55 protein-coding genes, 2 tRNA genes and 1 pseudogene (2 of these 58 cut by a window edge) are annotated in these 57671 nt (G+C 48.1%); 55 read left to right on the top strand and 3 right to left on the bottom strand.

Annotated features, from left to right (window positions below):
- The 24 genes from QM657_RS00850 to QM657_RS00735 all read left to right on the top strand — a co-directional run.
- Window positions 1–687, top strand: partial view of a diacylglycerol/lipid kinase family protein gene (locus tag QM657_RS00850; protein WP_415064628.1) — the 3' portion only. Its footprint begins 240 nt before the window's first position; 687 of the gene's 927 nt are visible here — the last part of the coding sequence; its start codon lies off the left edge, out of view; it ends in the stop codon at window positions 685–687.
- 74 nt (window positions 688–761) lie between these two features.
- Complete coding sequence (gene ispF, locus QM657_RS00845; RefSeq protein ID WP_415064627.1) at window positions 762–1304, top strand: 2-C-methyl-D-erythritol 2,4-cyclodiphosphate synthase; 543 nt, start codon at window positions 762–764, stop codon at window positions 1302–1304.
- A 14-nt stretch (window positions 1305–1318) separates the two neighbouring features.
- The gene (cysS, locus tag QM657_RS00840; RefSeq protein WP_415064626.1) at window positions 1319–2722 is read left to right on the top strand and encodes a cysteine--tRNA ligase; all 1404 of its coding nucleotides are present in this window, start codon (window positions 1319–1321) and stop codon (window positions 2720–2722) included.
- Complete coding sequence (locus tag QM657_RS00835; protein WP_415064625.1) at window positions 2707–3165, top strand: Mini-ribonuclease 3; 459 nt, start codon at window positions 2707–2709, stop codon at window positions 3163–3165. Before cysS ends, QM657_RS00835 begins: the two co-directional genes overlap by 16 nt.
- On the top strand, window positions 3162–3899 hold the full coding sequence (rlmB, locus tag QM657_RS00830) for a 23S rRNA (guanosine(2251)-2'-O)-methyltransferase RlmB (RefSeq protein ID WP_415064624.1): 738 nt from the start codon (window positions 3162–3164) through the stop codon (window positions 3897–3899). The genes QM657_RS00835 and rlmB overlap by 4 nt, the downstream gene beginning before the upstream one ends.
- Window positions 3900–3921: 22 nt before the next feature.
- The gene (locus QM657_RS00825; protein WP_415064623.1) at window positions 3922–4905 is read left to right on the top strand and encodes a transglutaminase-like domain-containing protein; all 984 of its coding nucleotides are present in this window, start codon (window positions 3922–3924) and stop codon (window positions 4903–4905) included.
- Window positions 4906–4939: 34 nt separating this feature from the next.
- Entirely contained in the window at window positions 4940–5992 is a 1053-nt protein-coding gene (locus QM657_RS00820) for a type II secretion system F family protein (protein WP_415064622.1), read from the top strand.
- A gap of 11 nt (window positions 5993–6003) precedes the next feature.
- The gene (locus QM657_RS00815) at window positions 6004–6324 is read left to right on the top strand and encodes a hypothetical protein (RefSeq protein ID WP_415064621.1); all 321 of its coding nucleotides are present in this window, start codon (window positions 6004–6006) and stop codon (window positions 6322–6324) included.
- 18 nt (window positions 6325–6342) lie between these two features.
- Window positions 6343–6834, top strand: a complete 492-nt coding sequence (locus QM657_RS00810; RefSeq protein ID WP_415064620.1) for a DUF4860 domain-containing protein — start codon at window positions 6343–6345, stop codon at window positions 6832–6834.
- On the top strand, window positions 6827–7237 hold the full coding sequence (locus QM657_RS00805) for a hypothetical protein (protein WP_415064619.1): 411 nt from the start codon (window positions 6827–6829) through the stop codon (window positions 7235–7237). Before QM657_RS00810 ends, QM657_RS00805 begins: the two co-directional genes overlap by 8 nt.
- A 13-nt stretch (window positions 7238–7250) precedes the next feature.
- The gene (locus QM657_RS00800; RefSeq protein WP_415064618.1) at window positions 7251–7739 is read left to right on the top strand and encodes a short-chain dehydrogenase; all 489 of its coding nucleotides are present in this window, start codon (window positions 7251–7253) and stop codon (window positions 7737–7739) included.
- A gap of 10 nt (window positions 7740–7749) precedes the next feature.
- Window positions 7750–8817, top strand: coding sequence for a type IV pilus twitching motility protein PilT (locus tag QM657_RS00795; RefSeq protein WP_415064734.1), 1068 nt, complete (start codon window positions 7750–7752; stop codon window positions 8815–8817).
- A 262-nt stretch (window positions 8818–9079) separates the two neighbouring features.
- Window positions 9080–9152, top strand: a tRNA-Thr gene (locus QM657_RS00790).
- A gap of 134 nt (window positions 9153–9286) precedes the next feature.
- On the top strand, window positions 9287–11863 hold the full coding sequence (locus QM657_RS00785) for a transglycosylase domain-containing protein (RefSeq protein WP_415064617.1): 2577 nt from the start codon (window positions 9287–9289) through the stop codon (window positions 11861–11863).
- Between the two features lie 114 nt (window positions 11864–11977).
- Entirely contained in the window at window positions 11978–13432 is a 1455-nt protein-coding gene (gene gltX, locus QM657_RS00780) for a glutamate--tRNA ligase (RefSeq protein ID WP_415064616.1), read from the top strand.
- Between the two features lie 99 nt (window positions 13433–13531).
- A complete protein-coding gene (locus QM657_RS00775; protein ID WP_415064615.1) occupies window positions 13532–15376 on the top strand; it encodes an ATP-dependent helicase in 1845 nt (614 codons plus the stop codon).
- Window positions 15377–15406: 30 nt separating this feature from the next.
- Entirely contained in the window at window positions 15407–15931 is a 525-nt protein-coding gene (locus QM657_RS00770) for a cob(I)yrinic acid a,c-diamide adenosyltransferase (protein ID WP_415064614.1), read from the top strand.
- Window positions 15932–16034: 103 nt separating this feature from the next.
- Window positions 16035–16370 carry a DUF1292 domain-containing protein gene (locus tag QM657_RS00765; protein ID WP_415064613.1) on the top strand — a complete coding sequence of 112 codons (336 nt, stop codon included), beginning with the start codon at window positions 16035–16037 and terminating at the stop codon, window positions 16368–16370.
- A 207-nt stretch (window positions 16371–16577) separates the two neighbouring features.
- Window positions 16578–16943 (top strand): helix-turn-helix domain-containing protein, encoded by a 366-nt coding sequence (locus QM657_RS00760; protein ID WP_415064612.1) that lies wholly within the window; start codon window positions 16578–16580, stop codon window positions 16941–16943.
- An 18-nt stretch (window positions 16944–16961) separates the two neighbouring features.
- Complete coding sequence (gene yedF, locus QM657_RS00755; protein WP_415064611.1) at window positions 16962–17576, top strand: sulfurtransferase-like selenium metabolism protein YedF; 615 nt, start codon at window positions 16962–16964, stop codon at window positions 17574–17576.
- A 148-nt stretch (window positions 17577–17724) separates the two neighbouring features.
- Window positions 17725–18132 carry a DUF6465 family protein gene (locus QM657_RS00750; RefSeq protein ID WP_415064610.1) on the top strand — a complete coding sequence of 136 codons (408 nt, stop codon included), beginning with the start codon at window positions 17725–17727 and terminating at the stop codon, window positions 18130–18132.
- A gap of 92 nt (window positions 18133–18224) precedes the next feature.
- On the top strand, window positions 18225–19673 hold the full coding sequence (locus QM657_RS00745) for an RsmF rRNA methyltransferase first C-terminal domain-containing protein (RefSeq protein ID WP_415064609.1): 1449 nt from the start codon (window positions 18225–18227) through the stop codon (window positions 19671–19673).
- Window positions 19674–19714: 41 nt separating this feature from the next.
- Window positions 19715–19984: a U-box domain-containing protein 56 gene (locus QM657_RS00740; RefSeq protein WP_415064608.1), complete on the top strand. Its 270-nt coding sequence runs from the start codon at window positions 19715–19717 to the stop codon at window positions 19982–19984.
- A complete protein-coding gene (locus QM657_RS00735; protein ID WP_415064607.1) occupies window positions 19920–20852 on the top strand; it encodes a YitT family protein in 933 nt (310 codons plus the stop codon). Before QM657_RS00740 ends, QM657_RS00735 begins: the two co-directional genes overlap by 65 nt.
- Here QM657_RS00735 and QM657_RS00730 read toward each other — a convergent pair whose 3' ends face one another.
- On the bottom strand, window positions 20853–22097 hold the full coding sequence (locus QM657_RS00730; RefSeq protein WP_415064606.1) for a DNA polymerase Y family protein: 1245 nt from the start codon (window positions 22095–22097) through the stop codon (window positions 20853–20855).
- A gap of 193 nt (window positions 22098–22290) precedes the next feature.
- Here QM657_RS00730 and QM657_RS00725 point away from each other — a divergent pair, with 193 nt between their 5' ends.
- The 12 genes from QM657_RS00725 (at window position 22291) to citG (ending at window position 33610) form a co-directional block, all read left to right on the top strand.
- Entirely contained in the window at window positions 22291–23562 is a 1272-nt protein-coding gene (locus QM657_RS00725; protein ID WP_415064605.1) for a serine hydrolase, read from the top strand.
- 94 nt (window positions 23563–23656) lie between these two features.
- Window positions 23657–24592 (top strand): YitT family protein, encoded by a 936-nt coding sequence (locus tag QM657_RS00720; protein WP_415064604.1) that lies wholly within the window; start codon window positions 23657–23659, stop codon window positions 24590–24592.
- A gap of 130 nt (window positions 24593–24722) precedes the next feature.
- Window positions 24723–25289, top strand: a complete 567-nt coding sequence (locus QM657_RS00715; protein ID WP_415064603.1) for a hypothetical protein — start codon at window positions 24723–24725, stop codon at window positions 25287–25289.
- Window positions 25290–25537: 248 nt separating this feature from the next.
- The gene (locus QM657_RS00710; RefSeq protein WP_415064602.1) at window positions 25538–26992 is read left to right on the top strand and encodes an acyl-CoA carboxylase subunit beta; all 1455 of its coding nucleotides are present in this window, start codon (window positions 25538–25540) and stop codon (window positions 26990–26992) included.
- An 18-nt stretch (window positions 26993–27010) separates the two neighbouring features.
- Entirely contained in the window at window positions 27011–27388 is a 378-nt protein-coding gene (locus tag QM657_RS00705) for a hypothetical protein (protein ID WP_415064601.1), read from the top strand.
- Between the two features lie 21 nt (window positions 27389–27409).
- Window positions 27410–27814, top strand: a complete 405-nt coding sequence (locus tag QM657_RS00700) for a biotin/lipoyl-containing protein (protein ID WP_415064600.1) — start codon at window positions 27410–27412, stop codon at window positions 27812–27814.
- Window positions 27815–27879: 65 nt separating this feature from the next.
- Entirely contained in the window at window positions 27880–29292 is a 1413-nt protein-coding gene (locus tag QM657_RS00695; RefSeq protein ID WP_415064599.1) for an oxaloacetate decarboxylase subunit alpha, read from the top strand.
- 33 nt (window positions 29293–29325) lie between these two features.
- Window positions 29326–29859 (top strand): citrate lyase holo-[acyl-carrier protein] synthase, encoded by a 534-nt coding sequence (gene citX / locus QM657_RS00690; RefSeq protein WP_415064598.1) that lies wholly within the window; start codon window positions 29326–29328, stop codon window positions 29857–29859.
- A gap of 100 nt (window positions 29860–29959) precedes the next feature.
- Window positions 29960–30259 (top strand): citrate lyase acyl carrier protein, encoded by a 300-nt coding sequence (citD, locus tag QM657_RS00685; RefSeq protein WP_415064597.1) that lies wholly within the window; start codon window positions 29960–29962, stop codon window positions 30257–30259.
- On the top strand, window positions 30256–31155 hold the full coding sequence (locus QM657_RS00680) for an aldolase/citrate lyase family protein (RefSeq protein WP_415064596.1): 900 nt from the start codon (window positions 30256–30258) through the stop codon (window positions 31153–31155). Before citD (QM657_RS00685) ends, QM657_RS00680 begins: the two co-directional genes overlap by 4 nt.
- A gap of 1 nt (window position 31156) precedes the next feature.
- Window positions 31157–32719 carry a citrate lyase subunit alpha gene (gene citF / locus QM657_RS00675; RefSeq protein WP_415064595.1) on the top strand — a complete coding sequence of 521 codons (1563 nt, stop codon included), beginning with the start codon at window positions 31157–31159 and terminating at the stop codon, window positions 32717–32719.
- 3 nt (window positions 32720–32722) lie between these two features.
- Window positions 32723–33610, top strand: coding sequence for a triphosphoribosyl-dephospho-CoA synthase CitG (citG, locus tag QM657_RS00670; protein WP_415064594.1), 888 nt, complete (start codon window positions 32723–32725; stop codon window positions 33608–33610).
- A 15-nt stretch (window positions 33611–33625) separates the two neighbouring features.
- Here citG and QM657_RS00665 read toward each other — a convergent pair whose 3' ends face one another.
- Window positions 33626–34312, bottom strand: a complete 687-nt coding sequence (locus QM657_RS00665; RefSeq protein ID WP_415064593.1) for a response regulator transcription factor — start codon at window positions 34310–34312, stop codon at window positions 33626–33628.
- A gap of 111 nt (window positions 34313–34423) precedes the next feature.
- Here QM657_RS00665 and QM657_RS00660 point away from each other — a divergent pair, with 111 nt between their 5' ends.
- From QM657_RS00660 to QM657_RS00580, 17 genes and pseudogenes are all read left to right on the top strand, one after another.
- On the top strand, window positions 34424–36601 hold the full coding sequence (locus QM657_RS00660; protein WP_415064592.1) for an ATP-binding protein: 2178 nt from the start codon (window positions 34424–34426) through the stop codon (window positions 36599–36601).
- Window positions 36602–36752: 151 nt separating this feature from the next.
- On the top strand, window positions 36753–38147 hold the full coding sequence (locus tag QM657_RS00655; protein ID WP_415064591.1) for a CitMHS family transporter: 1395 nt from the start codon (window positions 36753–36755) through the stop codon (window positions 38145–38147).
- A 209-nt stretch (window positions 38148–38356) separates the two neighbouring features.
- Complete coding sequence (locus tag QM657_RS00650) at window positions 38357–39475, top strand: sodium ion-translocating decarboxylase subunit beta (RefSeq protein WP_415064590.1); 1119 nt, start codon at window positions 38357–38359, stop codon at window positions 39473–39475.
- A 66-nt stretch (window positions 39476–39541) separates the two neighbouring features.
- Entirely contained in the window at window positions 39542–39673 is a 132-nt protein-coding gene (locus QM657_RS00645; RefSeq protein ID WP_333650958.1) for an OadG-related small transporter subunit, read from the top strand.
- A 280-nt stretch (window positions 39674–39953) separates the two neighbouring features.
- Window positions 39954–42068 (top strand): annotated as a pseudogene (locus QM657_RS00640) (SH3 domain-containing protein); the annotation flags it as partial.
- 6 nt (window positions 42069–42074) lie between these two features.
- Window positions 42075–42407, top strand: coding sequence for a dockerin type I domain-containing protein (locus QM657_RS00635; RefSeq protein ID WP_415064733.1), 333 nt, complete (start codon window positions 42075–42077; stop codon window positions 42405–42407).
- A gap of 92 nt (window positions 42408–42499) precedes the next feature.
- Complete coding sequence (locus tag QM657_RS00630) at window positions 42500–44416, top strand: cadherin-like beta sandwich domain-containing protein (RefSeq protein WP_415064589.1); 1917 nt, start codon at window positions 42500–42502, stop codon at window positions 44414–44416.
- A gap of 275 nt (window positions 44417–44691) precedes the next feature.
- Window positions 44692–45078, top strand: coding sequence for a GntR family transcriptional regulator (locus QM657_RS00625; RefSeq protein ID WP_415064732.1), 387 nt, complete (start codon window positions 44692–44694; stop codon window positions 45076–45078).
- 21 nt (window positions 45079–45099) lie between these two features.
- Window positions 45100–45651 carry a UvrB/UvrC motif-containing protein gene (locus QM657_RS00620; protein ID WP_415064588.1) on the top strand — a complete coding sequence of 184 codons (552 nt, stop codon included), beginning with the start codon at window positions 45100–45102 and terminating at the stop codon, window positions 45649–45651.
- Entirely contained in the window at window positions 45644–46678 is a 1035-nt protein-coding gene (locus QM657_RS00615) for an ATP--guanido phosphotransferase (protein ID WP_415064587.1), read from the top strand. The genes QM657_RS00620 and QM657_RS00615 overlap by 8 nt, the downstream gene beginning before the upstream one ends.
- Window positions 46679–46694: 16 nt before the next feature.
- The gene (locus QM657_RS00610; RefSeq protein ID WP_415064586.1) at window positions 46695–49145 is read left to right on the top strand and encodes an ATP-dependent Clp protease ATP-binding subunit; all 2451 of its coding nucleotides are present in this window, start codon (window positions 46695–46697) and stop codon (window positions 49143–49145) included.
- 119 nt (window positions 49146–49264) lie between these two features.
- Complete coding sequence (locus tag QM657_RS00605) at window positions 49265–49678, top strand: endosialidase (RefSeq protein WP_415064585.1); 414 nt, start codon at window positions 49265–49267, stop codon at window positions 49676–49678.
- 94 nt (window positions 49679–49772) lie between these two features.
- Entirely contained in the window at window positions 49773–51164 is a 1392-nt protein-coding gene (gene radA / locus QM657_RS00600; RefSeq protein ID WP_415064584.1) for a DNA repair protein RadA, read from the top strand.
- Between the two features lie 103 nt (window positions 51165–51267).
- Window positions 51268–51564, top strand: a complete 297-nt coding sequence (gene citD / locus QM657_RS00595) for a citrate lyase acyl carrier protein (RefSeq protein ID WP_415064583.1) — start codon at window positions 51268–51270, stop codon at window positions 51562–51564.
- Entirely contained in the window at window positions 51561–52454 is an 894-nt protein-coding gene (locus QM657_RS00590) for an aldolase/citrate lyase family protein (RefSeq protein ID WP_415064582.1), read from the top strand. The genes citD (QM657_RS00595) and QM657_RS00590 overlap by 4 nt, the downstream gene beginning before the upstream one ends.
- Entirely contained in the window at window positions 52451–53998 is a 1548-nt protein-coding gene (gene citF, locus QM657_RS00585; RefSeq protein WP_415064581.1) for a citrate lyase subunit alpha, read from the top strand. Before QM657_RS00590 ends, citF (QM657_RS00585) begins: the two co-directional genes overlap by 4 nt.
- Window positions 53999–54117: 119 nt before the next feature.
- On the top strand, window positions 54118–55074 hold the full coding sequence (locus QM657_RS00580; protein ID WP_415064580.1) for a hypothetical protein: 957 nt from the start codon (window positions 54118–54120) through the stop codon (window positions 55072–55074).
- Window positions 55075–55189: 115 nt separating this feature from the next.
- Here the strand turns inward: QM657_RS00580 and QM657_RS00575 are convergent.
- Window positions 55190–55260, bottom strand: a tRNA-Trp gene (locus tag QM657_RS00575).
- A gap of 430 nt (window positions 55261–55690) precedes the next feature.
- On the opposite strand from QM657_RS00575, the gene QM657_RS00570 reads away from it, so the two are divergent.
- Together QM657_RS00570 and QM657_RS00565 are read left to right on the top strand one after the other, a co-directional pair.
- A complete protein-coding gene (locus QM657_RS00570; protein ID WP_415064579.1) occupies window positions 55691–55933 on the top strand; it encodes an HPr family phosphocarrier protein in 243 nt (80 codons plus the stop codon).
- Window positions 55934–56038: 105 nt separating this feature from the next.
- A protein-coding gene (locus QM657_RS00565) for an ATP-dependent DNA helicase (RefSeq protein ID WP_415064578.1) crosses the window boundary here: on the top strand, window positions 56039–57671 show its 5' portion. 785 nt of this gene lie beyond the right edge of the window; only the first 1633 of its 2418 coding nucleotides appear in the window; its start codon is at window positions 56039–56041; the stop codon falls past the right edge of the window.

Genomic DNA, 57671 nt, shown 5'->3' with positions numbered 1-57671 from the left:
GGCTCTGTCACACTGGGATACGTTCCGGCAGGGTCAGGCAATGATCTGGCAAGAAGCTTGAAGCTTCCTAAGAATCCGGTCAAGTGTTTAAAGAAAATTTTGCACCCGGAACATTATAAAATTTTGGATTACGGAGTTCTCACCTACGGGGAAGACGAGGTGTTCCACCGCCGTTTTGCAGTCAGTGCAGGAATCGGAATGGATGGGGCTGTCTGTCACAGCCTTCTTAATTTTAAGGCCAAAAGCCGGTTTTTAAAGCTTTCTGCAGGAAAGTTCACCTATCTTTTTGCGGGAGTGATACAGCTCATTAAGGCGAAGCCGTCCAAAGGCTATATTCTTTTAAACGGCGTCCGTAAGGTGGAGTTTAACCATGCTTATTTTATATCCGCCCATATTCATCCTTATGAGGGCGGAGGTTTTAAATTTGCCCCTGATGCAGACAGCGAGGATGGACAGCTGTCTATCTGTATTATGAATACAAGAAAAAAGGGGAATCTGATCCAGGTGCTGTTAAGCGCCCTTTTCGGGAGGAAATCTCTGAATAAAGGAGCCAGGTTTTACACCTGCCGGGAAGCGCTGATCCATGTGGAACAGCCTATGGCAGTGCATGTGGATGGAGAAAGCTGTTTTTGTCAAACTGATGTGCAGCTTCGGTGTATTGGGAAAAGGCTGCATATGATTGTATAAAGATATAAAGAAACACCCTGCGGGTATACCATTATGCCCAGAAAGCATGGGCGGCAACAAAGAAAGGAAAGATCATGAGAATCGGACAGGGATACGATGTGCATAAATTGGTGGAAGGAAGGGATTTGATTCTGGGAGGCGTAACGATTCCCTATGAAAAGGGACTTTTAGGCCACTCCGATGCCGATGTGCTGGTTCATGCAGTTATGGACGCTCTTTTGGGAGCTGCGGCATTAGGCGATATTGGAACCCATTTTCCTGACACAGACCCTCAGTATAAAGGAGTATCCAGCATTGAGCTTTTAAAGCAGGTAGGCGTGCTTTTAGAGGACAGCGGCTATGTGATCGAGAATATCGATGCAACGGTCATAGCCCAGAAGCCCAAGCTTTTGCCCTACCGCCCTGATATGGTGAAGAATATCGCGGATGCCTTGAATCTGCCGGAGGATAAGGTCAATGTAAAGGCCACCACAGAAGAGGGGCTGGGCTTTACAGGAAAGGGAGAAGGGATTTCATCCCAGGCGATCACCCTGCTCACCGCTGTAAAGGATTACTGCTTTGATGATAAAATCATGTCGTCCGGCTGCGAAGGCTGCGGCGGATGCAGTAAAAGATAAAGAAAGGAGATATCATGAAACTTTTTAATACATTGTCCAGACAAAAGGAGGAGTTCATCCCCCTGGAACCTGGGAAGGTGAAGATGTATGTCTGCGGACCGACTGTGTACAATTTTATCCATATCGGAAACGCCAGACCTATTATTGTGTTTGATACGGTAAGAAGGTATTTCGAATATAAGGGCTTTGAGGTTAATTTTGTGTCGAATTTTACCGATATAGATGATAAGATCATTAAAAAAGCCATGGAAGAAGGCGTAGGGGCTGAAATTATTTCCAGACGCTATATTGAAGAGTGCAAAAAAGACATGGAAGGCTTAAATGTAAAGCCGGCTACCAGCAACCCTCTGGCTACAGAGGAGATAGACGGGATGCTGATCATGATTCAGGAACTGATCAGAGCCGGTCATGCCTATGCTGCCAAGGATGGAACTGTATACTTCCGCACGAAATCCTTTAAGGAATACGGAAAGCTGTCACATAAGAACCTGGAAGATTTACAGTCCGGTTTTCGTGAGATCAAAGTGACCGGAGAAGATGAAAAGGAAGACCCTGCGGACTTTGTCCTTTGGAAGCCTAAAAAAGACGGAGAGCCTTACTGGGAGTCTCCCTGGTGCGACGGAAGGCCGGGCTGGCACATCGAATGCTCCGTCATGTCTAAGAAGTACCTTGGAGAGCAGATCGATATTCATGCAGGCGGAGAGGACCTTATTTTCCCTCACCATGAAAATGAGATCGCCCAAAGCGAGGCCGCCAATGGCAAAAACTTTGCAAAATACTGGATGCACAACGGCTTTTTAAACATTGATAATAAAAAGATGTCCAAATCCCTGGGTAATTTCTTTACAGTGAGGGAAATCGGTGAAAAGTATGATCTTCAGATCCTGCGCTTTTTCATGCTGAGCGCCCATTACAGAAGCCCGCTGAATTTCAGCGCCGATTTAATGGAGTCTTCAAAAAATGGTCTTGAACGTATTTTAAACGCCTTCGATAAATTAAGGGGTCTGGAAGCTTCTGCCAAAACAGAGAAGTTCCGTGACAACGAGAGCAGGGAAGCTGTGGAAGAACTGGTTTCCAAATACGAAACCGCCATGGATGACGACTTTAATACGGCAGATGCCATTTCTGCCATTTTCGAACTGGTGAAGCTGAGCAATTCCACCACCAACGAAGAGAGCTCCAGGGAATACGTGGTTTATTTAAGAGAGACCATGGAAAGGCTTTGCGGTGTTTTAGGCATTCTTACTGAAAAGAAGGAAGAGATTCTGGATGAGGAAATCGAAGCCATGATCGAAGCCAGACAGCAGGCCAGAAAAGATAAGAACTTCGCCCTTGCCGATGAAATACGCGGAAAGCTTTTAGAAAAGGGAATTGTTTTAGAGGACACCAGGGAAGGCGTGAAATGGAAGAGAGCATGATGTCACTGCCTGAGTTTTCCGGTTTTTTTAAGGATATCTTAAGGCTTAAAGACGTGGATATAAAAAGCTATTCCCCTCTGGCCCTGGCCTATATCGGGGATGCTGTTTATGAGGTGATCGTGCGGACTAAAGTTATGAACCACGGAAGCACCCAGGTAAACCACATGCATAAAAAAAGCGCAATGCTGGTAAACGCCAAGGCCCAGGCGGATATAATCCGGAAGCTTTTAGAGGAAGAGGAGCTGACTTCCGAAGAAGTGGCGGTTTATAAAAGGGGGCGAAACGCCAAATCTGCCACCACGGCAAAGCATGCCACCATGGTGGATTACCGGACAGCAACCGGCTTTGAAGCCCTGTGCGGATATCTGTATTTAAACGGCAGCGTTACCCGCCTGATCACACTGGTGGGCAAGGGACTTGAGAAAATAGGAGAACTGGAATGATAGAGGAATTTACCATAGAGGGAAGGAATGCGGTACTGGAAGCATTCCGTTCCGGAAAAACAATTGATAAGCTTTATGTGCAAAAAGGCGTCCAGGACGGTCCCATTCAGTCCATTGTCAGGGAAGCAAAAAAGACGGATACCATCATCAATTTTGTGGAACGGGAGCGTCTGGACCAGATGTCTGAGGAGGGCCATCATCAGGGGGTGATCGCCCACGCAGCCGCTTATGAGTACGCAACCGTAGAGGACATGTTAAAGGCAGCCGAAGAAAAGGGTGAGCCGCCTTTTCTCATTCTCCTTGACGGCATTGAGGACCCTCACAACTTAGGCGCCATCATCCGTACCGCCAATCTGGCAGGGGCTCATGGAGTGATCATTCCAAAGCGCCGGGCAGTGGGTCTTACGGCTACGGTTGCAAAAACCTCAGCCGGAGCGCTGAATTACACTCCCGTTGCCAAGGTTACCAACTTAACCGCAACCATGGAAGAATTAAAGGAAAAGGGCATGTGGTTCGTCTGTGCCGATATGGGCGGAGAGCTGATGTACAAGCTCAACTTAAAGGGGTCCATCGGTCTGGTGATCGGAAACGAGGGAAGCGGTGTAGGAAGGCTTGTGAAAGAAACCTGCGACATGGTGGCTTCCATACCCATGAAAGGAGATATCGACTCTCTCAATGCTTCTGTAGCAACAGGCGTTTTGGCATATGAGATCGTCCGGCAGCGTTTTGCATAAGATAAAGAAGGAGGAAAAGATTATGAAAAAAGATAGTGCAGTTTTTGCCGCAGTTTTTACAGCAGCTTTGCTCTCTATAGGAGGTTTTGCATCAGTTGGCCGCACGCCGGCAGCAAACGTCCCAAGTGAAAGCATTGAATGGAAAACTGTGGTGACGATTGAAGATGAGGCGGTGCCCCTTTACTCCAAGCCCGCGGGGAGCAAGGTAAGATCTCCCCAGGCCTCCGGCACTGTTACCTACAGCAATAATTCCGTAACCGTGGATGCCTCCAATACCAGCCAGGGATATGTGATGGTAAGCTATACCGGCGGTTCTTCTAAAATAAAGGTTCAGGTAATAAAAAGCGGCGGAGAGACGTATAACTACGATCTCAATGCCAGATCAGCCTATGAAGTATTTCCTTTGACCGAAGGAAACGGAAAATATACGGTACGTGTTCTGGAGCAGGTACAGGGAAACCAGTACGCTGTAAAATCCAGCAATGATATCAATGTGACTCTTATCAATGAATTTGAGCCATTCCTCTATCCCAACCAGTATGTGAACTTCTCTGCAGGAAGTGAAGTGGTGAAAAAGGGAGCGGAGGTTTCGGCTTCTGCAGCAGATGCAGTCGGCGTTGTAACCAATGTATACAACTATGTCACAAAGAACTTCACCTATGATACCGCTCTTGCCAATTCCGTTCAGGTGGGATATCTGCCTAACGTGGATGATATTCTGGCGAAGAAAAAAGGAATCTGCTTTGACTACGCCGCAGTGATGACGGCTATGCTCCGTTCCCAGGACATTCCCACAAAGCTTGTGGTTGGGTATACGGGAAGCATTTACCACGCCTGGGTCAATGTTTATATTGAAGGCCAGGGCTGGATCGACAACATCATTTACTTTGATGGCTACAATTGGAAACTCATGGACCCGACCTTTGCCTCTACAGGAGGAAATGACCCGTCCATTCTGGAATATATTAACAACAGCGCCAACTATCAGGCAAAATACTCATATTAACAAGAAAACTTTATAAGAAAAAGGAGAACTGAACATGGCAATGGAAGGGAAAAGGCAATATTCCTCCAGGGAACTTTCCGCTTTCTGCCTCCAGATTTCAATTCTTCTTCATGCAGCAATCCCTCTTGACGAGGGATTGTCTGTTATGGCGGAGGATTCAGCCTGGGAGGAGGAAAAAAAGTTTCTTCTGCAGATGGCAGAGGAAGCGGAGCTGGGAGTTCCTTTTTCAAAGGTGCTGGAGCAGACAGGGGCTTATCCTCCCTACGTGGTCCGCATGGCAAAACTGGGAGAAGAGACAGGAACTCTTGATGAAATCATGGAATCCCTGGCTGAATATTATGAAAAAGAACACGTTCTCATGAAAAATATAAAGAATGCGGTCACCTATCCTGTTATGATGATTTTCATGCTTCTGGTGGTTTTATTCGTGCTGTTTACCAGGGTAATGCCTGTATTTGAAAATGTCTATGAACAATTGGGGGCAGAGATGTCTCCTGTTTCTGTTGCTGCAACCAGGATGGGAGGCGCTTTCTGCGCAGCCGCTTTGGCTCTGGGCGTTTTCCTGGCGGCAGCATCCGCTTTTCTCTGGTTTCTGGGCCGTAAGGGGAAACAGCTTCCCATTGCCCAGCGCCTGATCCAGTGGATCAAAAAGAGAAGCAGGATCGCCCTTGCAGTGGCAAACCGCCGATTCACCTCTGTTCTGGCCCTGACGCTTCACAGCGGGCTTCCCCTTGAAAAGGGAATGGAGCTGGCAGGGGAACTGGTGGAAAACAAGACTGTGGAAGAGAAAATAAAGACCTGCTCCGAGGAGCTGGAGGCAGGGACTGATTATTACAGCGCCATGAAAAGCACCGGCCTGTTTAAAGGCTTTTATGCCCAGATGATCAAAGTGGGAACGAGAAGCGGCAGACTGGACCGGGTCATGGAGGAAATTTCCAAAAGCTATGAAGAAGAGGCCGACTTAAGCCTTGAGCATATGGTCAGCCGGTTTGAACCCACCATTGTGGCTGTTTTAGCTGTTGCCGTGGGCCTCATCCTGCTTTCCGTCATGCTGCCTTTGATGGGCGTGTTATCGGCAATCGGATAGGAGGGGGAGAGATGAAGAAATGGAAACAGGCATTTAAGGACTTTAAGGTCTATTTCGTTTCTCTGCCTGTCTTTGTCTGCGTGATCGCCCTTTTTGCGTCCGGGATTATGAGCTTTTCAAAGAATGCGGGAGCAAGGGGAGCGGAAACCCTCCGGGATGCCATACGCAGGGCTTCGGTCCAGTGCTATGCCATTGAGGGGAGGTATCCGCCCAGCGTGGAATATCTGGAGGAAAATTATGGAATACAGATTGACAGGGACCGGTATGACGTGTTTTACAGCGGGTTTGCTTCCAATTTCATGCCGGATATTACCGTCAATCTGCGTGAATAAGAACCGGGAGGTGGAAGTATGAGAGGTCAGGAAAACCAGAGAGGACGGCTGACCGGAGTTCTCTTTACCATCCTTTTGTTTCTGGTATTTGTGCTTTGTGCCCTGTTTTCTGTTCTCATCGGAGGCAAGGTCTATGAAAATATCAATGCCAGGGCAGAGGATACCTACCGGGGAGATGTGGCCTTAAGCTATATCGCCAACAAGGTGAGACAGGGAGATGAAGCCGGAAGGGTGTTTCTTTCAGAGGATAAGGGCGTGACGGTCCTTAAGCTGGAGCAGAGCATCGGGGATTCGGTCTATGTGACGGATATTTACTATCAGGATGGAAGGCTGTGGGAGCTGTTTACCGATTCCCAGAGCGGACTTTCCGTAGGCGATGGAAATGAAATACTGGAATGCAGCGAGGTTTCCATGGAAATGAGTGGCGGGCTTCTTCACATCAAAACAGAGGGAAAAGGCGGAGGAGATTTATGGCTTTCCCTCAGAAGCGGAGGAAAGGCCCATGAATAGAAATCACCAGTCAGGCGTATTTATGATGGAAATGATCGCTGTGGTTTTGTTCTTTATCCTCTGCGCTGCCATCTGCATCCAGACCTTTGCAAAGGCCGATTCCATGAGCCGGAGGGCTTCGGATTTAAACCAGGGAGTCTTAATCGCCCAAAGCATTGCCGAGGTATGGAAGGCAGAGGGGAAAGAGGGACTTGAGAATCGGTTTGAAGCCGGCGGTTTTGGTCAGGACGGGGAAGCTTACGTCATGGGATTTGACAGAAACGGGGTTCCCTGCAAGCCGGAAGACGGAGCTTTTCAGGCCAGGGCCGGATTTCCTGCGGTTGGTCAGGCCGAAGTGATAGTGAGCCGGAATGGAAAAGAGGTATACAGCCTTTTGGTTTACAGACAGGAAACAGAGGAATGAGGGAGGTAAAACCATGGCAAAGCAGGAAACAGGAAACAGGCCGGGCATTGGCAGTCCTTCCCTTATTTTAATATTCATTGTCATGTGCCTTGTGACTTTTGGTATGCTCTCCTTAAGCACTGCCAAAAGCGAATGGAACTTAGCCGAGCGCAATGCTGCTTCCGTAACGGAGTATTACCGGGCGGACCGGGAGGGAGAAGAATTCTACCGTCTGGTGGCAGAGGCAGCGCAGGAGGCCAGACAGGAAAGCGCTGACCTTAAGGAGGCCGGGCGGATTCTGGAAGAGAAGCTGGGGGAGTATTACGTTCCTGAGAGGGGATCGGCAATGACCCAGATCGCCATGGAGCGGGCCCAGGCTCTTTTGGTCGAAGTGGTTCCTTTCCCGGAGGAGGGGCAGGCTCCGGCTATATCCCAGTGGAAGGTGATTCAGACCGAAGATTTTGAAATCTATGATTCCATGCCGGTGTGGACCGGCGGGGAAGGGGAAGAGGAGAAAGAGTAGGAAATTTATGATGAATGTAGTGGAATTGTTAAATGCTGCTGTGGCGCAGAATGCCTCTGATATTTTTCTGGTGCCCGGCATGCCGTTTTCATGTAAGATAGGAAGCAGGATCGTATATCAGAATGAAGAAAAGCTGTTTCCGGAGCAGATGGAGGAGCTGATCCCCCAGCTTTATGAGGTGGCAGGAAACCGGAGCATGCAGAGAGTGCGGGAGCGGGGAGACGATGACTTTTCCTTTGCCCTTCCCGGAATTTCCAGATTCCGTTCCAGCGTGTTCCGCCAGAGAGGTTCCCTGGCAGCCGTAATCCGGGTGGTGACCTTTACCCTGCCCGATCACAGCGCCCTTCACGTGCCGGAAAGCGTCATGGACATTGCCAGAATGACAAAGGGCTTTGTGCTGGTCACCGGGCCTGCGGGAAGCGGAAAGAGCACCACCCTGGCCTGTATCATTGATGAAATAAACAACACCCGCAATGCCCATGTCATCACCTTAGAGGACCCTTTGGAGTACTTACACAAGCACAAGCAGAGCGTGGTGACCCAGAGGGAGATCATAACGGATACGGAAAGCTATGTGAGCGGCTTGAGAGCTGCTCTGCGCCAGGCCCCTGATGTGATTTTAGTGGGGGAAATGAGAGATTATGAGACGATTCAGATCGCCATGACAGCGGCTGAGACGGGGCATCTGGTCATTTCCACCCTTCATACCGTCGGGGCGTCCAATACCATTGACCGCATCATCGACAGCTTTCCTCCCAACCAGCAGCAGCAGGTCCGGATGCAGCTTTCCATGGTGGTTCAGGCCGTGGTTTCCCAGCAGCTCATTCCCACTCTCGATGGGGGCGTTTATCCGGCTTTTGAAATCCTGTTTTTCAACAATGCCATCCGGAACATGATCCGGGAGGGGAAGACCCATCAGATCGATTCCGTCATTGCAACCGGACAGTCGGAGGGAATGATTTCCATGGATTCCAGCCTGCTGACCCTGTATAAAGAAGGAAAGATCACCAGGGAAAACGCTGTGATCTATGCCAGCAACGGCGAGCTGATGGAGAAGAAAATAGAGCGTATGTCATAGGATGCCTGGGGATGTTCCTCCCCTTTGGGAGGGTTTTGAAGGGATGCTGTGAGAGAAACATTGTGGGAAGAGAAACCGGATGGGAGGCAGGGATTTCCCGTCCGTCTTCCTTTTAAAAAGGCATGAGACCGGGTCTCAAAGGCATATCATTTGGAGTTTTTGCTATTTTGTACACATTAGTAAAAAAACAAAAAAATTGTTGACAAAGACATATTCCCATGCTATGATATACAAGGTTCGAACAGGGAACCAAAAAAAAGATGCTGATGTGGCACAGGTGGTAGCGCACCTCATTGGTAGTGAGGAGGTCACGGGTCCGAGTCCCGTCATCAGCTCTGTAACAAACGGGAAGTCTTAAGTGAAGAGACTTCCCGTTTTTCGTTGGAATAACTCACAGTCAGTCTTTAAAGAAAAAAGCCGGGGAGGGCCGGACTTTCGTATAAAAAGGACGGTAAGGAGGTACAGTGGTTTGGGAAATAAGAAAAAGAAACAAAAAAGCACGTGGTCTGTTTTTTTTCGGCCCATTAAAGTGATCATTTTCGCATTTCTTGGGGCAATGGTTTTGGGCTGCTTAATCGGCGGCGGCATATACTTGAAGTATCAGGAGGAAATTACAGCCTGCAGGGAAAAGGCGGACTCCATCATACGCAATACGACCAAAACGGATTTTTCCCAGCCTGTGGATACCAGAATTTATGATTCCGGAGGCAATCTGATCGGAACCATTAATTCAGGCCATTATGAATACGTTCCCATAGGAGAGATCAGCAAAAATCTGCAGAATGCCTACGTTTCCCAGGAGGACAAGCGTTTTTATAAGCATCATGGAATTGACTACATCAGTCTGGCCCGTGCAGGTTTTAAGCTTGTGAAGAACAAGGGAGAAATCACCCAGGGAGGAAGCACTATCACCCAGCAGGTGATCAAAAACACCTATCTGACCCAGGAAAAAACCTTCCGGAGAAAGCTGACGGAATTTTTTGCAGCGCCCCGGATGGAGGAAAAATACAGCAAGGCCGAGATTCTGGAATTTTACTGCAATACCAACTTCTATGCCAACCGCTGCTACGGGGTGGCGGAAGCCAGCCGGTATTATTTTGATAAGGCGGCTAAGGACTTGACCCTTTGGGAAGCCGCCACTCTGGTGGGAATCAGCAACAACCCCTCCAGGTATGACCCGGTGACCCGTCCGGAAAATGCAAAGGAAAAGCGGAATCAGATTCTGGACAACATGGCCCAAAACGAGTTTATCACAGAGGAAGAGCGGGATTATGCAAAATCCCAGGACCTCACTGTGCTGCAGGTCTATGAGCCCGGAACAAAGGAAAATTACCAGACCAGCTATGCCATCTACAGTGCGGCTCTGGAGCTGATGAAAAACGACGGATTTGTATTCCAGTATGTGTTTGAAAATAAAGAAGATTACGATTCCTATAAGGAACGGTATCAGGAGCTTTACCAGTCCAAAAGCGATATGATCCGAAACGGCGGGTTTGAAATACATACCAGCCTGGAAACGGAGATTCAGAACTCTCTCCAGAACGTCCTTGACAAGCGCCTGGAGGGCTTTAAGGATTTGCAGGAAAACGGCAAGTTCGCTCTTCAGGGGGCGGCTGTGTGCGTTGATAACCAGACCGGATATGTGGTAGCGATTGTGGGCGGAAGAGGTACGGATGACGAGTACAACCGGGGATTTTTAAGCAAACGCCAGCCCGGTTCCACCATAAAGCCTTTGATCGACTATGCTCCTGCCTTTGAGACCGGATATTACTATCCCTCCAGACTGGTCAATGACTATTTGTTTGACAAGGGGCCGAAAAACAGCGGAGGCCAGTATTTCGGTAATATTTCCGTCAGAGAAGCATTGAACCGAAGCTTAAATACCGTAGCCTGGCAGGTGCTGGCCGATATCGGAGTCAGCACGGGAATCCGGTATCTGGGGAAAATGGATTTTACAGGCCTAAGCTATCTGGATAACGGAAACAACAGCATGAGCATCGGAGGTTTTACGGAAGGTGCCAGGGTGGTGGATATGGCCAAAGGGTATTCCGTTCTCGCAAACAAGGGCATGTTCAGCAATAATACCTGCATTACAGGCATAACCAGCCAGTATGACGGGGAAATATATAAGGGAAACCAGGGCGATGACAGAATCTTTACAGAAGACACCGCCTATATGATCACCGATGTGCTGAAAGGAACCATGGAGCAGCCTTACGGAACAGGCTACGGCCTGGGAATCGGCGTTCCGGCTGCCGGAAAGACGGGAACCACAAACGACAACAAGGACACCTGGTTCTGCGGCTATACGAAGTATTACACCACTGCCGTGTGGGTGGGATACGACACGCCGACTGCCATGCCGGGAGTCTACGGAAAGACGTATTCCGGAAGGATATGGCAGGACTTTATGGCGGAGATAAACAGCTCCCTGCCCGCCAGAGACTGGGATATGCCTGCTACGGTTTCTCTCTGGAACGTGGATTCTGCCGGGGAAAAGACCACCACGGAAACGGGAAGAAAGGACTTGTTTTCTTCTGTAGCCGAGGCAGCAGCCAGATCGGATGTCACACGCTGGAAGCTTTTTGAAGAGAAGAGAAATGCCCAGATTCAGGCTCAAAAGGAGCAGGAGGCTGTGCAGGCTCTCCAGCAGGCCCTTGCAGACCTTCAGGCTGTCATAGGGGAGTTAAATGCCCTGGAGTACCGTGACAGCACAACTGATGAAAAGATCACAAGAGCCAACACCATCCTGCAGAGCCTGTCCGCTACGGAATACTACGAAGGGTTAAAGCCCCAGGTCGACGATGCTGTCAGAAGGGCCTTATCCCTGCCAAAGCAGGAGGATTCCGGCCACAAGCCCCAGGAAGTCGGTCCGGGAATGACCACAGCTCCCAGAGAGACTGTTCCAAGGGAAACAGCTCCCAGAGAGACTGTTATAGAGCCGATTTTTCCGGGAGACTGGGATTATGAAGAGGACTGGGACCCTGGCATGGGACCGGGGGATTATGAGCCCGGAGCAGAAAATGCAGGCCCTGGAATCGGGTAAAGATTTCCTGTAAACGATTGTTTTTTACAGTGGTTCGTTATATAATGAAATTCGATTTGGCTCTGACGGGCCGGTTTGCCAATACACTAACATAAATTCAGGAGTGAGTTTAAGATGAATAAAATAAGAACAAGATACGCCCCCAGTCCTACAGGCCGTATGCACGTGGGAAATTTGAGAACAGCACTGTATGCCTATTTAATTGCAAAGCATGAAGGCGGCGATTTCCTTCTGCGCATTGAGGACACGGACCAGGAGCGCTATGTGGAAGGCGCTGTTGAGATTATTTACAGAACCCTGGAAAAGACGGGCCTGATTCATGACGAGGGTCCGGATAAGGACGGAGGAGTGGGTCCTTACGTTCAGAGCGAGCGCCAGGCGTCCGGCATTTATCTGGAATATGCCAAAAATCTGGTGGAAAAGGGAGAGGCTTATTACTGCTTCTGTACCCAGGAAAGGCTGGACTCCTTAAAGAGAACCGTCGAAGGCCAGGAGATCATGAGCTATGACAAGCACTGCCTTCACCTTTCAGCAGAAGAGGTAAAAGCCAATTTAGAGGCTGGCATGGCTTACGTCATCCGCCAGAACAACCCCACTGAGGGAACCACAACCTTCCATGATGAGATTTACGGAGATATTTCTGTGGACAACTCTGAGCTGGATGACATGGTCCTCATCAAATCCGACGGATACCCCACCTATAACTTTGCCAATGTGGTGGACGATCATCTGATGGGAATTACCCATGTGGTAAGAGGAAACGAATACTTATCTTCTTCCCCCAAATACAACCGCCTTTATGACGCCTTTGGCTGGGAGGTTCCGGTATACGTTCACTGCCCTCTCATCACCAATGAGGAGCATAAGAAACTGAGCAAGAGAAGCGGACACTCCTCCTATGAGGATTTGATTGAACAGGGCTTTATTACGGAAGCAGTCGTCAATTATGTGGCCCTTTTAGGGTGGTCCCCGGTGGACAATCAGGAAATATTCTCTTTAGAGGATTTGATCAGGGACTTCGATTACCGCAATATCAGCAAGTCTCCGGCTGTTTTTGATGTGGTCAAATTAAAATGGATGAACAGCGAATACATGAAGGCAATGGATTTTGAGCGGTTCTATGAGCTGGCAGAGCCTTACTTAAAGGCTGTTATCAAAAAGGACCTGGATTTAAAAAAGATCGCTTCCATGGTCAAGACCAGAATTGAGGTGTTCCCGGATATTGCAGAGCACATTGATTTCTTTGAAGCCCTGCCGGAATACGATCCAGCCATGTATACCAACAAGAAGATGAAGACTAACAGCGAAACTTCCCTGGCCCTTTTAAAAGAGGTTCTTCCCATACTGGAAGCCCAGGAGGATTACAGCAATGACGCTCTTTATGAGGCGCTGTCAAACTATGTGGCAGAAAAGGAGTGCAAGACCGGCTTTGTTATGTGGCCGATCCGGACTGCGGTGTCCGGAAAGCAGATGACTCCTGCCGGAGCTACGGAGATCATGGAAGTTCTTGGAAAAGAGGAGTCCCTGGAACGAATCAGAAAGGGTATCCGGCTTTTGGAAGAGGCTTAAGAATAAGGATAAAAACAGAAGCAGGGGCCGGGATTCTACCAAGCCCCTGCTTTTTCAGCCATACCATTTGCCCCAGACATGGGCAGGAAAGAGGAGACCATGAAGGAAGAAGTTACCTATGAGGGAGCCCAGAGGGAAGCGATTCTCCACCATAAGGGCCCTATGCTGGTTCTGGCAGGGCCGGGCTCCGGAAAGACCTTTACCATAACCCACCGGATATGCCGGCTGACCGGCAGCTATGGCGTGGACCCCTCTGAAATTCTGGTCATCACCTTTACCAGGGCGGCGGCCAGAGAGATGCAGGAGCGTTTTGAAGCCCTGTCAGGAGGAGGGAAGTCGAGGATCAGCTTCGGAACCTTTCACTCCGTCTTTTTCAGGATTTTAAAGTTCGCTTACCGGTACGACGGAGGAAGCATTGTCAGGGAAGAGCAGAAGATACGGTACATAAAAGAAGAGATGGATCAATGCCGGATGGAGGTGGAGGATGAAGCGGAATTTGTGACCTCCATTCTTTCGGAAATCAGTTCCGTAAAAGGGGAAATGATCAGCTTAGACCACTATTATTCCAAGAACTGCTCAGAGGAAATGTTCAAACAGCTTTATACGGGTTATGAGGACAGGCTGCGAAGAGCCAATCTCATTGACTTTGATGATATGCTGGTCATGTGCCATGAGCTGTTCACCCAGCGAAAGGATATTTTACAGGCGTGGCAGAAAAAATACCGGTATATTCTGGTGGATGAGTTTCAGGACATCAACCGGGTCCAGTACGAGGTGATCCGGATGCTGGCGGCTCCCGAAGACAATCTCTTTATCGTGGGAGACGATGACCAGTCCATTTACCGGTTCCGGGGAGCAAAGCCTGAGATCATGCTGGGATTTGAAAAGGATTATCCCCAGGCCAAAAGGGTTCTTCTGGACATTAATTTCAGAAGCACAAAGGAAATCGTGGAGGCGGCGGGAAAACTGATCCGGCATAATGAAATGCGGTTTCCGAAGAAAATTGTCACGAAAAAGGGACAGGGAAAGCCGGTGGTCACAAGGGTGTGGCAGGACCCCCAGGAGGAGACTTTGGAGGTTGTCCGGGAAATCTTGGCCTATGAAAAGGCCGGATTTGCCTGGGAGGACATGGCTGTCCTATACCGGACCAATCTGGGGCCAAGGCTTTTGATTGAGAAATTTATGGAATACAACATCCCTTTTTCCATGAGGGATTCTCTTCCCAACCTATACGACCACTGGATTGCCAGAAATATTATTTCTTATATTAATGCGGCAGCAGGGGACTTGTCCAGAGCCAATGTCCTTTCCATCATCAACCGCCCCAACCGGTATGTGAGCCGGGATGCTCTGGAGCTCAGTCAGGTGAACTGGGAGTCAGTCAAATCCTTTTACCAGGACAAGGGCTGGATGGTGGAGCGGATTGAGCAGTTGGAGTATGATTTGCGGATGATAAAGAATATGGCGCCGGCGGCTGCGGTAAACTATATCCGGAAAGCCATGGGCTATGACGATTATATCAGGGAATACGCCCAGTACAGAAGAATGAAGCCGGAGGAGCTGTTGGAAATTCTGGACCAGCTTCAGGAGAGCGGGGCCGGTTATGCCTCTTTTAAAGCGTGGTTTGACCATATGGAGGAGTACGGCAGAGAGTTAAAGGCTAAGGTCCAATCCGGGGAATCAAGCCCTGAGGGAGTGGCCTTTATGACCATGCACAGCTCCAAGGGGCTGGAATACCGGATTATTTATATCATAGATGCCAACGAAGGGGTCACTCCCCATCACAAGGCGGTTCTTCCTGCTGATTTGGAGGAGGAAAGGCGTATGTTTTATGTGGCGATGACAAGGGCCAGGGAACGGCTTCATATCAATTACGTCCGGGAGCGGTACGGAAAAAAACAGGAGGTTTCCCGCTTTGTCAGAGAATATTTAGGAAGGGAATAGACTATGTCTGTATAGGAAGGAGGAGACTTGATGAATTCCTGTATTCACATTTACTGCGGAGACGGAAAAGGAAAGACCACTGCTGCCATAGGTCTGGCAGTGCGGGCAGCGGGCAGCGGGAAAAAGGTTTTGGTCACCCGGTTTTTAAAGACCGACCACTCCGGTGAGGTGAACAGCTTAAAAGCTCTGCCGGAAATAGAGGTTACCCCCTGTGAGCGGAGCTTCGGTTTTTTTACGAATATGACAGAGGAGCAGAAAAAAGAGGCCAGAGCCTATTATTCCCGGCTTTTAGAGACCACCTTAAAAAGGGCCGCGGAAGAGGGCTTTGATCTTTTGGTCCTTGATGAGATCATGGCAGTCTGCAATTACGGCCTTGTGGAGGAAAGCAGGGTCCTTGATTTTTTAAAGAACCGCCGGGAAGGCCTTGAAGTGGTTCTGACAGGGAGGAATCCTTCGGAAAGGCTTTTAGAAGAAGCCGATTATGTGTCTGAAATCAGAAAGGTAAAGCACCCTTATGACAAGGGCATAAAAGCCAGGAAGGGAATTGAATATTAAGGCGAAATCCCTTGATTTTTGACGGATTGTCTGATAGAGTGAAAGCAGGTGCAAATCAGGCACTGAGATAACAAATTTTAAAGAAAAAGAGAGAGGTATCAGGATGGCACAGGAACCTAATTTAGAACGCGACGATATGGAACCCCAGGAGGAAATGACGGTTACTCTGACCTTAGATGACGGCAAAGAGCTGGAGTGCGTGGTACTTACCATTTTTACCGCAGGAGAGAGAGACTACATTGCCCTGCTTCCTACCAATGGCCCTGAAGCAGATGAAGGAGAGGTCTATCTGTACCGCTATTCCGAGAGCGAAGACGGACAGCCGAATCTTGAAAATATCGAAGATGACGATGAGTATGAGATCGTTGCAGAAGCCTTTGATGAGTTACTGGATGAAGCAGAATACGACGAACTCGTAGGCGAAGAGGAAGAAGAGTAAATACCCAGGCGAAACCAGCCGGATGCAAAAAAGCCGGGACAGGCCCTTTATAGAGGCAGGTCCCGGTTTTGATAAATAGAAGCCGCCTTTTGGGCCTGCTGATCATAGAACGAAAAATATAAGTATGTATGCTAAATATTGAAATCTATAAATTATGCATTCTATATACTACTATAATTCTATCTATGAGAAGTGAGGTAGGTCCATATGGATAACGAGGCGGTACTTAGGAAAATTGAAGAAATCAACCAAAGCAGAAGCTGGTCTATGTATAAATTGTCGAAAGAGAGCGGAATCCCTCAGTCCACATTGTCCAGCCTGTTTGGCAGGAGAGCCAACATAAGCCTTCCCAAGCTGTTTCGCATCTGTGAAGCTTTTGGCCTGAAAATGTCGGATTTCTTTGCTCTTCTGGAAAAGGATTCCGAAGCTGGGGCCTCCTGTTCCAATGATTATGAGATCATGGAGATGATACAAAAGGCAGCGACCTTGTCGGAACATGACAAACGTCTTCTGCGGACCATCATTATTGTGATGGAGCAGCTTGAAAAAGAACAGCTTGAAAAGGAAAGTTAGGAAAAGGAGAAACGCAAAATGGAAAAAATTGTGGATGCCAGAGGTCTGGCGTGTCCCCAGCCGGTCATAAAAGCCAAGGCAGCATTAAAGGACATGACAGAAGGAACCTTGAAAATACTTGTAGATAATGAGATCGCAGTGCAGAATGTGATGAAGCTGGGAAATTATTCAGGACTCTCTCCTTCCTCTGAGAAAAAGGCGGACAAGGAGTTTGAAGTCCTGTTTCATGTAAACGGAGAGGCACCTGATCTGACCAAGACCCAGGAGGAAGAAGCCTGCGCTCCGGAGAGCCGGAGAAAAGGTCTTGTGGCAGTTTTGGCCTCTGACCAGATGGGAAGCGGAAATGAAGAGCTGGGACGCCTTCTCATGAAGGGCTTTGTCTACGCCCTGACCCAGTTAGATGAGCTTCCTGAGACCATCCTGCTCTATAACGGAGGGGCCAGACTGTCAGTGGAAGGCTCCCAGTCTCTGGAGGATTTAAAGAGCTTAGAAGCCCTTGGAGTGGAAATTTTAACCTGCGGAACCTGCTTGAATTACTACGAGCTGGGAGAAAAACTCCGGGTGGGTTCTGTTACCAATATGTATGAAATTGCGGAAAAGCTGGCAGCAGCAGGTACGGTAATCAGGCCATAAAAGGCCTGTACCTGCCTTAAAACCATGGTTTTTATTGACAAAACTGATTTTTCGTTCTATAATGCACTCAGCTAATTTTAGACATCACTGGCAGACCAGATTTGTACCTGTTAATGAAAACAGTTTTATTTGTTTGAGGAGGAGAATTATGGAAAGCAATAAGAGTGCGGAGAAGAAGACGGTAAAAACGGAAGAAGTCAAGGAAGCTGTGAGCACTGCAGAGAAGAAGAAAGCGGCACCGTCCAGGACCCGGAAAGCTCCGGAGACCCAGGCGGCAAAGAAGGAAACCGCTCCTAAAAAGGAGACGGAAAAGAAGGCGGCTGCACCCAAAAAGCCAGCGGCAAAAAAAGCAGCACCAAAAGCGGAGTTCTTTATTGAATACGCCGGAAGACAGATTTCAGGAAAAGAGATTCTGGAAGCTGCCCAAAAGGACTATTTGTCAAAGAATAAGGATACTGCTGTGAAGACCCTTGAACTGTACATAAAGCCTGAGGAACATACCGCTTACTACACGGTAAACGGAGAAGGCTCCGACGAATACAAGGTAGAGCTGTAGGATATCAGAGTGAACAAGTGCCCGAAAGAATGCTTTTCTTCCGGGTGCTTTTCCATTTTAGCAGATCGAAATAAAACATTTGAGGAATGACAATGATTCAATTACCACATGGATTTCAGGAAAAAATGAAAGCGCTTTTGGGAGAGGAATACGATTCCTTCATCGAAAGCTATGAAAAGGAACGGGTTCAGGGGCTTCGCATCAATCCCCTGAAGTTTTCCAAGGAGCCCCTGGAGGGCGGTGAAGAATTCGCTTTCCGGGCGCCCTTTGGGTTAAAGAAAATCCCCTGGACGAAAGAAGGCTATTATTACGGAGCAGAGGACAGGCCGGGAAGGCATCCCTACCATGAGGCAGGCCTTTATTACATTCAGGAGCCCAGCGCCATGGCTGTTGTGGAGCTTTTGGACCCTCAGCCGGGGGAAAAGGTGCTGGATTTATGTGCGGCACCTGGTGGAAAGACCACTCATATTGCAGGGCGCATGATGGGGAAGGGATTTCTTTTGAGCAATGAAATACACCCGGCCAGAGCCAAAATCCTTTCCCAGAACGTGGAACGCTTTGGAATCGGAAATGCTGTGGTGTCCAATGAGGACTCCAAAAGCCTTTCCCTCCGCTTTCCTGAGTTTTTTGACCGGATAGCAGTGGATGCCCCCTGTTCCGGGGAGGGGATGTTCCGAAAGGATGAAGCCGCCCGTCTGGAGTGGACACCGGGCCATGTGGAGGTGTGCAGGCTGCGCCAGGAGGAAATCCTTAAAAATGCGGCTGTCATGCTAAAGCCGGGAGGAAGGCTGGTCTATTCCACCTGTACCTTTTCCCCGGAGGAAAACGAACAGGTCATAGAAAGCTTTCTCCTTTCCCATGAGGATTTTTCCATTGAGTATGACGGCCCCAGGCCAGGGCTTTATCCCGGCAGGCCGGAATGGAGTCGCACTGGCATGGCAGAGCTTGAAAAGACCTTTCGCATCTGGCCTCATAAGACAGAAGGGGAGGGCCATTACCTTGCCGTGCTGAAAAAGCAGGACGGGGAGCTTTCTGAAAAAAAGAGGCCCATGCCGAATTATATCGGGGGTAAGGTGAATTTGACCGCAGGGAAAAGAGAGGACCCCCTGGGGGACTTTTTAACGGGCCTTCTGACAGAACCGGAAATTTTCCTTTCCAGGAAGGAATACGTTCTCTTCGGAGACCAGCTTTATTTAATGCCCCCGGAAATGATCGATCCCAAAGGGCTTAAAATCCTCCGCCCCGGACTTCATATGGGAACTGCGAAGAAGAACCGCTTTGAGCCTTCCCATGCCCTCGCCCTTTTCTTAAAAAAGGAGGAAGCACTCCAGTGGATTGAGCTGGCTTCCGGCGGGGAAGAAATTGTTAAGTATTTAACCGGTGAAACCCTTCCCAGGGAAGCGGTCCAAAGCTCCTGTCTGGGAGAAAAGGGCTGGGTCCTGGTAACGGTGGACGGATATTCTACGGGCTTTGCCAAGCTGGCAGGGGGAATCTTAAAAAACCATTATCCCAAAGGCCTGCGCTTAATGGGCGTCCGGTGAGGGCATTTTACATTTTATAAAAGAGAAGAGAGGTCAAGACCATGTTTGATCAGAATATGTATGAGGCAATAGAAGAGGAGTTTGAGAAAAACCGGATTTCAGAGGATGTGGAAGAAGTGCTTCTGGATTTGGCAGAATCCCTTGCAGATCGGGGAATTATGGATAAAGAAGTCCATTTCACGCAATCCTATGGAAAGACCCAGTTGAGCGTCTGGGGAATCTGCTCTGAGGAGGAAGGAGAAATCAATGTCTTTATTAAACGGTTCGGAATCGGAAAAAAAGAATTTGAAATCGAGGATTACTTCCTCTAAATTTGAATATTCTCCTAAGGAGCTTGCTGCGGACCTCTTATGGGACCTGGCAGGAGCGGTTTTCTTCAATGTGGGAATCTATAATTTTGCGCTCCATGCGGAGTTTGCACCTGTTGGAATCTCCGGAGTGGCCCTGATTCTGCGCTATCTCTTCGGCCTTCCCATGGGAATTACCAGCATGATTTTAAATATCCCCATTATTTTAGTCAGCTACCGGCTCCTTGGAAGGCGCTTTCTCCTCCGTTCCGTCAAAAGCATGGTGATCTTTGCCCTTGTTCTGGACTATGTGGTTCCCCTCCTGCCGGTTTATAACGGAAATCCCCTGTATGCTTCCGCATGCACCGGAATTTTCTCAGGCCTGGGCCTTACCATGGTGTACTTACGAAACTGCTCCACAGGCGGTACGGATTTCCTGGTCATGGCAATCAGGAAGCTGTTTCCCCATCTGACCATAGGGCAGATATCCCTTGTGGTGGATTCCATCGTAATCCTGGCAGGAGGGCTGGTATTTAAGAACTTAGATGCGGTCATCCTGGGCCTTCTCTCCTCCATTGTGACGACCATGGCCATCGACAAGATCATGTACGGCCTGGGAGCCGGAAAGCTGGTGTTTGTGGTCACCTCAAAGGAAGAGGAAGTGGCCAGGGGCATCGAGGAGACTACGGGAAGGGGCAGCACCTTTTTAAAGGGCCAGGGCTCTTACTCTCTCGATGAAAAGCACGTTGTCATGTGTGCCTGCAACAACAGCCAGGTGGTTCCCATACGCCGGGCAATCCATGAGGCGGACCCAGGGGCATTTTTGATCATAACCGATTCCAATGAGGTTTACGGGGAAGGATTTAAGGCCATTGACGGCCATTTTATGTGATCATTCCTGCAAATGCTTTGCTTTCCCGGAGGCGTGGTCCACAATGGTATCCTTTTTTAAGAAACTGGCCCTTTTTACGCTGTCAGTGCCGAACTTGCTGCGGATATGGTCCACGGCCTTTTCCATCTCCTTCATTCTGCGGGAATGGTCGGATTCAAAAAGGCTCAATTGTACGCAGCCCTCCTCGGAAATCTTGGTGGTCCGTATGCCCATAAGACGCAAAGGGGTGCGGTCCCAGAACTCTTTTAACAGCTTACAGGAATTTTCATATATGACCGCAGTGGAATCTGTGGGACCGTTTAAAGTCATCTGATGGGACTGGGTGTTAAAATCCCAGTCCTTTATTTCCACGCAGACGCAGTCGCAGACCACGTGATCCATGCGCAGTCTGGCTCCCACGGTTTCGCTTAAGGACAGCAGGACCTGGCAGGCCGTATCAAAGTCATCTATATCCCGTGAAAGGGTGATGCTGTTTCCATAGCCCTTATTCAGAGGCTCCCGTTCTCCTACGGGGGAATTGTCGATTCCGCAGGCATAGCCGTGAATCAGGGAAGCATACTTTTCCCCTAAAATGGGTTTTAAATGGCTGACAGGAAATGCAGCCAGCTCTCCGATGGTGTGGATTCCGATCCCTTCCAGCTTTTTCTGGGCCGAACGCCCTACGAAAAAAAGCTCCCGGATGGGCAGGGGCCACATCTTTTTTTCAATGTCATGGGGAAATAAGGTGTGGCAGAGGTTGGGCTTTTTAAAGTCAGAGGCCATCTTAGCCAGCAGCTTATTGGGGGCAATGCCGATGTTTACCGTAAATTTCAGCTCCCTTTCCACCCGTTCCCTTATCTGCTCCGCAACCTCCAAGGGAGGGCCGAAGAGGTGGATGGTGGAGGACATGTCGAGAAATGCCTCGTCAATGCTGAACTTTTCAATATCAGGGCTGTAATCGGACAAAAGCTTCATCAGCCGGGAGGAGTGCTTCTGATATATGTCAAAGCGGGCGGAAACCGTGGTCAGGGAAGGGCATTTGCGCAGGGCCTGAACCAAAGGCTCTCCGGTGGTGATTCCGTATTTTTTTGCAGGAGTGGATTTTGCCAGGACAATGCCGTGTCTGGAGGCAGCGTCACCGCCCACTGCCGACGGAATGGTGCGCAGGTCCAGGGCAGACGGGTCTTCCTCCAGCCGTTCTACGGACTCCCAGCTCAAATAGGCAGAATTGACATCGATGTGAAAGATCAGGGGTTTTGAAACCATATCCGTCTCTCCTTTCCTTTTCTTTCTATTATACCGAAAATATGTTCGAAAAGCAAATGGTAACTGCTGAGAGCAGGTCTCTTTTTGTTTGCACTTATTTTACCCTCATTATTCTCGCCGTACTGAATTGTTACAGGGAATAATTGAAAAAACAGGCTCATAGGATAAAATAAAGTCACGCAGGAGGCTTTTTATGAGGTATGCCATAGGAATGCTGCTGGCAGCGGCCATTCTTTTCCTCTCTCCTTTACCTGGAAACAGGGCATTTGGTCAGGAACTTAAAAACCAGACGGTTGAAACAAATGATGAATTAAAGCTCTACGCCCAGTCAGCCGTTTTGATGGATGGGGTTACGGGCCGTATTTTATACGGGAAAAACGAAGACCAGATCCGCCCCATGGCCAGCACCACCAAGATCATGACCTGTATTATCGCCCTGGAGTACGGAAATCTGGAAGACAAGGTGACAGCCAGCCAGAATGCGGCATCCCAGCCCAAGGTTCACTTGGGAGTCCGCAAAGGAGAGACATTTCTTTTAAAGGATCTGCTCTACAGCCTGATGCTGGAATCCCACAACGATTCTGCCATGATGATCGCAGAGCACATCGGCGGAAGCAGGGAAGGCTTTGCCGAACTGATGAACCAGAAGGCCAGGGACCTGGGATGTAAAAATACATATTTTATCACCCCCAACGGCCTGGATGCCAGCGAAGAAAAGGAGGGCCAGGTAAAGGCCCATTCCACCACAGCGGCGGATTTGGCCCGCATCATGAATTACTGCATCGGCCAGTCTCCCAGGAAAAAGGAATTTTTGGAGATCACCGGAACTCAAAGTTATTTCTTTCAAAATCAGGAAGGAAAGCGCTCCTTTTCATGCACCAACCACAATGCGCTTTTATCCATGATGAGCGGAGCATTTTCCGGAAAGACAGGTTTTACAGGAGGAGCCGGATATACGTATGTGGGCTCGATTTCAGATGAAGGCAGGACGTATACCATCGCCCTTTTAGGATGCGGCTGGCCGCCTCATAAAACGTATAAGTGGTCAGATGCCAGGAAGCTTTTACAGTACGGAATGGACCGTTTTCACTACAGGGAAGTGTACAAAGAGCCTTCTCTGCCGGACATCGAAGTGAAGGGCGGCATCGCCTCCTCCGGCCGTCTGGAGGACCCGGTGTCAGTTGCCTGCACTCTGGGAGAAGAGGAGAAAAGTTTAAAGCTCCTTCTGGCTGATGAGGAAAAAGTGACGGTGCAGACCCGGATTCAAAAAGAGCTGACAGCCCCTGTATATGAGGGTCAGGCGGTGGGCACCATAGTATACAGGCTCAACGGGGAAGCGGTAAAAACGTATCCGATCTATACGGCCGGGGAAGTGAAGCGTTTGACTCTGCCCTGGTGTGTGAAACGCATTTTAAGCCGCTATCTGACCATGGCCGGGCCGGAAGAGATTCTGCCCGCCGCCTGACGGTAAAATACGAAAGAAAATAGAATTGTGCAAAGCCGCAGTACATGGTATAGTAACATTGTTTGCCAATTGCATGAAAGGAAGATACAAAAGCATGAATATGAAAAAAATAGCAGCAGTGCTTGCAGGAAACACGGTTTATGCCCTGGCCGTATCCCTTTTTATCCTGCCGGGAGGGCTGATCACAGGAGGCACCACAGGACTTGCCATGGCAGCCCGCCATCAGTTCGGCATTCCGGTGGCTGCCTTTGTGGGTGTTTTTAATATCTTGATGTTTATTTCAGGGGCCCTGGTTCTGGGAAAGGGCTTTGCTTTTACCACCATGATCAGCACTTTTTATTATCCCTTCATATTAGGGGTATTTGAAAACCTTCTGGGCGGGACAGCCATAACGGGAGACCCCATGCTGGGCACTGTGTTTTCCGGTCTTTTGCTGGGAGCCGGAATCGGAATGGTGATCCGGGTGGGCGCCTCCACCGGAGGGATGGACATTCCCCCTCTTATATTAAATAAGAAGTGGAACCTTCCCGTCTCCGTGACCATGTCTGTATTTGACTGCATGATTCTCCTTTTGCAGATGATGTTCTCCAATAAGGAGCAGATTCTTTACGGAATTCTTCTGGTGCTGTTATACACCATGGTTTTAGACAAGGTGCTCTTAATCGGCCAGAACCAGATGCAGGTGAAGATCATGAGCGGGCAGTACGAAGCCATCAACCGGGCCATTCAGGTGGAAATGGACCGGGGAACCACTCTTTTGGCCGGAGAGGGCGGGCATTTGAGAAAACCTTCCTATACGGTTCTCACAGTGGTTTCAGGAAGACAGCTTTCCAGGCTCAATGATTTGGTCATGAGCATCGACCCCAGTGCCTTTATGATCATCAACCAGGTCAATGAAGTCCGCGGCAGAGGATTTACCCTCCACAAGGTGAATTTGCCCGTAGGGCAAAGAGAGGGCCCCCTGGGGGGCAAGGTGAATTTGCCCGCAGAGCAAAGAGAGGGCCCCCTGGAAGGGAAAGAATATAAGTGACAGGAAAAACGCCGGATTCTTACAGAAAAGTGACTAAGGTTTACGGTTTTTGAAACCCTATTGACTTGGTATCTTTTCAAATGCTATACTGTGGCCGGACCAGTAAATGGACACAGGGAGGAACCAGAAGATGTTCAGGAAAAAAATTATTTATATTTATTTTGCCATTGCGGCTGCGGCACTCTTTTTGGCCGGCTGCGGTGCTCCTTCTTCGGATGGGGCGGGGGCAGAGACTGGGGCCGTTATGATGGAAAAAGCAGTGACAGAGGAAAATAAAGAAAGTAAAAGTGAAGCTATGGCCGCCGAAGAAACCGGCATGGAAGAAGCCGGGCCAGGGGAAGACGCAGAGACTGAGCGGAAGGAAGACGGGCCGGAGAAAAAGATAGAGGCATTTGCCGAAACGGTTCAGGAGGCTGTGTCGGACCGGGACTTAGAGGCCCTGGGAGACTTACTCTTTTACCCATGCGTATTCATAACCGGGGATGAAGAAACCGTCATCCTGGAGAAAAAAGAAGACCTGCTGAAACAGAATCCCGATATGGTATTCGGAGACGATCTCATGGTTTCCGTAGCCAATGTGGATACGGCCACGTTAAAGGCCGACGGGGAAGGCGTGGTCCTGGGAGAGGGAACATCCGGCATCACTTTTCAGGAAAAGACAGGTTTTGGCTTAAGAATCACAGAAATAAGAGAATAATTTTGTTATATTAAAATGGCAGGAGCTGTGTATTTAGAAAAAGACACGGTTTCCTGCTGTTTTTGGGTTTAAAGTCTTGAAATCTGGTCAAATTAATTATACAATTAAAAAGATGGAAAATGGCGCTGTTTCCCCAGAATCCGACGGAAACAGACGATTCCTTAATAAATTTTAAGGTTCCTTTTTAAGGGGGTTAAGATTCCCCCTGTAAAATATTCCTGAATAAATATAAAAGGGAGGATTGCAAAATGAGTCATTCAATACAAACGCCGGCAAGGGACAGAATCCATACTTTGCTTGATGAGAACAGCTTTGTTGAAGTTGGCGGCTATGTTACCGCAAGGAATACGGACTTTAATATGGCGGAAAAAGAAACTCCTGCTGACGGTGTCATCACCGGCTACGGAACCATCGGAGGCTGCCTTGTCTATGTATACAGCCAGGACGCATCGGTTCTGGGCGGTTCCATAGGTGAGATGCATGCGAAGAAAATCACAAAGCTTTATTCCATGGCAATGAAGATGGGAGCTCCTGTCATCGGTTTGATTGATTGTGCGGGCTTAAGGCTTCAGGAGGCAACCGATGCCTTAAATGGCTTTGGAGAGGTTTATATGAGTCAGACTCTGGCCTCTGGTGTAATTCCTCAGATTGCAGCAATATTCGGAACCTGCGGCGGCGGTATGGCCGTATCCGCAGCAATGGCTGACTTCACCTTTATGGAAACAGGGAGAGGAAAACTGTTTGTCAATTCTCCCAATGCCATCCGTGAAAATAGTGTTGAAACATGCAATACCGCTTCCGCAGCTTTCCAGAGCAGCGAAACAGGAGTGGTGGATTTCACAGGAGAAGAAGGGGATATCTTAAGCGGTATCAGAACCCTCATTTCCATTCTTCCGGCCAACCGGGAAGACGATATGTCATACGGCGAGTGCAATGACGACTTAAACCGTACGTGTTCAGACTTAGAAAACTACATCGGAGACACTGCCATTGCACTGACGAGAATTTCCGACAACCAGTTTTTCTTAGAAGCGAAAAAAGAATACATCCCATCCATGGTAACCGGATTTATCCGTTTAAACGGAGTGACGGTAGGATGTGTTGCCAACAGAACCGAAAGCTATGACGCAGGCGGTTTAAAAACCGGAGAATACGAGGCGCTTTTAAGCCCCAAGGCATGTGAAAAGGCCGCAGAATTCGTTCATTTCTGCGATGCATTTGACATTCCTGTTCTCACCCTGGTAAATGTAAAGGGATACCAGGCCACAAAGTGTTCAGAGAAGCGGATTGCAAAGGCGGCTGCAAAGCTCACTTATGCATTTGCCGACGCAACGGTTCCCAAAGTGACCGTGGTAATCGGACAGGCATTGGGAACAGCATATTTAACCATGAACAGCAAGTCCATCGGCGCAGATGTGGTTTATGCATGGCCGAAAGCCTGCATCGGCACCATGGAACCGACGGAAGCTGCCAAAATCATGTATTCCGATGAGATCGCAAAGTCAGAAGACTCCAAAGCCCTGATCAATGATAAGGCAGAGGATTACAAGACCCTCCAGTCCAGCGCTGTTTCAGCGGCCAGAAGAGGATATGTAGATGATATTATAGACGCAAGTGAGACAAGACCCCGTGTCATTGCTGCATTTGAGATGCTATTCACAAAGAGAGAGGATCGTCCGGCAAAAAAACGTGGCACGATTTAAAAAAGAGGTGACAGGTATATGAAACGGAATCTAAAACGAATTGTACTGGGGCTTATTACGATGCTCTGCCTCTTTTCACTGTCCGGATGCGGTAAGACGGCGGCTGAGTTCCCGACAGGGCTGGCTGTGCTTGTGGGTGCCGGCGTGATTGCTCTCATCATCATCCGTGCCCAGGGAAGCGGATCAGACGAACCGGCTGTCAGGGAAACTGCGCCTGCACCGGCAGCACCTGCAGTTTCGGCTCCTGCACCCCGTGAAGAAGAGGAACTTTTGGATGATCTGGAACTTATGGCAGTGATTACTGCGATTATTATGGCATCTGCAGAGGAGCGGCCCAGCGGCCTGGTTGTCCGTTCTATCAAACGGGCTCCGGCAGGAAACTGGAGAAAATCTTAATCAATCAGGAGGATTAATATCATGAAAAATTATAGAATTACGGTAAATGGAAAAGTTTATGACATAACAGTAGAAGAGGGCGCATTTGCAGGAACTTCTGCACCGGCAGCAGTTTCAGCTCCCGCAGCACCGGCTCCTTTAGCAGCAGCACCGGCCCCGGCGGCCGCACCAGCTCCCGCACCGGCTCCTGCAGCACCGTCAGGCTCACAGGGTTCTGTAACCGTATCAGCACCGATGCCGGGCAAGATTCTCGGAGTCAAAGCCAGCGTGGGACAGGCAGTGAAAAAGGGAGACGTTCTCCTGGTTCTGGAAGCCATGAAGATGGAAAATGAAATCGTATCTCCTTCCGACGGAACAGTTGCCAGCATCAATGTATCAAACGGCGATTCCGTAGACAGCGGCGCAACATTGGCAACATTGAACTAAGGCAGCAGGCGTAGTCCGCGTAAAAGCGGATTACAGTGCAATGACAATAATCAGGAGGTAAGACAATGGCAGAAATAGAGAAAAAGCCGGTTAAGATTGTGGAGACAGCCCTTCGTGACGGTCACCAGTCTTTGCTTGCGACGAGAATGACAACCCAGCAAATGCTTCCCATCATCGAAAAGATGGACAGGGTAGGCTATCATTCAGTGGAGTGCTGGGGCGGTGCAACCTTTGATTCCTGCTTGCGGTTTTTAAAGGAAGATCCATGGGAAAGACTGAGAAAGTTAAAAGATGGATTTAAGAATACAAAGCTTCAGATGCTGCTCCGCGGACAGAATCTTCTGGGCTATAACCACTATTCAGACGATGTAGTGGAGTACTTTGTGCAGAAATCCCTGGCAAACGGCATTGATATCATCCGTATCTTTGACTGCTTAAACGATTTCCGCAACATCAAGACAGCCGTTGACGCCTGTAAAAAGGAAAAAGGCCATGCACAGGTAGCTTTGGGCTACACTTTAGGCGATGCCTATACCTTAGAGTACTGGAAAGACCTTGCAGTCAGGGCGGAAGCCATGGGTGCTGATTCCATCTGCATCAAGGACATGGCAGGACTTCTGACCCCTTATAAGGCAGAGGAAATGGTCCTCATGTTAAAGGAAACTGTAAAGCTTCCCATTGAGGTTCATACCCATTACACTTCCGGCGTCGGTTCCATGACCTACTTAAAGGCAGTGGAAGCCGGATGCGATATCATCGATACCGCCATTTCTCCTCTGGCCCTTGGCACCAGCCAGCCGGCTACTGAGGTTATGGTGGAAACCTTAAAGGGAACTCCATACGACACCGGACTTGATCAGGAACTTCTGTCTGAAGTGAGTGATTACTTCCAGCCAATCCGGGATGAGGCTCTGGCCAGCGGACGTTTAAATCCCAAAGTTCTGGGCGTCAATATCAAGACCCTTTTATACCAGGTTCCCGGAGGCATGCTGTCAAACCTTGTAAACCAGTTAAAGGAAGCAGGCCAGGAAGACAAATATCTGGAAGTTCTGGAGGAGATCCCCAGAGTGAGAAAGGATTTCGGAGAACTGCCTCTCGTTACCCCTTCTTCTCAGATCGTGGGCACTCAGGCCGTTTTAAACGTGATCAGCGGAGAACGCTACAAGATGGTTCCAAAGGAATCCAAAAAGATTTTAATGGGCGAGTTCGGTCAGACCGTAAAGCCCTTTAATCCGGAAATACAGAAAAAAATCATTAAAGACGAAACCCCTATTACCTGCCGTCCCGCTGATTTGATTCCGCCTCAGCTTCCTCAGTTTGAAAAGGAATGCGCACAGTGGAAGCAGCAGGATGAGGACGTATTGTCCTATGCTCTGTTCCCGGTCATTGCCAAAGATTTCTTTGAGTACAGGGCCGCACAGCAGACAGGCGTGGACTCTGCGGCAGCAGACAAGGAAAATAAGGCTTATCCGGTATAACTGGCTGCACCTTTGATTCCAGGGAGGCATCAGATGGAAGAATACGTAACATTGGAAGAAATGCTCTGCTTCCGAGAAGAAAAGGTGAGGATTCAGGAAGAGCTGAGAGACAGGCATCCAGGGGAGACTGTAGTGGCGCTGGGAATGAACATTCCGGGCCCTAAAAAGACCTCCCCTCGTATCCTTCTGGCTTTTGAAGAAGGAGAGAAGACTCTTGCCCGGCTGTTTGCACAAAAAGAGCTGGAGGTATCGGAGGAGGCACAACTAAAGGAAAATGCAGGATACTTGAGGTTTTATTCCGTAAAGTGTCCTGATGCCTTTTTTATAAAAAGCCTGATGATTCAGATTGAAGAATCTCATCCTTTGGGAAGGCTGTTCGATATCGATGTATATGATGCAGACGGAGGAGGAATCGGCAGAGGAGCTCTTGGCACTTCTTCCCGAAGATGCTTAATCTGCGGACAGGATGCAAAGATATGCGGCCGGAGCCGGAACCACGGCATTGAAGAGCTTTATAAGCATGTGGAGAATATGATACGGTTGTGGTTAAAGGAAGAGGCAGATTGAGCATGTCTCTTCCTTAATGAATTTTAAGGTTCTGTTCTCGTTTGTTTAAGATTCTTAGAGTAGAATGGAAGTATATAATAAGAGGGAGGCGTGAGGCAAAATGGAGATTAAAAAACCAGCCATGGCTGGAACGTTAGAGTCCAGCGACTGCCAGGTCACTGTTGAACCTGGAGAAGGCAAAATCAATTTTACGCTGGAAAGCGCAGTAATCAACCAGTTTGGAAACAGTATCCGCAAAGTGGTTATGGAAACCCTTGATAAGTTTGGAGTGGACAATGTCAACATTTCCGTTGTGGACAAGGGTGCTTTGGACTGTACTATTAAGGCCCGTGTGGAAGGTGCTTTATCCCGTTCCACAGACCAGTTTGAAAATGTTCTTTGGGGAGGTGGAAAGCGATGAATTCGAATAAGAAACGGCTCAGAAGAACGATGATGTTTTTAAATGCTCAGAAACCGGGTCTTATCAAAGATCCATACATCTACAAGCCCGATTCCATCATGCTGGACTTAGAGGATGCGGTTGCTGAAAACCAGAAAGACGCTGCCAGATTTTCTCTGTACCACGCTCTCCAGGAGATCGATTACAGAGGCTGCGAGCGTGTAGTCCGTATCAACGGACTGGATACCTCTTACTGGAAAGAGGACATCCGCTGTGCAGTGGCAGGCGGCTGCGATGCCATCCGTCTTCCTAAGACAGAAAACGCTGCCGATATTGTTGCAGTGGAGCAGGAAGTAAAGGCAGCAGAAGCTGATTTTAATGTTCCTGAAGGAAAAACTCTGCTGATGGCAGCTATTGAATCCGCAAGAGGCGTGATGAACGTTCTGGAAATCTGTGAATCTTCCGAGCGTCTGTTTGGAATCGCCCTTTCCGGCGGAGATTATACCAAGGACCTTCAGACTTATATCACCGGTACCGGAGTTGAGCTGATGGGGGCCAGACAAAACATGATCATCGCAGCCAGGGCTGCAGGCGTTCAGTGTTTTGACACGGTCTTTACAGATCTTGACAACATGGAAGGCTTCCGCAAGGAAGTGGAGACCATTCACTTAATGGGCTTTGACGGAAAGTCCATTGTAAATCCAAGACAGATTCCTGTTGTTCACGAAATCTTTACACCAACCCAGAAGGATATTACCTTTGCGGAGAAGGTGGTAAGAGAAATCGATGAGAAAAAGGCACAGGGAATCGGTGTATTTACCGTAGATGGGAAGATGATCGACATTGCATTCTATGACGGGGCTAAGAGAACCATTGACCTGGCTAAGGCCTCCGGCGTATATAAAGGAGATTTGTGATATGATTAATGCAGTAGGGAGAGATATTCCGGAAGAGATCTTAAGGGAAACAGGAAAACAGCCCTTTATGGGAGTTCATCATTTCGATGGACATGAATATAAAAAAGGCAGCCCCACAACAAAGGCTGTAGCTAATTCCAATGGAAGCAAAATCGTAGACAGCATTCGTGAAAGTCTGATCAAGTGCGGAATCAAAGACGGCATGGTTCTCAGCTTTCATCACCATTTCCGTGAGGGCGACTATGTGGTAAACATGGTTATGGAAGAGGTTCATAACCTGGGAATCAAGGACATTACCGTTTGCGCCAGTTCCCTTGGAAAAGCCCATGACAAGCTTTGGGATTACATTGAAGACGGAACCATTACCGAAATTCAGTCCTCAGGCGTGAGAGGAAAGATCGGAAAAGCCATTTCAGAAGGCAAATTAGAGAAGCTTGCCATCATGCGTTCCCACGGCGGCAGGGTTCGTGCTATTGAGTCCGGAGAAGTGAAAATTGACATCGCATTTATCGGCGCTCCTACGTGTGACGACTACGGCAACTGCCGCGGTACAGGCGGAAAGTCAGACTGCGGCGTACTTTCCTACGCAGTAGTGGATTCCGAATACGCTGATAAAGTAGTTGCAATTACCGATTGCCTCGTACCGTTCCCCAACTATCCTGCCCAGATTTCCATGACTAAGGTGGATTATGTGGTGGTAGTTGATGAAATCGGAAACCCGGCAAAGATCGCAACAGGAGCGGCCAAGCCTACCACAGACTTACGCAAGCTCATGATGGCAGATTACTGTACCGAGTTTGTAGTGAACACTCCTTACTTTAAGGATGGTTTCTCTTATCAGACAGGTGTGGGCGGTGCTTCCATCGCTTCTACCATTTCTCTTTCCAAGATCATGGAAGAGAGAAACATCCGTATGGGATTTGGCGTAGGCGGTCTGACAAAGCCTATGGCTGACTTGCTGGCAAATGGCCAGGTAGACGCACTTTTGGATACCCAGGACTTTGACTTAGATGCAGTGAAATCTGTGAGCAATCCGAAACATTACCCCATCAGCGCGAGCGAATATGCCAATCCTTTTAACAAGGGAGCGGTTGTCAACAAGCTGGATTTCGTAATCCTGGCAGCGCTGGAAGTGGATGTGAACTTTAACTGCAACGTGGTGGTAGGGTCTGACGGCGTGGTTACAGGCGCTCAGGGAGGACATCCGGACACTGCGGCAGGAGCTAAGTGTACCATCGTTATCACACCTCTTATCCAGGGAAGAATTCCGGCTGTTTGCACCGATGTAACAACGGTTACCACTCCGGGAGAGTCCATTGACGTGGTCGTTACCGATTACGGCGTTGCGATCAACCCCAGGAGACAGGATTTGATGGAATACGCAAAGAATATGAATCTGCCCTTTAAGACCATGGAAGAGCTGAGAGATATTGCATACTCCATCGTTGGAGAGCCGGAGCCGGTGCAGTTTGAAGATAAGGTCGTCGGCATCATTGAAGGCCGTGACGGAACTATCGTGGACGTGGTCCGTAAAATTAAAAAATTTCAGTTTGCAGAGGAATAAAATATGATGAGCCATTTACAGCCCTATCCGGAGAAGACGATGGAAGAAACGGCTGTCCGGATCGGCAATATGGCTTATAGGGCTTTGCTGGAGGAGGTGTATGCCTCCCCCAAGCCGGGCCTGGTGGATTTGTATTCCACAGGAGCCCATACAGATATGGATGTTTCCACCTTTGAAAAGAGTGGGTTGGCTTTAGAGCCGTATTTTGCGTCTATGGCATTGGAAGGATTGACTTTTTCCGGTACTCCAGAACAGCTTTTCAAGCAGATCCGGAGGATCGGAATTTCGGCTGAAAAGGCCATGTTTGAGGCTACTGAAGGGGTCAATACCCACAAAGGCATGATTTTTCACATGGGAATTCTCGGCGCAGCCGCAGGAGCCTGTATCCGGAACGGCAGGGGGCTGACTCTTGATGCCCTGATTGAGATGGAACAGTCCATGGTGAGGGAAACTCTGATCAAAGAAGTGGAAACCATGCGGGAATTTACCAGTCATGGAGAGAAAAATCTGGAGAAATACGGAACCCTTGGTGCCAGGGGAGAGGCCATAAGCGGTTATGAATCAGTGCGGAATATCTCTCTTCCCATTCTGATGAAGCGGCTTAACGAGGGAAAGGACTGGAATTTAATCAAGCTGGAGGCTCTGTTTTTGCTCATGAGCCAGGTGGACGATTCCAACATCCTTGCAAGACATAATCCCCAGGTTCTTTCTGAGGTCAGAGCCATGGCAGGAGAATTTTTAAACACAACGGGAGTTTACTGCGACAGCAGCATAGAAGTATTAAAGCAGATGGATGGAACATTCATCAGGAGAAATATCAGTGCCGGAGGATGTGCGGATCTTCTGGCTGTGACTATATTTATGGCACAGCTTATCCGTAATCAAGAATAGGAAAAGGCCAGAGGCCTAAGGGATAAACCGGTATCCCAAGCCCCTGACCGTTACGATATGGGCCGGCTTTTGCCGGTCTTCTTCTATTTTCCCGCGCAGACGGTTTATGTACACCATGATGGCGTTATCGTCTACGGCAATGTTATCCCCCCAGACATGTTCGTAAATCATATCTTTTGTAAATACCTGGTTGGGATGTCTTATAAAGAGCAGCATCAGACTGCTTTCCTTTGAGGAAAGGACGATTTCCTCCCCGTTTTTATAAAACCTCATGGAGGAAACGCTGAAGGTAAACGGTCCGGATTCCAGTGTGTCCGAACTGTTTAAAATCTGATTTTTGTTGCGCCGGATCAGGGCTTTGACCTTGGCTCCCAGCACTAAGGGGCGGAAGGGTTTTGTGATGTAGTCATCGGCTCCGAGAGAAAGTCCGTAAAGGGAATCGTAATCTTCATTTCTTCCGCTTACGATCATGACCGGAGTTTGGATGCCCTGGCTCCGCAGCCGTTTGATGACTTCAAAGCCTTCCATATCACCTAACATGACATCCAGAAGAATCAGGTCATAGGAATGATTTTTCAGATGGTTCAGTGCGGCCAGGCCGCTGTCTGCCACAGTGGTTTCCAAGTTATTGCTGTGCATGACCTTTTCCAGTAACTTACACACTGCGGGATCATCATCGACGATTAGTATTTTATCAGGCATAGCATCCTCCAAATGAATATTTCAGCAGAATCTTATTGAAACAACACTGATATTATTATAATATTAAGAGGAAGACAAGTCAATGAGGAAAGGCAAACAAGGGGCAGATTTATGGATGTAAGGAAAGACGCTAAAAAATATACCGTTGTATTTCTATCTGGAATCGCGGCGGCCATGCTGATTATTTTTTCTTATCTGGTATTCAGCACCTGGGAAGAGTATAAAGAAGCGATTATTGATAATCAAAAAAAACAGATGCTTTTGACGACTCAGAGCATGGGGGAGAATTTAAAGGCGTTCATTGAAGGATATCAGGCGGATTTGAATTCTATTTATGCGACAGAGGAAGAAAACTTCAAACAGACAGGGCATAGGGACTGGAATGTTTTGGAGGAGTATGTCAAATACCACGGCCGGTTCGTTTTTGATGTGATTTTGGAGGACAAGGATGGGAAGCTCTTAAAGAGCATCAATGGATATGGAGTGACCAATACCTATTCCGTCACAGAAATCGACCCCCAGACCAGCTTTCGCCAGTGCAAGCTGGAAAACGGAGAGATGTATCTCGTCCTGAGAAAGGCAATTGCGGAAGACAAGTTCATTTCTGTGGTGATCAATGAACGGAATTACTATCAGTCTCTGGTTTCCCATATTCGTCTGGGCACCAATGGCTATATTGTCATAAAGGATTCAGAGGGCATTATTCTGGTTCATCCCCAGGAATCCCAGTGGGGAATTGATGTTATTTCCGGAAGAAAGGAAATGTTTCCGGGCACCGACTTAACCAGTCTGGAAGCCATGATTGAAAAGCAGAATAAGGGAGAATCAGGAGTTTCGGAATACTATTCCTATTGGTGGGCGGAGCCGGGAGTTCCTGAGGTCAAAAAAATAGCTGCATATTCTCCTGCCATTATAGGCAATGGATTTCTGGTGGTCAGTGCGGTTATTGATTATAACGACATTTATATACCGGTGGCAACCGGATTTTTCAAGCTGGGGCTGGTGTTCTTCGGAATTGTGGCAGTCGTTTTGGGGATGGTATTTTACATCAGGCAGTTATGGATGCAGAAAAAAGAGGATACAGAGGAAATCGCCTATTTATGGGAGCTGAATAAGATTTTAGAGGAGATGCACCAGAGCGAGGAGACCATTGCCCACCGGCAGAGGCTGCAGGTTATGGGAACCATGACAGGCGGCATCGCCCATGAATTCAACAATCTTCTGACCCCCATTATGGGCTATGCCCAGCTTTTGATGAGTGATCTGCCTGAAGAGTCGGAGGATTATGACAATGCTCTGGAAATATATGAGGCTTCTGCCAAGGCAAAGGAGATCATTCAGCAGATTTCTTCCCTCAGCAGAAAGAACATGGAGACAGCCTTTAAGGATATTAACGCCGCAAAGGTGCTTCGGAGAGCCATAAAGATGGTGAGCTCTGTCTGCCCCTCCAATGTCCGCATCGAGGATGAAATTTCTTTCATCGATGAGAGCTTTTTGGGAAATGAAACCCAGATGAATCAGGTGATTTTAAATATCTGTGTCAATGCCATCCATGCCGTAGGCCATAAGGAAGGCAGCATTGTAATAGAAGGCAGAAAGGTGGAATCAGAGGAGTTAAACAGATATAAGGCCACCTCTGTTTCGGAAGAATGGAATTATTATCTGCAAATTGATATCCGGGATAATGGAGAAGGCATGAGTGAGGAGGTGCTGGAGCAGATTTTTGATCCGTTTTTTACCACAAAGAAAAACGGAACGGGTACAGGGCTTGGGCTTTCTCTGGTGGAGCAGATCATCCACTCCCACAAGGGCTATATCTTTGCGGAAAGCAGTCCTGGAAAAGGTAGCGTCTTTCATATTTTCCTTCCGGCCAATGAGCAGAAGGAGCAGGAGGGGCACAAGCTGGGAAGCGGAGAAGGCGGCAGCGTCTTAAGGATTATGATTGTAGATGACAATCCAAAGATATTACGGCTTTTGGAACGGAATTTCAGCAAGCTCAATGCCATTCTTCTGCCCTGTATGGATTTTGAGGAGGCCAGAAGGGTGCTGAGGGAGCAGGAGGCGGATGCCATTGTCACGGACCAGTATGTTTCCGGAAAGAGCGGGGCTGATTTCTGCATGTCCTTGAGGGGGCAGTATCCGGAAATTGTCTACATCATTATGGCTGACCGGGTCACAAAAGAGATCGTGGAGGCGAAGCGGAGGAAGATTATCGACGATTATATTGATAAACCGGTCTCTGATACTGCAATCTTAAAGGTTGTTAAAAACTGCCTGGAACGGGCATAATACAAGGGAAAAGCATGAAAAGGATATGAATAAAACAGAAATATTTTAGAAACCTTAAAGAATTTTAAGTATTATTTTATTAGTTTTTAAGAATGAACCTGTATGATGAAACTATAAAAAAATAAATCTCATTAAAAGGGGGATCATTTTTATGATTACTTTACTAGCATGGGCGATGATTATTGTGTTCCTTGTACTTGTCATGGCCAAAAAGTTACACCCATTTACGGCGTTGATCAGCGTGCCGTTAGTGTTTTCTTTAGTCGGTGTTTTCACCGGAGTAATGAGAACACCAATTGCTACATACTTATCAGATCCTAAGAAGGACGTCGTAGTAGCGCCTGAATCCTTATCCATTATGGATCAGATCATCGCGCTGGGCAAGATGTCACAGGATGGACTTGTGAGCAGTGCAAAAACAGCATTCATGCTGCTTTTCGCTATTCTTTTCTTCTCCATCATGCTGAATGCAGGACTCTTTGATCCGGTTGTAAACACCGTTATCAAAATCGCCGGCGGCGACCCTGTAAAGGTACTTGTAGGAACAGCCATCGTAGCTGCAGCAGTTTCCTTAAACGGAGACGGAACAACTACAACATTGATCTGCTGTACCGCATTTATCCCGATTTACAAGAAGCTGAACTTAAAGATGCTTTATTTGGGAACTCTGGTTGTTTTGATGAACACAATCATGAACCTGCTTCCCTGGGGCGGCCCGACAGCTCGTGCTATGGCAGTTATGAATGTAGAAGGCGGCCCTGTTCTCGCTGCTCTTGCTCCTGGTATGGTTGCAGCAGTTGTTTACATGCTGGGCGTAGCATTTTACCTGGGTCTTAAGGAAAGAAAACGTGTAGGTATTCAGACGTTCTCACAGGCTGATCTGGAGAGTGCTACTAAATCTGATCCTGAGGTAGAAGCATTAAAGAGACCAAAACTCATTTGGTTCAACGCAATTTTAACAGTTGGTACTGTAGCAATTCTGGTTATGGATAAAGTTCCTTCTAACTTCCTTTTCCTGGTTGCATTTGTTATCGGTCTTTTGGTAAACTACAAAAAGATCAAAGATCAGAAGAACCGTATTCAGGACAATGCAGGTGATGCTCTTCAGGTTGTTATCCTGGTTATCGCTGCTGGTATGTTCTCCGGATTATTTGGAAAGACTGGTATGAGTGATGCCCTTGCACAGAGTATTATCGCTGTACTTCCTACTTCCCTTGGAAGATGGTGGGGTCTTGTAACTGCTATCGTTTCCGCACCAGGTACATTCTTCTTATCAAACGACGCTTACTATTATGGAATTCTTCCTGTATTTGCAGAAGCAGGAAGGGGATTTGGCTATACAGATTTGAATATGGCAGTTGCTTCCCTTCTTGGTCAGGCATACCATTTGCTCAGCCCGCTTGTAGCATTCATTTACCTGCTGTTAAACTTAACAGGTCTGGAAATGGGCGAGTGGCAGAAAGAATCTGCAAAATGGGCAACCGGAATTTTCATCATTTTCGTTATTGTTTCTGCAATAACAGGAGCGTGCCCGTTATTTATCTAAATGCTGTTATAAGAATATCATGAAAGCCTGTGCCTTTATGGACGGTGCTGACATAAGCACTTTTTATGAGAAGCTGGGATATACCTTTCGGGGTAAAAGACGGCTTCTCATAAGCCGTATCATAGGTACAGGCTTTCTGTTCTGATGATTTTGATGCAACATTTTTATTTAACCTATTACCATAGGCAGATTGAGATTGGAGACAACATATGAGTATTTTATTAGACGGTATACTATCATTTACATGGCAGCAGGCAGTTATGATGCTGATCGGCTGCGCTTTGATGTATTTGGGTATTAAAAAAGAGTACGAACCGACTCTTCTCGTTCCCATGGGACTGGGTACAATTTTAGTAAACTTCCCTATGTCCGGTATTATTACACAGGCCAGCACGGGAGTAGAAGGACCCTTTAACGTATTGTTTGATGCGGGTATTGATACAGAGCTTTTCCCTCTTCTGATTTTCATCGGAATTGGAGCTATGATCGATTTTGGTCCTCTTCTGCAGAATCCTTTTATGATGCTGTTTGGTGCGGCTGCCCAGTTTGGTATTTTCGGCACCGTTATCATTGTCGTACTGTTTACAGATCTGGCTCTTCCTGAGGCGGCTTCCATAGGAATTATCGCAGCAGCAGACGGTCCTACCAGTATCTTCGTTGCCGGACAATTGGCGAAAAACTTGTTGGGCCCCATCACTGTGGCGGCATATTCTTATATGTCTCTGGTTCCTATCATTCAGCCACCTGTTATTAAAGCGCTTACCACCAAGAAAGAGCGCCAGATCCACATGAAATATGAGCCTAAGTCTGTTTCAAAGACAGCTAAGATTCTGTTTCCTCTGGCAATCACCTTCGTTGCAGGCTTTGTAGCACCCATGTCCCTGCCGCTGATCGGATTTTTGATGTTCGGCAATCTGCTTCGCGAGTGCGGCGTACTGGACCGTTTGAGCGCAACCGCTCAGAATGAGCTGGTAAACATTATCAGTATTCTGCTGGGTCTCACTATTTCCGTAAAGATGACAGCAGATGAATTCTTGAACTTAAAAACATTGATGATCATTGCTTTTGGTCTTTTGGGCTTTGTTTTCGATACGGCAGGCGGTGTACTGTTTGCAAAACTGCTTAACTTGTTCCGCAAGGAGAAGATTAATCCCATGGTCGGTGCAGCCGGAATCTCTGCATTCCCCATGAGCAGCCGTGTAATCCAGAAGATGGCGACAGCAGAAGATCCTCAGAACTTCATTCTCATGCATGCAGCGGGAGCCAATGTATCCGGACAGATCGCATCGGTAGTTGCAGGCGGATTGCTGCTTTCCTACTTCATGTAAGTGTAAAAGGATTATTTCTATAACTATAAATTTGCGTTGCCTCTCACAGGCAGGATGGAGGAAAAGATGTCAGAGATCATGGTGCAGGCATTAGAATTGCTGGGCTTAGGCATGGGCGGTATTTTTATTGTCATGTTTTTGCTCTATGGTATTTCACAGCTTCTTTTAAAGCTGACAGCTCCAAAGAAAGAAGATTAACAGGAGCGGTATTAAATCCTAAGAATAAAATTTAAATTCAGAAGAGGCGGCGGAAGTGAATTCCGGCGCTTTTTCTGTTGCCGGGGCTGACAGTCTGTTTCAAAGTTTTGAAGATTTTCTTACAAATATATCCATTTGTGCCAACTTTGTCCGATTTGGTTGACACATGGTATAATTTGTCATTATAATATGTAGAGACGTCTGATTTGCCTTTTGGTTTATCGGACCTCTAGTCGGTATGGAAGATTAAAATACAAGAGGACATATTTGGGAGAAACAGATGAAAAAGTATAAAAAAGCTCGTAAGATGGCCCTGATTCTGGCCAGTGTCCTGGTGCTGGATTCTTACATGGGAATAGTTTCGCCATACATAGATGGATATGCTTATACGGAGAGGGCGGCAGCGGTCAATGCGACTTCGCTGAATGTGAGAAGCGGGCCGGGCACATCCTATTCCGTTGTTACAAAGCTGACGAGCGGAGCATCGGTCACGGTAATCGATGAGAAGAGTGCGTCCGATGGAGCGCTGTGGTATCAGATCCGGGTCAACGGTTCCGGCGGACAGACGGTGACGGGCTACGTTTCCAAAAGCTACCTCCGTTTCCCGGCAGCCTATACCAGCAATGCGGATTTTGAGAGTAAGCTGACGGCAGAAGGCTTTCCGGAAAGCTATAAGATCAGGCTTCGGGAGCTCCATGCCATTTATCCGGGCTGGGTGTTCAAGGCACAGCACACCAACCTGGATTGGAATGCGGCCATTAAGGAGCAGAGCAAGGTGGGAAAGAATCTGGTGCATACCAGCAGCCTTTCTTCCTGGAAGTCCACGGAAACCGGTGCTTACAACTGGGATACCAGCGCATGGATCGGCTATGACGGAAATTCATGGGTCACCGCTTCTGAGAATATTGTAAAATATTATATGGACCCCAGAAACTTTCTGGATGAAACCAATGTATTCCAGTTTCTGACCCATACATATGACGGAAATAAACAGACGGCAACAGGGCTGGAAACCATGGTAAAGGGAACCTTTTTATCCGGCCAGACTTCGGTGGGAGCATCTTCCGGCAACAGCTCTTCGGGCGGAAGTTCAGACGGCAGTTCCGGCGGATCAGGGCCTGTAAGCCCTGTGGGTCCTGGAGAGGCCATAGGCCCCGGTGAGACAAGGGGTTCTGACGAGGTCAGCTTAGAGGGCCCTCAGGCTTCCATAAGCCCCAATAAGCCCTACGTGCTCATGGTATACGGTCCCGGAGCGAATTTACCCGGTCCTTCCTCCCCCGGCACATCAGGAGGCTCAGGAACTGCAGGGACTACAGGAACTGTCACGGGAACCAGCTCTTATGCGGGCATGATCATGAATGCGGCTGCCCAGTCAGGAGTGAATCCTTACGTTTTGGCTGCTATGATCATTCAGGAGCAGGGCTCCTCAGGGGCAGGAAAAAGCGTGTCGGGCTCAGAGTCCGGCTACGAGGGTTATTATAACTTTTTTAACATCGAAGCATACCAGGCCGGAAGCATGAGCGCCGTACAGAGAGGCTTGTGGTGGGCTTCCCAGGCAGGCAGCTATAACAGGCCGTGGAATTCTCCTGAAAACTCTATTTTAGGAGGAGCCTTTTATTATGGCAATAATTATGTAAAAGTTGGGCAGGATACATTTTATCTGAAGAAATTCAATGTTCAGGGTGCCAATCTTCACAAGCACCAGTATATGACTAATGTCCAGGGAGCGGCCTCTGAGGGAGCTGTCTTTTCAAAGGCGTACAACAGTGACATGAAAAAAACTGCCCTTGAATTTAAGATTCCGGTTTATAACAACATGCCGGACAATGCCTGCAGCCAGCCTACAGGCACCGGAAGTCCCAACAATAAGCTGTCAGGCTTAAACGTAGACGGCTTGTCTCTGACGCCTTCTTTCAGCCGGGATACCATGGAATACAACCTGATTGTGGACCCGTCTGTAACAAATATCACCGTAAGCGCATCACCGCTTGATTCCGGCGCTTCGGTCAACGGAGCAGGAAATATTACGCTTCAAAGCGGCAATAATGACATAAAAATCGCAGTTACTGCGCAAAATGGAACTGTAAGGGAATACGTGCTTCATGTGGTGCGTCAAAACGGCGGACCTACCTCATCACCGGCAGCTCCAGGCGGAAGTTCTTCCGGAAATACGTCCGGGAATACGTCCGGAAATACGTCCGGAAATACATCCGGGAATCCTTCGGGCGGTAATTCAGGCAATACTTCCTCAGGCAGTAATTCAGGCAATACTTCCTCAGGCGGTAATTCAGGCGGACCTGGAAGCAATATAGGGCCTGGAGTGTCCAAGCCTTCTAACGGAGGCTCCGAAGGAACACCTGGAGGAAGCAATGTGACCATAGCCCCTGACGGCTCTTCGGGCATGTCTTCCCATACCTCCGGATCGATGGCAGTCATCGGCCAGGGGCCGGGTTCTGTCCAGGTGACGGATCAGATGACAGTTTCCCGGCAGTCTCAGCCAGAGCAGACAGCCCCGGCAGCCGGGACTTCTTCCCCCCAGCCTTCTTCCGGCGGGACCGGTGATATTAACGGAGACGGGAAGACCAACAGTCTGGATGTTTTGCGGCTGCAGCGTTTTCTCCTGGGCCTGGAAACTTTGACGGCAGGGGGACAAAAATCAGCCGATCTAAACGGAGACGGCAAGGTGAATTCCCAGGATATTTTGCTTCTTCAAAAGAAAGTCCTTGGGCTTTGATGTTGAGGTGAATTTGACCGCAGGGAAAAGAGAAGCCCCCCTGGGGAGCGAGGATAGAAGAGGAAGCGCCTTTCAGGCAGAGAAGAGGAAAGATGAACAGGAAACTGAAAAAATTGATAGCCAGCCTGATGCTGGCCTGTATGATTGCGGCCGCAGGCGGTCCTTTTGGACAGATGGTGTCTTGGGCGGCAGATGCGAAAATAGCTTTTTCTGATCCTTCGGTCATGGTAGGCAATGAAGTGACCGTAACCATGAAGGTGACCAGCGATACTGCCCTGGGAACAGCAGAGATCATGCTGTCTTATGATCCCAATGTTCTGGAGTTTGTGAGCGGCACCAGCGCCAACGGAGGCGCAGGAGCCATTAAAGTTTTGGGGACTATGGAGTCCGCAGACCAGAAGGCTTTTAATTTTCAACTGAAATTCAAAACCCTGCAGGCAGGAAATGCTCAGATTAACGTGACCTCCCAGGAAATTTATGATATCAATTCCCAGGCCATTTCCGTGAGCAAGCAGGGAAATTCCACAGTCAAGGTTACATCCCCGGCCACTTATTCAAAGGATGCCACTTTAAAATCATTGAAAATATCTCCAGGAACCCTGACTCCTGAATTTTCTCCTGCGGTGGAAAGTTACACAGCCCAGGTGGATGGAAACACAGCGGACCTGGTGGTCAATGCAGTGGCGGCCAATGCGGGAGCCCGTGTGGCTCTCCAGGGAGAAAAGGGCTTAAAGGCCGGAGAAAACCAGGTAATTGTAAAGGTGACGGCAGAAGACGGACAGACAGTCCGTAATTATACCATTCAGGTCACAAAGGGAGAGGGCGAAACTACGGCCTCTGAAACCCAGGGCACCGGAGAAACGGTTGAGGCCTCCTTTGGAGAAGCCACAGCAGTGATTGACGGAACCGTATACAACGTGGCCTCCTCCTTTGAAGAAGCTTCTCTTCCGGAGGGCTTTGAAGCAGGAACGTACCAGTACAAGGGCAATGAGGTCATGGCCGGACGCGGGCTGGAAAAAGAACTTCTTCTGCTTTATTTGGAGGATTCCCAGGGAAACGGCGGATTTTATATCTACAACGAAGGGGCTGATTCCTGGTCACGGTTCGTGCAGGTGGAAACCACTTCAAAGGCCATTGTCATCATCCCGATTGACGAAGAAGCAGTTATGCCGGAAGGCTTCCAGGAGCGTCCGGTGGATATTGACGGCGTGCGCGTGACCGGCTGGGTTGCAGTTACAGAGGCAGAGCCGCAGTATTGTCTCTTCTACGCTATGAACTGGAACGGGGAGAAATACTTCTACCGCTATGACCTTTCAGAAAAGACCATCCAGAGGTACTTCGCTTCCGGAGTGTCCTATGAAAAGCATATGGAGCTGGCCAATACCTACGATTCACTGGTAAAAGATTACCGCATACAATTTTACATTCTCATCGGAGTGGGACTGGTGGCATTGATCCTGTTTGCCGTTCTCGTCATGATGATGAAAAAAGGAAACGGCCCCGGATCAGGATCGCCGGATAGAGGCCGGATGAGACCGGATGATGACGGAGAATTCAGAGACGAAAACTTCCGTGAAGAGTCAGGGGATGTTCCCTCTTCCAGAATCAGAAGATATACCAGGGAGGAGTTTGAAAATACGCCGTCAGAGGACTTGAGGAGGCCTGAAAGCATTCCATCAGAGGACTTGAGGAAGCTTAAAAGCATTCCGTCAGAGGACCAGGGAGAGTTTGAAAGCACAACCTCAAAGAACCAGAGAGGGTTTGAAAGCAGACATTCAGAAGACCAAAGGGGATTTGACCCCATACCTCCAAAACACAGGAGAGGTGAAAGCGCACGTCTGGAAGAACAGGCAGATATGGGGCAGGAAGCCGACTCTGAGACGGATATGGATGACGATGAATTCCTTCAGGAAGTCAGCTTAGAGGAAATGGAACAGGATTTGTCATCCTATGAAACAGAAGAAGATGACGATTTTGAATTCATTGATCTGGACGAAGAAGAAGAATAGATATAAAAACAGCAGATGGAACGGTTCCGGGGAAAATCCCCGGAACCGTTCTGCATAAGGTGAATTTGCCCGAAGGGCAAAGAGAGGACCCCCTGGGGGGGTAAGGTGAATTTGCCTAAAGGGAAAAGAGAAGCCCCCCTGGAGTTAAGATGAATTTGTCTTTCGGGAAAAGAGAGGCCACCTGGGGATATGTTTTTGAGAAAATTATCCCATTGAAAAAACCGTTTATATGTGCTATTATGTGTATAACAGATATAACGAAAGACGGTGAGAAAATGATATTAAAAATTGATTTTAACAGTGAGGAAGCCATCTACATCCAGCTTCGGAACCAGATAATCATAGGAATCGCCAGGTCAAGTATACGAGAAGGTGACACGTTGCCTTCCGTGCGCCAGATGGCCGACAACATAGGTATTAATATGCATACGGTAAATAAGGCGTACTCTGTGCTGAAACAGGAAGGGTTTGTCAAGCTGGACCGCCGCAAAGGAGCCGTTGTGTCCCTTGACGTGGATAAAATCCAGGTTCTTGACGAGATGCGCAAGGATTTAAGCGTTGTATTGGCAAGAGGTGTCTGTAAGAATGTTTCATGCGAGGAGGTCCATCAGTTGGTTGATGAGATATTCCAGTCATTTTCAAAAGGCCAGAGGGAAGATTGATCCCTGGATCGGAGGTTCAATATGTTGTGCGAGAGATGTAAGATGCGCGAAGCAAATATTCAATATACAGAAGTGGTAAACGGCGTGAAAAAAGAGCATCATTTTTGCGCCCAGTGTGCGAAGGAAATGGATTTCGGAGTGTATGCAGCTATTTTTGACGGGGATTTTCCCCTGGGAAAACTGCTGTCCGGCCTGCTTGGAATCGAGGATACCAGCCAGGGCCCGGATAAGCTTCAACAGATTCAGTGTCCTTCCTGCGGCACCAGCTATGAGGAGTTTGTAAAAGACAGCAGGTTTGGCTGTAAAGACTGCTACAGCGTGTTCGGCCCCCTCATGGAGGACAGTCTAAAGCAGCTTCAGGGAAATTTAATCCACACCGGAAAGACCCCGGAGCACCAGAGTCAGGACTTGGTGGAAGCAGAAGCCGAAATTGGAGAAGAGAGGGAGCAGGATTTAATCTATCAGTGGGATACGAAACTGAAGGAAGCCCTCCGTTCTGAGGATTATGAAACAGCGGCGGTGTGCCGTGACAGGATAAGAGAACTGAAAAAAGGAGATGAGACCGATGCTTAAATGGTTTGAACAGACAGACGGCGGCCGGCCCGGAATCATAAGCAGCCGTGTCCGTCTGGCCAGAAACTGGCAGGAATACAAGTTTCCTGCAAAGCTTGAAAATAAGGAGAGCACAGAGATGGTCCGCCGCCTGGAGTTCGGCTTAAGAGGGATAGGAGAAGGCCTGGGCAGGCATTTCGACTTTGCCATGCTGGACGATATGGAGGACAGGGATAAAAAGGCCCTGCGTGAAAGGCGCATCTTAAATCCTGCGGCAGCTTCCATTAAAAAGCCCTCAGGCATTTTCCTCTCCGACAATGAGGATACGGGAATCGTGTTAAACTGCGACGACCACATCCGGATTCAGCTCCTTGGAGTCGGACTTCACTTAGAAGAGCTCTGGGAGCGGGCCAGTCAGATTGACGATTACATCAATGAGCGGTTTGAATATGCATTCGATGACCGGTACGGCTATCTCACCTCCTTTCCCACCAATGTGGGAACCGGTCTCAGGGCTTCGGTGGTGGTCCACTTACCCATGCTGTCCCAGGGAAAGAAGTTCCAGGGACTGATTGGGGATATGAGCCGATTTGGAGCTGCCATCAAGGGCGTTTATGGAGAAGGGGAAGAAAACTTCGGTTCCCTTTATGAGGTTTCCAACCAAAAGACCCTGGGCCAGACCGAGCGGGAGATCATAGACACTGTGACAAAAGCGGCCATACAATTGACCAACCAGGAGTTCCAGGTGAGAAAAATGTTTCTCCAGAGCCACAGGCTTGAACGGGAGGATGAAATTTATAAATCCTATGGCGTATTAAAATACGCCAGAAGGCTTACCTCCAGGGATGCCATGATTTTCCTGTCTCAGCTCATGGCGGGAATTTCCGACGGACTGATTCATACAGAGGAGGAATTTTCCGTATACCGCCTGATGCTTGGAATTCAGCCGGCCAATCTGCAGAAGATTTCAGACCGGCCCTTGAGCAAAGAGGAGCTGGACGGAGCCAGGGCGGACTTTATCCGAAAGGAACTGCCGGAATTAAATTAACAGGAGGATTTTATTTATGATAGATCGATTTACTACAAAGGCCAGAACGGCTGTCAATCTGGCTGTAAAAGCAGCGGAGCGTCTGGGACACAGCTATATCGGCACAGAGCATCTGCTCATCGGATTGCTGGAAGAAGGCACCGGAGTAGCAGCCAGGGTTTTAGAAGAAAACGGAGTAAAGGAAGAAAAGGTGTTGAGCCTGATCAGCCAGCTCATCGCCCCGGACCAGCCTGTCAGACTTTTCGAAGACGGAGGCTACACACCGGGAGCCAGAAGAGTTCTGGAAAACAGCTACCGGGAAGCTGTCCGTTTTAAAGCCAATTTAATCGGCACCGAGCATTTGCTGGTTTCCATTATCAAGGACAATGACTGTGTGGCTTCCAGGCTGTTAAACACCATAGGAGTCAGCATACAAAAGCTTTACATCGACGTGCTTTCAGCCATGGGCGAAGATGCACCTGCCAATAAAGAGGAGATTATAAAGTCTCCCAAGGCAAAGGGAAGCACCCCTACCCTTGACAGCTATAGCAGGGATTTGACCCAGCTTGCTGCCCAGGGAAAGCTGGACCCGGTGATCGGAAGAGGGCCGGAGATTGAGCGTCTGATTCAGATTTTAAGCAGGAGAACAAAAAATAACCCCTGTCTCATCGGAGAGCCGGGAGTGGGAAAAACCGCAGTGGTAGAGGGCTTGGCCCAGATGATCACGGATGGGGATGTGCCGGAAACCATTGCAGATAAAAGGCTTTTGACCCTGGATTTATCCGGCATGGTGGCCGGTTCCAAGTACAGGGGAGAATTTGAAGAGCGTATCAAAAAGGTGATTGCCGAGGTGATCCAGGACGGAGAAGTCCTGCTGTTCATCGATGAGATTCATACCATCATCGGCGCAGGAGGAGCGGAGGGAGCCATTGACGCTTCAAATATCTTAAAGCCCTCCCTTGCAAGAGGAGAGCTGCAGTTGATCGGCGCTACCACCATTGAAGAGTACCGCAAGTACATTGAAAAAGATTCTGCCCTGGAGAGGCGCTTCCAGCCTGTCACCGTTGAGGAGCCTTCTGAAGAGGCTGCCATCGGCATCTTAAGGGGCTTAAAGGGCAGATACGAGGATCATCATAAGGTGACCATCACAGACGATGCCTTAAAGGCAGCCGTAAAGCTGGCCGCCCGGTATATCAATGACCGTTTCCTTCCGGATAAGGCCATTGATGTCATCGACGAAGCCTCTTCCAAAGTCCGTCTGACCGCATTTGTGGAGCCGGCGGAAATCAAGGAGCTGGAGGCAGAGATCGAGCAGATGGAGGATCAGAAAGAAGCTGCCATCAAGGCGGAAGCATATGAAAAAGCCGGGCTGATCAAAAAGAAACAGGAAAAGAAGCGGGAAAAGATCGTCAAGATACGCGAAAAATGGCAGAAGGATAAAACTTCAAAAACCCTGGTGGTGGATGAGGGAGAAATTGCGGATGTGATCTCAGCCTGGACCAAGATTCCGGTGAAGAAGCTGGAAGAGGGAGAGAGCGAGAGGCTTCGTAATCTGGAAAACATTCTTCACGAGAGGGTCATCGGCCAGGAGGAAGCGGTCACTGCCGTGGCTAAGGCCATACGAAGAGGCCGGGTCGGTTTAAAGGACCCCAAGCGCCCCATCGGCTCCTTCCTGTTCTTAGGGCCTACAGGCGTGGGAAAGACAGAGCTTTCCAAGGCCCTTTCCGAGTCCATGTTCGGCACGGAAAATGCCCTGATCCGGGTGGATATGTCGGAATACATGGAAAAGCACAGCGTTTCCAAAATCATCGGTTCCCCGCCGGGATACGTAGGTTATGACGAGGGAGGCCAGTTAAGCGAAAAGGTCAGGAGAAATCCTTATTCTGTAATCCTTTTTGACGAGATTGAAAAGGCCCACCCCGATGTGTTCAATATCCTGCTGCAGGTTCTCGATGACGGACATATTACGGATGCTCAGGGAAGAAAGATCGATTTTAAAAATACCATCATCATCATGACTTCCAATGCAGGAGCCCAGAACATCATATCACCCAAGCGCCTTGGCTTTGGCGCAGTGGCAGATGAAAAGGCGGATTACAAGATCATGAAGGACCGGGTCATGGAAGAGGTGAAGCGCCTGTTTAAACCGGAATTCATTAACCGTATTGACGAGATCATCGTATTCCATCCGCTGAACAAGGTTCATATGAAAGACATTGTGACCATTATGGTGAAAGATATCATGAAGAGAACTTCAGATCAGATGAACATCACTCTGGAAATCGAAGAAGATGCCAAGGAATTCCTCATCAACAAAGGCTATGATGAAAAGTACGGCGCAAGGCCATTAAGACGTACTATTCAAAACAGTCTGGAGGATAAGCTGGCTGAAGAGATTTTAAGCGGAACAGTGAAAAATGGAGATGAAGTGGTGGTAACGGCAGCAGAAGACGGGCTTAAATTTTCTGTCAAGGAGCTGGCAAAATAGCTAGCCATTTCCTGTCGATTCGTGTATAATGACTATACACCAACGCATTTTTCTATGCGCCAGGTATAAACTGAATTTTATTAAGGGATAAGTAAACAAAATACTAGGAGGGCAAACCGATGCCGGTGATTGAAGAATTAATCCGCACAGAAGAAGACGGAACCATCAGTTTTGGTAATTACAAATTAGGAACAAAGTCAAAATTACAGGATTTTGAGCACAAGGGCGATTTGTATAAAGTCAAAACATTTTATGAGATAACAAAGCTGGAGCGTAACGGAATGTTCGTATACGAATCCGTGCCGGGGACTTCTGTTGAAAACTTTGCCGTTTCCAATGACGGAGTGGATTTTAAAGTGGAAAGCGACAAGGATGCCCAGCTGACCATTCAGCTGGCTGAGGATACTTTATATGAAGTATATGTGGATGAATCGGCTGTAGGAAGCATGAGAACCAACATGAGCGGAAAACTGTCCGTCAGCGTGGAATTGAATGAAGGAATGCCGGTAGCAGTAAAAATAAGAAAAAGATAATGAAGCAAAAAGCTGGGTCTGGCTCTTTTATAGGAGTACAGACCCGGCTTTTTGTCCGCAAAGCGTTATTTTTTAATATAAGGAGGAAATCTATATGGCAAAGGCGAGGACAACCGCATTTTTCTGCAAGGAGTGCGGGTACGAGTCTCCAAAATGGATGGGCCAGTGCCTGGCCTGTAAGGAGTGGAATACTCTTGTGGAGGAGCCGGTGGGCAAAAAGGAGACCGGAGCCAGAAGAGGGATCGGAAGCAGCAGCGGGAGTCCGGGAAATTCCCTGAAAATAAAGCCCTCCAGGCTTTCGGAAATCAAGCTGGACGAGCAGGACCGGATGAAAACGGGATACGAGGAGCTGGACAGGGTTTTAGGAGGAGGCGTTGTAAAAGGCTCTTTAGTTCTGGTAGGAGGAGATCCCGGCATCGGAAAATCCACCCTGCTTTTGCAGGTGTGCCGCAATCTGGCTGCCAGCGGACAAAAGGTGCTCTACATATCAGGAGAGGAATCCTTAAAGCAGATCAAGCTTCGTGCAAACCGGATCGGAGAGGTGACGGGAGAGCTTTTATTTCTCTGCGAAACCAGTTTGGAGCTGATTGAGCGGGCCATTGAAGAGGAAAAGCCGGATGTGGTCATCATCGATTCCATCCAGACCATGTTCCGGGAGGAGATTTCTTCTGCTCCGGGAAGCGTCAGCCAGGTGAGGGAATCCACCGGAATCCTCCTTCAGATCGCCAAAGGATCGGGAATCGCTGTTTTTATCGTAGGCCATGTGACCAAGGAAGGGGTGGTAGCAGGCCCCAGGGTGCTGGAGCATATGGTGGATACGGTTTTGTATTTTGAAGGGGAGCGGAGTGCGGCTTACCGGATCATACGGGGAGTGAAAAACCGTTTTGGCTCCACCAATGAAATCGGTGTCTTTGAAATGGTGGAAAGCGGACTTTCCGAAGTGAAAAATCCTTCGGAATATATGTTAAGCGGAAGGCCGGAGGGGGCTTCCGGAGCTGTAGTGGCCTGCTCCATGGAGGGCACAAGGCCCATGCTTTTGGAGGTTCAGGCCCTGATCACACCGACTGCCTTTGGAATGCCCAGGCGGACTGCCGCAGGAACGGATTACAACAGGGTCAATCTTTTGATGGCTGTTTTGGAGAAGCGGTGTCATTATGATCTGTCCCATTTCGACGCTTATGTGAATATTACAGGAGGCCTGCGGATGAATGAGCCTGCTCTGGACCTGGCGATTGCCATGGCGATTGTATCCAGCATGAAGGACAGGGCAGTGGATTCCAAGACCATTATTTTTGGAGAGATAGGCTTGTCAGGCGAGGTGAGGGCAGTATCCATGGCTCAGCAGAGGGTCAATGAGGCCAAAAAGCTGGGATTTGAGACCTGCGTCCTGCCGGAAATTTCTCTGGAAAAAATGGGAAAAACAGAGGGCATACGGTTGATCGGAGTCGGCAATGTGAGGGAGGCTATCGCAAGGGTGATCGGATAGGAATTGGCTGCCACGGATATTGATTAAGCCATGGGGAAGTGATATAATCAGAGAATAGATGTGGATTCGTATAAGAAAACCAAATGTGAAAGGGGATTTTAACATGATTCTGAAAAAGAGTGCCATTGCCGGGACATATGAATCCAGCGATGCCCATGTAAGCGTGGAACCATACGACCAGGGCATCGACATAAGCCTGGAAAGCAGTGTGATGGAACAGTACGGAGCCCAGATACGGGAATCCATCAGGGAGGTTCTGGATTCTCTGGAGGTGGAACATGCAAAGATTGTGGTAGTGGACAAGGGTGCTCTCGACTGCACCTTGCGTTCCAGAGTGGAAACTGCCATTTTCCGGGCCTGTGAATTAACAGAAAACATTCCATGGGGTACGAGAATATGAAAAATAGAATAAGAAGAACCATGTTATTTTTAAATGCCCAAAGGGCTTCTCTGGTAAAGGATGCCTACGTTTACAAGCCGGACTGCGTTATTTTTGATTTAGAGGATGCGGTGGCAGAACGGGAAAAGGATTCCGCTAGGGTGCAGCTTTACAACACATTAAAGTATCATGATTATTACGGCGTGGAACGCTGGGTGAGGATCAATGCCCTTGATACCCCTTATCACAAAGAAGATATCCGGGCAGCCGTGGCCGGAGGCTGCGACGGCATCAGAATCCCGAAGACGGAGACAGCCGCAGATGTGAAATATATAGAAGAGCTTGTTGCTGCCGCTGAAAAGGAATTTGGCATGGAGGAAGGCTCCACCATGCTGATGGCAGCCCTGGAATCTCCTTTTGCTGTCATGAATGCCTATGAAATATGCAAAAGCAGTGAGCGGCTCATGGGCGTTGCTTTGAGCGCCGGAGATTATACGAGAACCCTTCATGCCCGCCGCACTTCCAGGGGAGATGAGCTCTTTGCAGCCCGCTCCCATATCGTCATGGCGGCCAGGGCAGCAGGAATCATGTGCTTTGATACGGTTCATACGGATTTAAATGATATGGAAGGATTTATCAGAGAAACGGAACTGATCCGGGACATGGGCTACGATGGCAAATCGGCTATCAGCCCCAAACAGATTTCCCTGATTCACGATGTATTTGCACCTACGGAAAAGGAAATGCAGCATGCGGCCCATATTATAGAGGCGGTAAAGGAAAGCGGAGAGCAGGGTGTAGGTGTATTTTTGGTTGACGGACAGATGGTGGATATTGCCTTTGTGGAGGGCGCTCAGAGAATTCTCCAGTTAGGCAAGGCATCCGGAGTTTATAAGGGGGATCTGGCATGAAGAATATATTAGGCAGAGAAATTCCTGAGGAGCTGTTAAATGGAAAAGAAGTTTTCCAGGGGCAGAATTACCGGGACAATTATGAATTTAAAAAGGATGCGCCAACGGTCAAGGCCCATGTGACGCCAAGCGGCAGCAAGGTTCTCTCTTCCATGGAGGAGGTCATTGAAAAGAGCGGGCTTACGGATGGGATGACTATTTCCTTTCATCACCATTTCCGCAACGGAGACTTCGTCTGCAACATGGTTATGGATGTGATTCAGAAAAAGGGAATCAAAGATTTATACGTCTGCGCTTCCAGCGTGGGAGCTGCTCAGAGCTCTCTTGTGAAATGCATTGAAGATGGAACGGTAACAGGGCTTTCCACGAGCGGAATCCGGGATGAGATCGGTGAAACCGTATCAAAGGGAAAGCTTAAGACTCCGGCATACATCAGAAGCCACGGCGGCAGGGTGAGGGCCATTGAGACAGGAGAGGTCCATATCAATGTGGCATTTATCGGAGCTTCCACAAGCGACATCTATGGAAATGCCAGCGGAAAAGGCGGAAAATCGGACTGCGGAGTTTTATCCTATGCGACAGTGGACGCCCAGTACGCGGATTATGTGGTGGTGATTACAGACACCCTTCTGCCTGCACCCAACTTTCCGGCGAGCATACCGGGAATCCATGTGGATGCAGTGCTTGTTGTTGACAAGGTGGGAGAACAGAGTAAGATTGCCACAGGAATCTTAAGGCTGACCCAGGATACCCGCGAGCTGATGATCGCTCAATATGCAGCCGAGTGCATGGCGAATACGGAATATTTCAAAGACGGATTTACGTTCCAGACAGGCGGCGGAGGGGCATCTCTGGCTGTTACCAGATTTTTGAAAAAGTATATGGATGAAAAGAATATTAAAATGGGCTGGGCCATGGGCGGAATTACGGAGCCTATGATTGACTTGATGAAGGAGGGCTATATCGGAAAGCTTCTCAATGACCAGGCCTTTGATGTGGCATCCGTTCAGTCCGTACACACGGACCCCAACCATTTTGAAATCACTGTATCCCAGTATGCCAATCCTTTTAACAAGGGAGCTTTTGTTAACCAGCTTGATTACGTCATCCTGGGAGCTTTGGAAATTGATGTGGATTTCAATGTCAATGTCATTCAAGGCTCCAACGGACTGCTCCAGGGCGCACCGGGAGGGCACGTGGATACTGCCGCGGGTTCTAAAGTAGCCATCATCGTGACTCCTCTGGTGAGAAGCAGGATTGCTACCATTCGTGATAAGGTCACTTCGATTACGACTCCAGGTGAGAGCATTGATATTGTGGTCACTGATTACGGCATTGCTGTCAATCCGGCGAGGAAGGATTTGATTGAGTCTTTGAGTAAGACAAATCTGCCTCTAAAGACAATTGAAGAGCTTCGTGATGCAGCGTATAAGATTGTGGGAAAACCTGCTGATATTGAATTTGATGATAAGATAGTGGCAGTGATTGAGTACCGGGATGGAACCATCATTGATGTGGCGAGAAAGCCTAAGAATTTAAATTGATTTGAGTAATATATGAGAAAGAACTGTTTAAGGCGTGAGATTAATTGCTCACGCCTTTGTGAAGCTATTATGAAATATTGTACGGCGCATAGTTTTTATATTTTGCAGGAGGGCAGACATTGTCAGATTTTAAAACTACCCGTGAAGTTACCCAATATAGTATTGGAGATGGTTATTGGTATTCCAGGAAAGATGCTTTTGATGTGGAAATACGCAGCTTTGCCGTGAATTTGGACGGTGATATTGGCAAACAGATATGCCTTATTGGTGAGTATGATATAAATGGTCTGGCGTTTACGGGGATTTTGGCTCCTGAAAATTGGAGCATTGAATACATCGAACAACACTGCCGCTTAGCGGGTGAGGTTTTAAAAGAAGTAGGGCATCGGGTGTTGTGGTTAGACCTGTATCACTTCCAAATACTTGAAACATTAGATTTTTTGGATTTTACGCCCAACTTAAAATGGTTAAGGGTGGAATGTAAGCTTAAAAAGCCATATGATTTTGCAAAACTGTCCAAACTGGAAGAATTGACCGTATGGTACGGAAAGGCATTTTCAAGCATTTTTGAGTGTACAAGTATCAGGGAGCTTGAGATATTCAAAATGGATGCTTACGGAGCAGAAAACATCCGTAAATTGTTTCTGCTTAAAAAGTTATGGATACGGCAGACAAGTGTGAAAAGCATTGACGGGTTAAGTGATTTGAAAAATTTAGAGAGATTAAGCTTTAGTCATGTACCTAAAATGGAAAGCATTGCTTCGATTCAGGAATGTCAGAATATCAGCAGGCTTTCTTTTGACTGCTGTAAAAGGGTGGAAGATTGGGAGATGATTGGGAAATTGTCCAATTTAAAAACTCTATATATGTGCAGCTGCGGAATTTTGAATGACGTGAATTTTCTAAAGCCTTTGGAGAACTTGGAAAGTGTCAGTGTTGTGGGAGAGAGGATGAAGCTTGTTGACGGAAAGGTGCGCTGGCTGTATGAAAATCCTAAAATAAAGGATATACATTTGCCGTGGAGAAAAGATTTTGATATATCGTTGGAGGAAGTTTGGGGAAGGGAAAGATCATAAGCGTTATTTGGCTGTACGGAAGCTGATTAAATATCATTTGCTGACAATGAGAAAAAAGCAATCGCACAGGAAATTTTCCAGTGTGATTGCTTTTACTTGCCTTGCTTGATATGACCAGGGGAAGAGGGGCTCGAACCCCCATTTACGGTTTTGGAGACCGTTGCTCTACCATTGAACTATTCCCCTATGGTGCAATAATATTTGTCCTCATCTGAGCACCTAGAAAGTATAGCATATAAGGTTTTAAATTGCAACAGTTTTTTGAAAAAAATAAAAAACTTATTTGGTTGTTATCGAACACATGTTTATGATATAATAGATGTAATATATGAGTTTTTGGGGCTGCATACCCGTAGCTTTGGCGTTTTCTATAAAAATAGCGGGATAAAATCGTGAAATTGAATTAGAACCAAAAGAATAATTGAGAATGATTCCCTAAATAAAACTGCTCCCGGCAAAAATATGCTTATCCACCGGGCATAAGTCGGGTGGAAATAACATGTTCTGCACAAAATCAGCAATATAATTCGGTCAGAAGCATAATTTGACAAATGATGTCAAAGATGATATAAGTATAATGACTTTTTAATTTGATCATTAAAAAAGGAGTTTGACCATGAAAGAATTTAAAATTATGCTGCCAACCGTTGCTGATGCGAAAGAGTTCGTTGCTGTTGCTTCTAAATGTAATTTTGAAATAGACGTGTTTTACAATAGAGTAACCATTGATGCAAAGTCTATATTAGGAGTATTGAGCCTGGATTTAACCAAGATTCTGACCGTTGAATTCAGCGGAGAGAATGCAGAATTTGAGGAATTGCTGAGAGCAAAGGCTCCAAGCAAGTATTCAGCAGCATAAAAGCAGCGCAGAAGAAAAAGGGAATTGTACGCCGGATGGCCTGCAGTTTCCTTTTTTTATTTGCAGGCTGAAGTTAGGGAAAAAGTGTGAAAAGGAGAAGCCGGAGTGGAGAACGAGGAAAAAAAGGTTCTGAAAATATCGGTCAGAAATCTGGTTGAATTTGTGCTGCGTTCCGGCGATCTGGATAACCGGCGGACAAAGGGAGCTGAGAAGACAGCCATGCAGGAAGGAAGCCGCATTCACCGGAAGATTCAGCGGCGTATGGGAGCCGATTATAGGGCTGAGGTGCCTTTAAAGCATAAGGTGAATTTGCCCATAGGGCAAAGAGAGGACCCCCTGGGGGGTAAGGTGGAGGAAGAACGGTTTCAGATTCTGGTAGAGGGGCGGGCCGATGGAATCATAGAAAGGCCGGAGGGAGTCACCATTGATGAAATCAAGGGCATTTACATGGATTTATCCTATTTAAAAGAGCCTGTTGCCGTACATCTGGCCCAGGCTATGTGCTACGGATATTTTTACTGCTTTGACCACCAGCTAAATGGGGCCGTGATACAGATGACCTACTGTAACATTGAGACAGAGGAAATCTGCCGCTTTCAGGTGGAGAAGTCCTTTGAGGAGCTGGAAACCTGGTTTCAGGGGCTGATTCATGAGTATATTAAGTGGGCAAGATATTTATACCACCACGGGCTGCGCAGGGATGAGTCCATCAGGGAGCTTTCCTTTCCCTATCCTTACCGAAAAGGGCAAAAGGAGCTGGTGGTGGCAGTGTACCGCAGCATTGCCAGAAAGAGAAATCTGTTTATCCAGGCTCCCACCGGCATCGGAAAGACCCTGTCCACCATTTATCCCGCTGTTCGGGCAATTGGAGAAGGCTTTGGGGACAAGCTGTTTTATCTGACTGCAAAGACCATAACCAGAGGAGTTGCGGAGGAAGCCTTTGATATTTTAAGGGAGCATGGACTGTATCTCAATTCCGTCACCATAACGGCCAAGGAAAAACTGTGCTTTCTGGAAAAGCCGGAGTGCAATCCCGATGCCTGCCCCTATGCCAAAGGCCACTTTGACCGGGTGGGTGATGGGGTCTATGACATCATTCATAACGAACGGAGCATTACCAGGGAAACGGTTCTGCGCTATGCAGAGCAATACCAGGTGTGCCCCTTTGAATTCTGCCTGGATATCAGCAACTGGGTGGATGCCATTATCTGCGATTACAATTATGTGTTTGATCCCAACATCAGGCTGAAACGGTATTTTTCCGAAGGGATTTCCGGGGACTATCTTTTCCTGGTGGATGAGGCTCATAATCTGGTGCCCAGAGCCAGGGAGATGTACAGCGCAGCTATATATAAAGAGGACTTTCTTCTTATTAAAAAGCTGGTAACTCCCATGGACCAGAAGCTTTCCAAGCTGCTGGACCGGTGCAATAAGGAGCTTCTGTCCATGAAACGGGAATGTGAGAGCTTTCAGCTTTTGGAGGATATCCGTTTTTTTATGACCGGAATCATGACTCTCTTTGGGGAAATGGAAAAGTTCATGGAAATTCATGAAGAATTTCAGGATCGGGACCTGGTCCTGGATTTCTATTTCAGCCTGAGAGATTTCATTAATATTTACGACCGTCTGGATGAAAATTATAGGATTTATACGGAGCTTTTATCTGACGGCCGTTTTATGCTCCGGATGTTCTGTGTCAATCCGTCTAAAAATCTAAGGGAGTGTCTGGACAAGGGAA

The organism is Lacrimispora sp., from assembly GCF_047605665.1.
Lineage (GTDB): Bacteria > Bacillota > Clostridia > Lachnospirales > Lachnospiraceae > Lacrimispora.
The sequence above is the reverse complement of the archived record's forward strand: the minus strand, read 5'-3'. Positions and strand labels throughout refer to the sequence as shown.

Bases quoted from the DNA above. Each gene is read 5' to 3' on its own strand.
- QM657_RS00810 (WP_415064620.1), top strand. From the start codon at position 6,343: ATGAGAGGTCAGGAAAACCAGAGAGGACGGCTGACCGGAGTTCTCTTT.
- gltX (WP_415064616.1), top strand. From the start codon at position 11,978: ATGAATAAAATAAGAACAAGATACGCCCCCAGTCCTACAGGCCGTATG.
- rlmB (WP_415064624.1), top strand. From the start codon at position 3,162: ATGATAGAGGAATTTACCATAGAGGGAAGGAATGCGGTACTGGAAGCA.
- QM657_RS00805 (WP_415064619.1), top strand. From the start codon at position 6,827: ATGAATAGAAATCACCAGTCAGGCGTATTTATGATGGAAATGATCGCT.
- QM657_RS00715 (WP_415064603.1), top strand. From the start codon at position 24,723: ATGTTCAGGAAAAAAATTATTTATATTTATTTTGCCATTGCGGCTGCG.
- QM657_RS00740 (WP_415064608.1), top strand. From the start codon at position 19,715: ATGTTTGATCAGAATATGTATGAGGCAATAGAAGAGGAGTTTGAGAAA.
- QM657_RS00635 (WP_415064733.1), top strand. From the start codon at position 42,075: ATGTCTTCCCATACCTCCGGATCGATGGCAGTCATCGGCCAGGGGCCG.
- QM657_RS00630 (WP_415064589.1), top strand. From the start codon at position 42,500: ATGAACAGGAAACTGAAAAAATTGATAGCCAGCCTGATGCTGGCCTGT.
- QM657_RS00710 (WP_415064602.1), top strand. From the start codon at position 25,538: ATGAGTCATTCAATACAAACGCCGGCAAGGGACAGAATCCATACTTTG.
- QM657_RS00735 (WP_415064607.1), top strand. From the start codon at position 19,920: ATGTCTTTATTAAACGGTTCGGAATCGGAAAAAAAGAATTTGAAATCG.
- QM657_RS00750 (WP_415064610.1), top strand. From the start codon at position 17,725: ATGGAAAGCAATAAGAGTGCGGAGAAGAAGACGGTAAAAACGGAAGAA.
- QM657_RS00800 (WP_415064618.1), top strand. From the start codon at position 7,251: ATGGCAAAGCAGGAAACAGGAAACAGGCCGGGCATTGGCAGTCCTTCC.
- radA (WP_415064584.1), top strand. From the start codon at position 49,773: ATGGCAAAGGCGAGGACAACCGCATTTTTCTGCAAGGAGTGCGGGTAC.
- QM657_RS00605 (WP_415064585.1), top strand. From the start codon at position 49,265: ATGCCGGTGATTGAAGAATTAATCCGCACAGAAGAAGACGGAACCATC.
- QM657_RS00700 (WP_415064600.1), top strand. From the start codon at position 27,410: ATGAAAAATTATAGAATTACGGTAAATGGAAAAGTTTATGACATAACA.
- QM657_RS00665 (WP_415064593.1), bottom strand. From the start codon at position 34,312: ATGCCTGATAAAATACTAATCGTCGATGATGATCCCGCAGTGTGTAAG.
- QM657_RS00570 (WP_415064579.1), top strand. From the start codon at position 55,691: ATGAAAGAATTTAAAATTATGCTGCCAACCGTTGCTGATGCGAAAGAG.
- citF (WP_415064581.1), top strand. From the start codon at position 52,451: ATGAAGAATATATTAGGCAGAGAAATTCCTGAGGAGCTGTTAAATGGA.
- QM657_RS00625 (WP_415064732.1), top strand. From the start codon at position 44,692: ATGATATTAAAAATTGATTTTAACAGTGAGGAAGCCATCTACATCCAG.
- QM657_RS00760 (WP_415064612.1), top strand. From the start codon at position 16,578: ATGGATAACGAGGCGGTACTTAGGAAAATTGAAGAAATCAACCAAAGC.
- cysS (WP_415064626.1), top strand. From the start codon at position 1,319: ATGAAACTTTTTAATACATTGTCCAGACAAAAGGAGGAGTTCATCCCC.
- QM657_RS00825 (WP_415064623.1), top strand. From the start codon at position 3,922: ATGAAAAAAGATAGTGCAGTTTTTGCCGCAGTTTTTACAGCAGCTTTG.
- citD (WP_415064597.1), top strand. From the start codon at position 29,960: ATGGAGATTAAAAAACCAGCCATGGCTGGAACGTTAGAGTCCAGCGAC.
- QM657_RS00650 (WP_415064590.1), top strand. From the start codon at position 38,357: ATGAGTATTTTATTAGACGGTATACTATCATTTACATGGCAGCAGGCA.
- QM657_RS00795 (WP_415064734.1), top strand. From the start codon at position 7,750: ATGAATGTAGTGGAATTGTTAAATGCTGCTGTGGCGCAGAATGCCTCT.
- QM657_RS00745 (WP_415064609.1), top strand. From the start codon at position 18,225: ATGATTCAATTACCACATGGATTTCAGGAAAAAATGAAAGCGCTTTTG.
- QM657_RS00620 (WP_415064588.1), top strand. From the start codon at position 45,100: ATGTTGTGCGAGAGATGTAAGATGCGCGAAGCAAATATTCAATATACA.
- QM657_RS00765 (WP_415064613.1), top strand. From the start codon at position 16,035: ATGGCACAGGAACCTAATTTAGAACGCGACGATATGGAACCCCAGGAG.
- QM657_RS00820 (WP_415064622.1), top strand. From the start codon at position 4,940: ATGGCAATGGAAGGGAAAAGGCAATATTCCTCCAGGGAACTTTCCGCT.
- citD (WP_415064583.1), top strand. From the start codon at position 51,268: ATGATTCTGAAAAAGAGTGCCATTGCCGGGACATATGAATCCAGCGAT.
- QM657_RS00815 (WP_415064621.1), top strand. From the start codon at position 6,004: ATGAAGAAATGGAAACAGGCATTTAAGGACTTTAAGGTCTATTTCGTT.
- QM657_RS00770 (WP_415064614.1), top strand. From the start codon at position 15,407: ATGAATTCCTGTATTCACATTTACTGCGGAGACGGAAAAGGAAAGACC.
- QM657_RS00725 (WP_415064605.1), top strand. From the start codon at position 22,291: ATGAGGTATGCCATAGGAATGCTGCTGGCAGCGGCCATTCTTTTCCTC.
- QM657_RS00655 (WP_415064591.1), top strand. From the start codon at position 36,753: ATGATTACTTTACTAGCATGGGCGATGATTATTGTGTTCCTTGTACTT.
- citF (WP_415064595.1), top strand. From the start codon at position 31,157: ATGATTAATGCAGTAGGGAGAGATATTCCGGAAGAGATCTTAAGGGAA.
- QM657_RS00705 (WP_415064601.1), top strand. From the start codon at position 27,011: ATGAAACGGAATCTAAAACGAATTGTACTGGGGCTTATTACGATGCTC.
- ispF (WP_415064627.1), top strand. From the start codon at position 762: ATGAGAATCGGACAGGGATACGATGTGCATAAATTGGTGGAAGGAAGG.
- QM657_RS00610 (WP_415064586.1), top strand. From the start codon at position 46,695: ATGATAGATCGATTTACTACAAAGGCCAGAACGGCTGTCAATCTGGCT.
- QM657_RS00615 (WP_415064587.1), top strand. From the start codon at position 45,644: ATGCTTAAATGGTTTGAACAGACAGACGGCGGCCGGCCCGGAATCATA.
- QM657_RS00660 (WP_415064592.1), top strand. From the start codon at position 34,424: ATGGATGTAAGGAAAGACGCTAAAAAATATACCGTTGTATTTCTATCT.
- QM657_RS00695 (WP_415064599.1), top strand. From the start codon at position 27,880: ATGGCAGAAATAGAGAAAAAGCCGGTTAAGATTGTGGAGACAGCCCTT.
- QM657_RS00835 (WP_415064625.1), top strand. From the start codon at position 2,707: ATGGAAGAGAGCATGATGTCACTGCCTGAGTTTTCCGGTTTTTTTAAG.
- citG (WP_415064594.1), top strand. From the start codon at position 32,723: ATGATGAGCCATTTACAGCCCTATCCGGAGAAGACGATGGAAGAAACG.
- QM657_RS00645 (WP_333650958.1), top strand. From the start codon at position 39,542: ATGTCAGAGATCATGGTGCAGGCATTAGAATTGCTGGGCTTAGGCATG.
- citX (WP_415064598.1), top strand. From the start codon at position 29,326: ATGGAAGAATACGTAACATTGGAAGAAATGCTCTGCTTCCGAGAAGAA.
- yedF (WP_415064611.1), top strand. From the start codon at position 16,962: ATGGAAAAAATTGTGGATGCCAGAGGTCTGGCGTGTCCCCAGCCGGTC.
- QM657_RS00775 (WP_415064615.1), top strand. From the start codon at position 13,532: ATGAAGGAAGAAGTTACCTATGAGGGAGCCCAGAGGGAAGCGATTCTC.
- QM657_RS00730 (WP_415064606.1), bottom strand. From the start codon at position 22,097: ATGGTTTCAAAACCCCTGATCTTTCACATCGATGTCAATTCTGCCTAT.
- QM657_RS00680 (WP_415064596.1), top strand. From the start codon at position 30,256: ATGAATTCGAATAAGAAACGGCTCAGAAGAACGATGATGTTTTTAAAT.
- QM657_RS00590 (WP_415064582.1), top strand. From the start codon at position 51,561: ATGAAAAATAGAATAAGAAGAACCATGTTATTTTTAAATGCCCAAAGG.
- QM657_RS00720 (WP_415064604.1), top strand. From the start codon at position 23,657: ATGAATATGAAAAAAATAGCAGCAGTGCTTGCAGGAAACACGGTTTAT.